This is a genomic window from Pseudomonas sp. LS_2 (assembly GCF_042709235.1).
Classification (GTDB): Bacteria; Pseudomonadota; Gammaproteobacteria; order Pseudomonadales; family Pseudomonadaceae; genus Aquipseudomonas.
In genome coordinates this window covers 56,875-113,582 of record NZ_JAVAYC010000009.1, presented here as the reverse complement: position 1 = coordinate 113,582, position 56,708 = coordinate 56,875, and the positions used below count along the sequence as shown (strand labels likewise).

Sequence of the window (56,708 nt, the reverse complement as noted above, 5' to 3'; positions counted from 1 at the left end):
CCAGCGCGCCCGGCCCGCGCAGATCCGTCAACTGCGCCAGTTGGTGGAACGCGAGCGCCAGCACCACGAAAGCGGCGAGCGCTGCACGGCCATCCGCCTGGGCGGCGAATTCCACCTCAAGCTTGCCCAGATGGCCAACAACGCACCGCTGGCGCGCTTTCTCAACAGCCTGGTGCCAATGACCTCGCTGATCATCGCCCGCTATGAATCACCCTGCTGCGACCACTGCGCCTGGCAGGAGCACACCGCGATCATCGACGCCGTGGAAAGCGCGGACGCCGCCGAGGCATTGAGCCTGATGCACCAGCACCTGGACCGCCTGGAAGCCAAGCTGGAGCTCGATCAGCCTGGGCGCGCGTAACGCTTGCGGTAGTCTGCCGGGGTCACCCCGACATGACGCACGAAGGCGCGGCGCAAGGTATCGGCATTGGCGAAGCCACACAGTGCCGCGACCTGCTTGGGCGCCTCGCGACCGGCCTCCAGACGCTCGCGGGCAGCATTGACCCGCGCCAGCTCCACCCACGCCGCCGGGGTCATGCCCACATCGGTCTGGAACAGCCGGGCGAAATGCCGCGGGCTCAGGCCTACCCTCGCTGCCAGGCTGGCAACACTGTGGTCCTCCCCAGGGTTGGCCGCCACGTAGCGTTGCAGGCCCTGCAAGGCCGAACGCCCCACCGGTGACGAGGCGCCCTGGCGGCTGAACTGCAACTGCCCGCCTGGCCGCTTGAAATACATCACCAACTGCCCCGCCACCTGCTTGGCGATGTCCCGCCCCAGGTCCTCCTCCACCAGGCTCAAGGCCAGGTCCAGCCCGGCGGTGACACCCGCGGCAGTGCGCACCTTGCCGTCATGCACGTGGATCGCATCGGCCTCGACCTGCACCTGCGGGTAGCGCTCGGCCAACGGCTCGGCAACTGCCCAGTGGGTGGTGATGCGCCGACCGTCGAGCAGGCCGGCGGCGGCCAGAGCGAAGGCGCCGGTGCACACCGAACCGAAGCGGCGGCTGGTGTCGGCACGCTCGCGCAGCCAGGCGAGGATGCCCGTACGCAGGTGCAGCTCGGCGGCCTGTGGGGTGCCGGCCACCAGCAGCGTGTCGAACGGTTCAAGGGCATCGCCGACCCAGCCGTCGGGGAGCAACCGGGTGCCGGACGAGCTGATCAACGGCCCCGGTTCACAGGCCAGCAGCAACAGGCGATAGACCTCCCGCCCAGCCTGGCGGTTGGCCTCGGCGAAGACATCCAGCGGGCCGCAGGCGTCGAGCAGTTGCACGCCCGGGAGGGCGAGGATGGCAAGGGTCAGGGGCATGTGGGTAATCCATGGTAGTGGTGGCCTCTGCGCGGGTATACGCGCCTGCACGGGTTGACCACCGCTCTGCCGAGCACCTCGGCGGCTGTGTGGGCTTACCCGCGAAAACACGAGTGCGTCCGTCCGGGACGGACATTGGCAGAATATGGCGTAATACGTCAATTGATGACAAACACCCCGCCTCGGACACTGGTTCCACCCCAACCAAGGAGCCACACCCATGCCCACCTCCATCGCCGGTATCCAGATTCCCGACAGCGCCATGGCCCGCGAAATCACCGAGCTGGTACGCGATACCGCCTCACCCCTGCTGTTCCACCATTCCAGCCGGGTGTTCTATTTCGCCGCGCTGGCCGGCCAGCGCCTTGGGCTGAAATTCGACAGCGAGCTGCTGTATTGCGGGTGCATGTTCCACGATATGGGCCTGACCCAGCAGCACAGTAGCGACTGCTGCCGCTTCGAGGTCGATGGCGCCAACGCGGCCCGCGACTTCCTTGAGGGCCACGGCATCGCCGAACGCGACATCGAGCGGGTCTGGACCGCCATTGCCCTGCACACCACGCCCGGCATTCCCGAGTTCATGCACCCGCTGATCGCCCTGGTCACCGCCGGGGTGGAAACTGACGTGCTTGGCCTGCACCACGAAGGGCTGGCCAACGAGGTACGCGATGCCGTAGTGCAGGCGCATCCGCGTGGCGAAGGGTTCAAGGAAGCGATCATCCAGGCGTTCTACGAGGGTATCCGCCACAAGCCACAGACCACCTTCGGCAACGTCAAGGCCGATGTCATCGCCGACAAGGAAGCGAACTGGGCCGCTGGCAACTTCTGCAGCGTAATCCGTAATTCCTGCTGGCCGAGCTGATGGCGTGCGCAAGCGCTGCGCATTACCATGCGCAGCGCTTGCAGCGTGCCATTGGAGGCCACATGAACCACGACATCGCGCCCGTGGGCGCAGAACATTTCGATCGCCTCGCCGAGCTGTGGGAAGCTTCGGTCCGGGCGACCCACGACTTTCTTCCGGAAGGCTACATCGAGCGCCTGCGCCCATTGGTGCGTGACCAGTACCTGGGCTTCGTACAATTGCGCGCCTGGCGCGATGGGCATGGCGTTATCCAGGGATTTGCCGGTGCGCATGAAGGCAAACTGGAAATGCTCTTCATCGAGCCGACCAGTCGCGGCCAGGGCATAGGCAAGGCGCTGCTGGCGCGGGTCGTCGACGAACTGGGCGTGCGCGAGGTCGACGTCAACGAACAGAACCCGCAGGCCGTGGGGTTCTACCTGAGTCAAGGGTTCGTTCAGGCCGGACGTTCACCGCTCGACGGTCAAGGCGACCCCTACCCCTTGCTGCACCTGGTGCTGCACCGCAGCGCCTGAGCCTCTGGGCACTTCTATACTCAAGTCATTCCTCCAGCCTCTATCTCCGGGGGGCTACCTGCGTGAAGCCGCTCGTGCTGCTGTGCCTGTTCCTCGCGCTGTCCGGCTGTGCCGGCAAACGCCCCCCCACGCCGCTACCGGCCACCCTGCCCCCGGCCGCCTGGCAGCAGATCGACCAGGCCCTGGTCGAGGCTTCCATCGCCGCCACCCACTCGGCCAACGACTACGCCCGGCGCTCGATGCGCGTGTGGCGCGAGCAGGTGCAGCAACGCACCGAAAGCGAATTCATCCCCTGGTTCACCGGTTACTGGACCCAGCAATGGCTGACCCTGAAAGTGGCCTGGTACAAGATGAACCGTGACGACAATGGCGACCCGCCGGAAAAACGCCTGGCGCTGTACCTGCAGGAGCAGTACCACGCCCGGGTGATCGACCCCGTGGCCGAGCAGATCGACCCCGAAGGCATCCGCGAGCGCGCCAGCGAGCTCTACTTGCAACTGCTCGGCCAGCAACTGCCGGCGATCATCCAGCGCTTCAACGCCTCACCAGAGCAATTCAGCCAGCGCCTACAGCGCATTCCCACCATCGCCCTGGGGCCACCGCCTGCACGCGACGCCACCCTTTACCAGCTGCTGCGCCCACCGGCCCTGGCGCAGCAGCCGGCCTGGCAAGCACTGCGCCAGCACCTGCACGACCAGGCCTCCAAGGCGCCGGGCCAGACCGCCGTTGGGCTGTCTTCAGTGGCCACCCGCGCCAGCGAAAAGCTCGGCGCTACTCTGGCTCCACGCGGCGCCGCCAGTGCCGTGGCGGCGGCAGTGGGCAAGGCGGCGGGGGCAATGATCTCGGTGGCGGTGGCAGGCCTGGGCATGATCACCCACGACCGCGAACACCCCCAGATGGTCGAGCAACTGCGGGTGATTCTCAGCGTGGCCTTGAACGAGGAATGGCAGGAACTGATGGAAAACCGCCAGAGCGGTGCGATGGCCGGGGTGTACTACTTGTCGGGACAGGTGGAGGACAGCCTGCGGTCGGCGCCTCGTTGAAAGGGGCCTACCGCTCGTCGGATAACCATTACACAACAAGTCGTTACAGCAAAATTCACAGATTTTCACTCCGCATTCAGATAACGATAGCTAACCGCCACTTCTTTGCGTCACCCACGTCCCGTAATCCCCTGCAAACGTCCCAAGGCCTCGAAACATGACTCTGAAGTTCCGCCATAAAATCCTGCTTTGCGCTTGCAGTGTCGTCATGCTGGCATTCGCGCTTTTTACCCTCTACAGCGATTACCTGCAACGCAACACCATTGCCGATGAACTCGACTCGTCGGTCAAGCAAGCGGGTTCACTGACGGTCAGCAGCGTGCAGAACTGGATGAACGGACGCATCCTGGTACTGGAAAACCTTGCGCAGGACGTCGCCCAGCAAGGCACCGAAAACCCCGCCGAGTTGATCGACCAACCCACCTACACCGGCAATTTCCTGTTCACCTACCTCGGCCAGGTCAACGGTGTGTTCACCCAGCGCCCGGACACCCAGATGCCCGCAGGCTACGACCCCCGCCAACGCCCCTGGTACAGCGCGGCAGTCAACGCCGGGCAGACCGTGCTGACCGCGCCATACCAGGGTGCGGTGGGGGGCTTGATGGTGACCATCGCCACACCGATCAAAAGCAAGGCCGATGGCCAGTTGCAAGGGGTAGTCGGCGCGGACCTTTCCCTCGACACCCTGCAACACATCATCAACGCGGTGGACTTCGGGGGCATTGGCCATGCCTTCCTGGCCGACCGCAATGGCCAGGTGATCGTCAGCCCCGAGAAGGACCAGGTGCTGAAGAACCTCAAGGACATCTACCCCAGCAGCGACCTGAAGATTCAGCCAGGCCTGCAGGAAGCGACCCTCGGTGACCAGCAGCGCCTGGTTTCCTTTACCCCGATCGCAGGACTGCCGGGGGTGCAATGGTACGTCGGCCTATCGATCGACAAGGACAAGGCCTACGCCAACCTCAGCCATTTCCGCACCTCGGCGATCATTGCCATGCTGGTTGCCGTGGCCGCCATCGCCGGGCTGTTGAGCCTTTTGATCCCACTGCTGATGCGCCCCTTGACCGCCATCAGCCGTGCCATGCACGACATCGCCGAGGGCGAAGGCGACCTGACCCGCCGCCTCGACGCTCAGCGCCAGGATGAATTCGGCGTGCTGGCCGGGGCGTTCAACCGCTTCGTCGAGCGTATCCACGCTTCGATTCGCGAGGTGTCGTCGGCCACCGCCCAGGTACATGAGCTTTCCGTACAAGTGATGAGCGCCTCCAATGCTTCGCTCTGCGGCTCTGAAGAACAGAGCCAGCGCACCAGCAGTGTCGCGGCGGCAATCAACGAACTCGGTGCCGCCACCCAGGAAATCGCCCGCAACGCCGCCGATGCCTCGCAGCACGCCAGCGGTGCCAGCGGCCAAGCCAACGACGGCCGCCAGGTGGTGAGCGAGGCGATCGACGCCATGACCGAGCTGTCACGCAAGATCAGCGACTCGTGCGAGCAGATCGAAACGCTCAATGCCAGTACCGACGAGATCGGCAAAATCCTTGATGTCATCAAGGGCATTTCGCAGCAGACCAACCTGCTGGCGCTCAACGCAGCCATCGAAGCCGCTCGCGCCGGAGAAGCCGGACGCGGTTTCGCGGTGGTGGCCGACGAGGTCCGTAACCTGGCGCATCGCACGCAGCAGTCGGCGGAGGAGATCCACCGCATGATCACCGGCCTGCAAGTAGGCTCACGCGAGGCAGTGCACACCATGAATGCCAGTCAGGTGTCCAGCGAACAGACCGTGCGGGTAGCCAATCAGGCGGGCGAGCGGCTGACCACCGTGACCCTGCGTATTGGCGAGATCGACGGCATGAACCAGTCGGTAGCCACGGCCACCGAGGAACAGAGCGCAGTGGTCGAAAGCCTGAACCTGGATATCATCCAGATCAATTCGCTCAACCAGCAAGGCGTGGAAAACCTCAACCAGACCCTGCGCCATTGCGATGCGCTGAGCCAGCAGGCGGGTCGGCTCAAGCAGTTGGTGGACAGTTTCAGAATCTGATCCGTGCGAAAGAAACCTTCCTGATACAGGGGGCCGGCGAAGCCAGCGCCATGCAAGGGTTATAACCTAATAACCAACAAGTCTATTTAGCTATAAAAAAATCTATATGCTGGCCTGCATCCGACAACGGGCTGGCAGGTAGATTGAGTAGCGTATGGATGTAGGTTCCTTCGGTTTCACCATTGCAGGGCTGGTCGTAGGCTTCATCGTCGGCGTGACCGGCGTCGGCGGCGGCTCGCTGATGACCCCGATCCTGCTGTGGTTCGGCATCAACCCCGCCACCGCCGTTGGCACCGACCTGCTCTATGCCGCCATCACCAAGGCCAGCGGCGTCTGGGTGCACGGGCGCAACAAGAACATCGACTGGAAGATCACCGGTCTGCTGAGCCTGGGCAGCGTGCCTGCCGCCGCGCTGACCCTGTGGTTCCTCAGTACCCTGCACGCCGACACCTCCGCGCTGAACGCGATCATCAAGCAGGGCCTGGCGGTGGTGTTGATCCTCACGGCCCTGGCGATCCTCTTCAAGTCGCGCCTGCAAGCCTTCGCCAGCAAGCACGCGGGCGACCGCTATCATCTCAGCGAGCGCAGCCTGTCGGTGCTCACGGTCATCACTGGCGTAATGCTGGGCGTGATGGTAACCCTCACCTCCATCGGCGCTGGCGCCCTGGGCACCGTGGCGCTGTTCCTGCTCTACCCGTTCCTGGTCACCCGCCGCCTGGTCGGTACCGAGATTGCCCACGCCGTGCCGCTGACCCTGGTAGCGGGTCTGGGCCACGCTGGCATGGGCAACATGGACTGGTCGCTGCTGGGCTACCTGCTGTTGGGCTCGCTGCCGGGCATCTACATGGGCAGCCACCTCACCGGTCGTATCTCCGACCGCGTGCTGCGCCCTTGCCTGGCCGGCATGCTGCTGTTGATCGGCTACAAACTGGCGTTCTGATCCAGCCTTAGCCGCCACTGCCCGGTATGGCTCAGCGCCAGGCGCGAAAGCGGCGGCACGTCAATGCGGTGGAAGGCCTCGAGCGGGCAGCCCAGCACCGCGATCAACGCCGCGCGCAACACCATGGGGTGAGTGACGGCCAGCCACTCCCCCGGTGTATCGAAGGCCTGTAGCCACGTTGCTATGCGCTGGCACAACTGGGTGATGGATTCGCCGCCGTGGGGCGCGCAGTCCGGGTTCTCCCGCCACTGCGCCAAGGCCCGCCCCTGGTCCTCCTGCAAATGCTTGAGCGCCACGCCCTGCCAGCGGCCCAGGTCGCAGTCGACCAGGGCAGGCTCGATGCGGATCGTCGGCGCGAAAAACGCAGCGGTCTGTGTAGCTCGCCGCTCCGGCGCGCTGAGCACCTGGCCCCGGGCCTCTGGCAACGGCCCGTCGAACGCCAGGATGGCATCATCGAGGCGGTGGAAACGCCCCATTTTCTGCGGTTCGGTCAGGGCATGGCTGACCAGGGTCAGGCGAATGGCTTTCACCTCGGGCCTCTCTTTGCTTGATATCACTGCCAAAGGCAGGAACGCTGCTGTACGATCCGCAGTCTAACCCAGGCAAATTGCCATTAGAGCCGACTCGATGTCCTGCGCCCCGCAACACCCTCCCAGCCCCTTGCTGCTCGCCCTGCGCGCGGGCACCCAGTCCAGCCACAAGGCCCTGGAGCAACGCCTGCCTTTCTTTGATGCCCGCTTCGATCTGCACGGCTATCGCGCGCTCATGCAGGCCTACTATGGCTTTCATGCACCCCTGGAAACCTTGCTGGTCGGCCACCAGGAAAGCGCCCGCAACAAGACCCCCGCCCTCACCCGCGACTTGCAGGCACTGGGCCTGAGCGCCGCGCAGATCGATGCGCTGCCGCTGTGCAGCGCCTTGCCCGTCGTGGCCGACGAAGCCTGTGCGCTGGGGGTGATGTACGTGCTCGAAGGCTCCACCTTGGGCGGACAGGTGCTCAAGCGCGCCATGGCCGAGCGCCTGGGCCTGGACGCGAACAATGGCGGCGCATTCCTGGATGTGTATGCCGGGGCCACCGGCGCTAACTGGCGCCGCTTTCTAGAGCGCCTGGGCACTGCCCCGGCTTCGTCGCAGGACGCAGCAGTACAGGCCGCGATCGCCACCTTCGAGCGCTTCGAACAATGGTTGGATGATCGTGGTGTGCTGCTGGAACCCTCACGCACTGGCCATTAGGCTGCCGCGCCCGGCATTGCGCTGAGCGCTCGATCTGTGCAGGCCCTGGGTGGTTCGCGACCCGATGCCTTTCGTGAGGTGCTGCGAAGGAACCGAGATTCGTCAAAGGTCATTGCCAGCCCGGCGCAGGTCTGGCAATGACGGCGACCTGCAGCCTGGTCAATCAGGCCGGCACGTCCCCTACGGGCACCTGCTCCTGCAACGCCCAGCCACCCTTCCCATCCACTTCCAGGCGATGACTGTGGAACCCGGCCAAGGTGCCGCGGTGCCCCACGCTGACCAGCAGCACCTCAGGCATCTCGCTGCGCAGCAGCGCGTATAGCGCGTGCTCCAGCCCCTCGTCCATCGCCGAGGTGGACTCATCCAGGAACACCACTTGCGGCTGGTTGAACAGCACCCGGGCGAACGCCAGGCGCTGCTGCTCGCCCACCGAAAGAATGTGCGACCAGTCGCGGCTGACGTCCAATTGCTCGGCCAGGTGCCCCAGGTTGACCTTGCCCAGCACCTGCTGCATCCGCGGGGCATCCTCGGCTTTTGCATCGGCCGGGTAGGCGATGGCGGTGCGCAGGTCGCCCAGGGGCAGGTAGGGACGTTGCGCGAGGAACAGCGCCTGCTGGCCGACCGGGCGCTGTACCTCGCCTTCGGCATACGGCCACAGCCCGGCCAAGGCACGCAGCAAGGTGGTCTTGCCGCTGCCCGATGGGCCTTTGATCAGCAGCGCCTGGCCGGCTTGCAGGCTCAGGTCCAGGTCGGCGATCAGTCGGTGGCCATCTGGGCGCAGCACCTGCAAGCCGCTGATGTCCAGTGCCCGTGCCTGGGCCACGGTGCTGATCTGGGGAAGGCTGGCAGCCTGCTGGTTGGCGTCGAGAAAGCCGGTCAGACGGTCGAGGGTGGCGCGGTAGCTGGCAAAGGTGTCGTAGGACTCACGGAAGAACGACAGCGAGTCCTGCACCTGGCCGAAGGCCTGGGAGGTCTGCATCACATCGCCCAGCTTGATCGCCCCGCTGAAGAACCGCGGCGCCTGCAGAATGAACGGGAACACCACCGCGACCTGGCTCACCCCCAGGTTGAAACCATTGAACTTCAGGCCTCGGAACACCAAGGCCCAGACGTTGACGATCAATGCACCAAAACGCCCAAGCAAGGTCTGGCGCTCGACCGGCGCACCTTGGTAGAAGGCAATGTTCTCGGCGTTTTCACGCAGACGCATCAACGCATAACGGAAGTTCGCGGTGAGCTTTTCGTTGAGGAAGTTCAGGCGAATCAATGGCCGCCCCAGGCGGAAGGCGATCCAGGTGGCAAGCAGCACGTAGAGGTATACGGCGAACACCATGGCCCGGGGAATTTCCACACCCGCCACTTCCAACGGCGCCGACAATCCCCAGAGGATGCCGGTGAACGCCACCAGCGAGACCAGCGCACTGACCGCGCCCAGCGACAACGAAACGGAATGGGTGACGAAGGCGTTTACATCCAGCTCGATACGCTGGTCGGGGTTGTCCACGGGTTGTTCGAGGAACTGCCCGCGGTAGTAGGCATCGCCGCGCATCCAGTCGTGGGTCAGGCGCTCGGTCAGCCATACCCGCAGGCGGATGCTGAAGGCCTGGGTCAGGTAGGCATTGAACAGCGCACGCGCCACGTGAATGGTGGCCAGCACCGCGAACACCCCCAGCAGGTACCAGAACGCGGTCTGGTCCAGGGCCTGCAAGGCGCTGTAGAAGCCGTTGTACCAGAACGAGAACAGCACCTGCAGGCGCACAGCGAACAGCGTCAGTAACAGCAGCAAAGCGAACAGCAGCAATGGCCGCCAGCTGCGTCTGACATTGAAGTACGGGCCTGCCAGCTGCCAGAACTGGCCACCCCAGCGGGTGAAACGCACCGCAAGGGCTGCGGCGGCGGTAAAACAGACGACGGTGATGACGAAGGCGATCGCCAGCCAGCTCAGGCTCTCTTGCAGGGCCTGGTGCCAGTTCATTTCCATGGTGGGGTATCCATTACGAGCGTTTGCGCGAGCTTAACATTGAGGCTCTTAGGGCAACGAATGATGACGGAGGTTTCATATTGGCCAGGCTGCTCACGATAGCGCAACGGCACTAGCGCAAGCCCTTCGCTTCGAATAACTCGACAAGCCACTGCACGAAAACCCGCACACGTGCACTGAGATGTCGATTGGGCGAGTAGACGATGTAGATCGGGTTCGGCGCCTGTGTCCAATCCGCCAGCAGCCGAACCAAGGCGCCGGACTCAAGATGCGCCTGCGCCATGAACCTCGGCGCCTGAAGCACGCCCAGCCCTGCCAGTGCAGCGGCGAGCATCGCATTGGCGTCATTCACCGATACGAAATAGTGCGCATCGAGCGTGATGCGCTCCTCTTCTTTTTCGAACACCACGGGCAAGCGCCGGTTGGTCCCGGCCAGGAAGTAGCGAACCATCTGATGATCGCCTGCCAGGTCACCTGGGTGCAGCGGCGTACCGTGAGCGGCAAGGTACCCAGGCGTCGCGCAGGTCACGAATTCAAGGCTGCCCAGGCGTCGTGCAATCAATGACGGGTCGCTCAAGGTACCGCCACGGATGACGCAATCCACACGCTCGCCCAGCAGGTCGACAGGCCGGTCACTGACGCCGATATCCAGTTGCAGTTCCGGGTAGCGTTTCTGGAAGTCCGCCAGCGCGGGCAACACCAGCAGGGACGCCATGCTCGAACCCATGTCCACGCGCAGCCGCCCATGCGGTCGTGCATGGGCGCGGGCAAGGTCCGACTCCGCTTCCAGCCACTGGTCAAGCACCCGCACCATGCGTTCGTAATAGGCGGTGCCATCGTTGGTCGGGGAAACGCGCCGGGTCGTGCGGTTGAGCAACTTCACCCGCAAGTGGCTTTCCAGCGACTGGATGTGCTTGGTGACCGTATTGCGGGGCACGTTCAGCAACTGGGCAGCCTTGACGAAACTGCCGGCTTCTACCACCTGGATGAATGCTTTGACTGCGGTGAAATAGTCCACGGTCTATACCCGTTCAGTGGCATGCGGCAGGCTATTAGCCTTTTTTAAGGAACAGTGGTGCCATTTTTAGCTCATTTATCCCGCGATAGCTATCTCATAAATTGATCTCACCGCAACGACGCCATCCATTCCGGCTGGCCGCAGACGGAGATCAGCAATGAACACGCCACTTCAAGGCAAGCCAGCCGCCGAGGCAGCCATGGCCCACCGTATCCGGATCTACCAGCAAGGAACGCCCACGGTCCTTCAACAGGAAACCTTCACCCTGCCGCCGCCCGCTCCCGGGCAGGTAATCGTTCGCCACGAAGCCATCGGTGTGAACTTCGTCGATACGATGTTCCGAGATGGCACGTTCCAGGTGCCGTTGCCGTTCGATATGGGGGTTGAAGCGGCGGGCGTCGTCGAAGCCGTCGGTAGCGGCGTACAGCAACTGAAGGTAGGAGACCGCGTCGGCTACTTCTTCGCGTTCGGTGCCTATGCAGACCGCCGTGCGATCGACGCCAGCACATTGATCAGGCTGCCTGACGACATCGCCAGCGAGCAGGCTGCCGGGCTTCTGGCCAAAGGTCTCACCGCATGGGCTTTGATCAAGCAGGTCCACGTGGTGAAGCCTGGAGAGTGCGTGGTGGTGCACGGCGCTTCCGGTGGCGTTGGCAGCCTGCTTGCCCGTTGGGCAAAGTCGCTTGGCGCCAGCGTGATCGCAACGGTGGGTTCAGCCGACAAGGCACGGGCCATCGAGGGCTGGGGGCTTGATCACGTCCTGCGCTCGGACGAGCCAGCGCTTGCAGCGCGTATCAGGGCCGCCAATGGTGGCGTGGGTGTCGATGTGGTGTACGACCTCGTCGGTCGACACACCCTGGGGGCGTCGATCAGTGCACTGCGCGAGGGTGGAGCCCTGGTTCATGCTGGCAACGCCTCCGGTACGGCGGTGGCCGACCCCAGGCTGTTGGCGGCGCGCAATATCCGCTACGTCCAACCCTCGACACCGCAGTACGTCAACGCACAGAACCAGGACATGGCAGCCTGCGAGCTCTTCGAGCGATTTCGTGAAGGGGCACTAGGCCCCCTCGAGCTAAGCCGCTATCGGCTCGACGAAGCGGCATTGGCGCACCAAGCCATTGCTGCACGCAAGCACACAGGCTCGATCGTGCTGATTCCTTGAGTGGAGCCGCGACGGAGGTTTCCTGAAGCACGAAGCCAACGTTGCACTGCCTGGCACGGGCGACGCTGGTGCCAGGTTGATCAGCCTACCCCAACGCCTCGCGCACCTTCGCATCGAGCCCCTCCCCCGCATTGGCCTCGATCCACTCGCCCAACTGACGCCGCATCGCCGGTGTCCAGAAGTTCTGCAAATGCGTGCGCACCCCCTGCACCGCCAGCGCACGGTCCGGCTCGCTGTCGAAATAATGGGCGATCTGGTTGGCCATCTTCACCAGGTTCTCGCTGCTCATCGGCGTACCTCCGCGCGTTCCTGCCCTTCGGCCTGGCGACGTTGCTGCAACAGGCGTCGCTGCTCATCACTGAAGTCCTGGTAGCGCTTCTGCCATTCCGACGGCTGGAACACTCGCACCACCTCCACGGCGGTGACCTTGTATTCCGGGCAGTTGGTGGCCCAGTCGGAGTTGTCGGTGGTAATCACGTTGGCGCCGGACTCGGGGAAGTGGAAGGTGGTGTACACCACCCCCGGCGCCACACGTGTGCTGACCTGGGCGCGCAGCACGGTCTGCCCGGCACGGCTGCCGATGCCGACCCAGTCGCCGTCGCCGATTCCCCGGCTTTCTGCATCGCTTGGGTGGATCTCCAGGCGGTCCTCGGCGTGCCAGGCGACGTTGCCGGTGCGCCGGGTCTGCGCGCCGACGTTGTACTGGCTGAGGATGCGCCCGGTGGTCAGCAGCAGCGGGTAACGCGCGTTGACCTTCTCGTCGGTGGGCACATAGCCGGTGAGCATGAAGCGCCCCTTGCCGCGGGTGAACTGCTCGATGTGCATGGTCGGGGTGCCGTCCGGGGCGGCGTCGTTGCATGGCCATTGCAGGCTGCCATGGCGGTCGATTTCCGGGTAACTGACACGCTGGAAGCTCGGCGTGAGCCGGGCGATCTCGTCCATGATCTCGGACGGATGACCGTACGCCATGGGGTAGCCCAAGGCATTGGCCAGGGCCACGGTGGCCTCCCAGTCGGCCTTGCCGGCCAGCGGCTCCATCACCTTGCGCACCCGCGAGATACGCCGCTCGGCGTTGGTGAAGGTGCCATCCTTCTCGAGGAACGAGCTGCCCGGCAGGAACACATGGGCGAACTTGGCGGTTTCGTTGAGGAACAGATCCTGCACCACCACGCACTCCATCGCGCGCAGGGCGGCGGTGACATGCTGGGTGTTGGGGTCGCTCTGGGCGATATCCTCGCCCTGGCAGTACAGCGCCTTGAAACTGCCATCCAGCGCCGCCTCGAACATGTTCGGAATGCGCAGGCCAGGCTCGGGTTGCAAGGTCACGCCCCAGGCTTGCTCGAACTGGCTGCGCACCCCTTCGTTGGAAATGTGCCGGTAGCCCGGCAACTCGTGGGGGAACGAGCCCATGTCGCAGGAACCCTGCACGTTGTTCTGCCCACGCAGCGGGTTCACCCCTACCCCTTCACGGCCGATGTTGCCGGTGGCCATGGCCAGGTTGGCGATGCCCATCACCGCCGTGCTGCCTTGGCTGTGCTCGGTCACGCCCAGGCCGTAGTAGATCGCCGCGTTGCCGCCTGTGGCGTACACCCGGGCGGCCTCGCGGATCTGCTCGGCGGGCACGCCGCAAATCGGGCCGAGCGCCTCCGGGGAATTCTCCGAGAGGCTGACGAAGTCGCGCCAGCGGGCGAACTCGGCGGTTTCGCAGCGGGCGTCGATGAACGCCTGGTCGAGCAACCCTTCAGTGACGATGGTGTGGGCCAGGGCGTTGAGCATGGCCACGTTGGTGCCCGGGCGCAGTTGCAGGTGCAACTCGGCGCGGGCGTGGGGCGAGTCGACCAGGTCGATACGCCGCGGGTCGACGACGATCAGCCGCGCGCCCTGACGCAGGCGACGCTTGAGCTGCGAGCCAAACACGGGGTGGGCGTCGGTGGGGTTGGCACCGATCACCAGCACCACGTCGGCCTTCATCACCGAATCGAAACTTTGCGTACCGGCCGACTCGCCCAGGGTCTGCTTGAGGCCATAGCCGGTGGGCGAATGGCAGACCCGCGCGCAGGTATCGACGTTGTTGTTGCCAAACGCGGTGCGCACCAGCTTCTGCACCAGGTAGGCCTCTTCGTTGGTACAGCGGCTGGAGGTGATACCGCCGATCGAATCACGCCCGTACTTGAGCTGGATGCGCCGGAACTCGCTGGCGGCATAGGTCACCGCCTCGTCCCAGCCGACCTCCTGCCAGGGGTCTTCCAGGCGCTTGCGGATCATCGGCTTGGTGATGCGATCGGGGTGGCTGGCATAGCCCCAGGCGAAGCGGCCCTTGACGCAGGCGTGGCCGTGGTTGGCGCCGCCGTTCTTGTCCGGAACCATGCGCACCAGCTGGTCGCCCTTCATCTCGGCACGGAACGAGCAGCCCACGCCGCAGTAGGCGCAGGTAGTGACCACCGCTCGTTCCGGCTGGCCCAACTGCACCAGGCTCTTTTCGGTCAGCGTGGCGGTCGGGCAGGCCTGCACGCAGGCCCCGCACGACACGCATTCGGAGGCCAGGAAGTTATCGCCACCGGCTGGCGCCACCCGCGAGTCGAAGCCCCGCCCGCTGATGGTCAGGGCGAAAGTGCCCTGGATTTCCTCACAGGCCCGCACGCAGCGGCTACAGACGATGCACTTGCTGGGCTCGTAGTCGAAGTACGGGTTGGAAACATCCTTGGCTTCAGTCAGGTGGTTAGCGCCGTCGTAGCCGTAGCGTACTTCGCGCAGGCCGACCTGGCCGGCGACGGTCTGCAACTCGCAGTTGCCGTTGGCCGAACAGGTCAGGCAGTCCAGCGGGTGGTCGGAGATGTACAGCTCCATCACATTGCGACGCAAGTCAGCCAGGCGCGGGGTCTGGGTGCGCACCACCATGCCTTCGCTGACCGGCGTGGTGCACGAGGCCGGGTAGCCGCGCATGCCGTCGATTTCCACCATGCACATGCGGCACGAACCGAAGGCTTCCAGGCTGTCGGTGGCGCACAATTTCGGGATGGTCGTGCCCAGCAGCGCGGCGGCGTGCATCACCGAGGTGCCGGACGGCACGCTGATTTCACGGCCATCGATGCTCAGGCTGACCTGCACCTCGCTGTGGCGCACAGGGGTGCCGAGGTCGATGTCGCTGCCGTTGGGGTCGAAGTACTTGATCATTGCGCGGCCTCCGGGGTGGCCAGGCCGAAATCGGCGGGGAAATGCTTGAGGGCGCTGGCGACCGGGAAGGCGGTCATGCCGCCCATGGCGCACAGCGAGCCGTATTGCATCGTGTCGCACAGGTCGCTCAACAGCTGCGCCTGGCCCTGGCGGTAGGCGGGGTCGCTGCTGGCGACCAGCCGGTCGACCACTTCCATGCCACGGGTCGAGCCGATCCGGCAGGGTGTGCACTTGCCGCAGGATTCCTCGGCGCAGAACTGCAAGGCGAAGCGCGCCATGCCGGCCATATCCAGGGTGTCATCGGCCAGCACCACGCCGCCATGGCCGAGCATCGCGCCCACGGCGGCGAAAGCTTCGTAGTCCAGCGGGGTGTCGAACTGGGCAGGTGGAACCCAAGCCCCCAGCGGGCCACCGACCTGCGCAGCCTTGATCGGGCGGCCGCTGGCGGTGCCACCGCCATAGCCTTCCACCAGCTCGCGCAGGGTCAGGCCGAACGCGCGCTCCACCAGGCCGCCGTGGCGAATATTGCCAGCGAGCTGGAACGGCATGGTGCCCAGCGAGCGACCCATGCCGAAGTCGCGGTAGAACGCCGCGCCCTTGGCCAGGATGATTGGCACCGAGGCCAGGGTGAGCACGTTGTGCACCAGCGTCGGCTGGCCGAACAGGCCTTCGAGCGCGGGCAGCGGGGGCTTGGCCCGAACGATGCCGCGCTTGCCTTCGATGGATTCGAGCAGCGCGGTTTCCTCGCCGCAAATATAGGCACCGGCGCCCACCCGCACTTGCAGGTCGAACGCCACGCCGCTACCGGTCACGTCCAGGTAGCCCGCCTCACGAGCCAGCAGCACGGCCTCGTTGAGGACATGAATGGCGTCGGGGTACTCCGAGCGCACATAGATGTAGCCCTTGCTCGCACCCACCGCGAGGCCCGCGATGACCATGCCTTCGATCAGCAGGAACGGGTCGCCTTCCATCAGCATGCGGTCGGCGAAGGTGCCGGAGTCGCCCTCATCGGCATTGCATACCACGTACTTCTGCTCGGCAGGCGCCTGGCGCACGGTGCGCCACTTGATGCCCGCCGGGAACGCCGCACCGCCACGGCCGCGCAGGCCGGAATCGAGCACAGTGGCGACCACGTCGTCGCCGTGCATCAGCGTGGCCTGGCGCAGGCCCTCGAAACCGCCGTGGGCGCGGTAGTCGTCCAGCGACAGGGGCCGAGTGATACCGGCACGGGCGAACAGCAGGCGCTGCTGGCTCTTCAGGTAGGCAATTTCCTCCACAAGGCCCAGCGCCAACGGGTGCTTACCCGCCTCGTTGACCAGGGCATCGAGCAGGCCGGGTACGTCCTCGGGCGTGACCGGGCCAAAGCCCAGACGCCCTTCGGCGGTTTCCAGCTCGACCAATGGCTCCAGCCAATACAGGCCACGGGAACTAGTGCGCTGCACCTGGGCCGCAGCACCTTTCGACAAGGCGTCAGCGACACGGTCTGCGCCCACCGCTCGCGCGACCGAATCACAGGAAACAAATAGCTTCAGCATGTGCCCACCTCCACCCGGCAGCCTTCGAGCAGCTCGCGCAAACGCTCGGGGGTCACCCGCGCATGCAACTGGCCATCGAGCTCCAGGGCTGGCGAACAGGCGCAAGCGCCCAGGCAGTACACCGGTCGAAGGCTCACCGCACCGTCGGCGCTGGTGCCATGGTCGTCCAGGCCCAACTGTTCACGCAGCTGCGCGGCCAGGGCCTCGGCGCCCCGGCTCCGGCACGACTCGGCGCGGCACAGGCGCACGGTATGGCGGGCCGGCGGCGAGCTACGGAAGTCGTGGTAGAAACTGATCACCCCCCGCACTTCGGCGAGGCTGAGGTTCAGGGCATGGGCGATTTCAGGAACGGCGGCATCCGGCACGAAGCCTGCGCCTTTCTGGATGGCATGGAGGATTGGCAACAGCGCGCCGGGCACAGCCTTGTGGCTGTCCAGCACACGGTGAATCAAGGGCAGGTAAGACATCTCATCAGGCATACAGCGGACCTCGACATCCCGACACCGCCCGGTGCGTGCGGGCAGTTGTCTGGCGGTGTTCTGCTGTGGCGAGCCGTCCTTTTGCACGGTCTTGAGGGTACGGCTCCCCTCCTAGCCCAGGCCATTGCCTCTTCGTGCAATTGCTCCTTAGGCATCTTGCTAGCATGGCACCGATGAGGATGGACGGTTGTATGCAAGCGACAAGCCGTATCCTGAAACCGACCAAGGGCGGGGACGATCCCCCGCCTTGGCCATCCTGTTTCAGTCTGCGCGTACGTGAATTTCCCCCAGGTGATCCAGTTCCAGGCGTGGCGCCGTGGGCTGCTTCGCCGCGAGGGCAAGGTCATCGAGCAAGGTCTCGGGGAGCAAGGTGAAGATGCCCCTGGCCTGCTCGAGGGTGACCCCGCTGCGCAATGCCGGCACCACGGTGTCGACCTGCGCCTTGAACACCGCCAGGCCATGCTGGCGCTGGTGGCTGCTCTCGACGAAGGCGGCCCGGGCCAGGGCCGATTGGTCGTACAAACGCACGATCAATGCCCGTACCTGGTCGCGCCCTTCGCTGCCATGCGCCTCGATCACCTCGGGCAGGCTGCGGATCGTGGCGAAGAAGTCCTCCAGCACCAGGCGGTGCCCACGTGAATCCTGCGCCACATGCTTGTCGCCCTCCTGAAGCGCCAGGGGCAGGTACAGCGACTGCATGACCTCGACCAGCTCCTCGATGGACTTGCCCAGTTGCGGCAGCTCGCCGTTGAGGATCTTGATGTGCTCGTCGATCTGCTGCTTGTAGCGGCGCATCTCGGCCACGCCCCTGGCCTTGAGGATCAGCTCGCAGATGTTCAAGACCACGCCGAGCATCGAGGCGATCTTGCCGAACACCTGGGCACAGCGGGTAAGCCGGGCGATGGTTGCAGCCCGGCCGGTGACGACCAGGCTGGAGGTCACCGGGCTGGCTGCGATGCCCAGGCGGACCATCTCGATACCGTCCTGTATCGGCTTGACGGTGGTGAGCAGGCGGCTGACCGAAAGCAAGCTCAACTGGGCGACGTAGGCACCGCCGGTACTGGCGTAGCCCACGGTCTTGAAGATCGTCTTGAACGTGCTCATGCCTTTTCGAAAGCCGCGCAGGACCTCCCATGGCACATCGCGGCTGTGCTCGCTGGCTGGCAGTACCTTGCGCAGGTCGACCACCTCGAGCGCGACCTGGTCGGCCACCTGTCGCAGCATCACCGCCGCGTTGTCGAGAAACTGCTGGGTGTCGACGATGTTATCGAGCAGGTAGCCCAGGCGCTGGCTGGCTTGGCGCAGGGCGCGGGCGCGGGTGGGCCGCAGCGTTTCGTCCAGGCCTTGGACCACATCGCCGGCGGCGGTTGCGATATCGCTGAAACTGATCACGTGAGTAAACCTCCTCGAAGGGTGCGTGCAGGCGATCAGGCGGCAGCGCCGATGCTCAGGTTGCCCTTGCCATCCAGTTGCAGCTTGGGCAGCTTGCCATTGCCCTGGTTCTGCACGCGGAAGGCATCCAATTGCTCCAACAACCCTTTGTCGAGCCCGGCGAAGGTCTCCACCACGGTGATCGGCACGCCGCTGGCCAAGGCCTTGAAGGCGATCAGCACCTTCTCGCCGAGGGTGCTCACGTCCACCGACGAGGCGTTGATCTTCGGTACCAGGGTGGTGCGCAGCAGCGCGTTGTTGGCCGAGAGACGTGCACGCAGGTTCTGGAACGCGGTCATGTCTTCATGGCCCTGGTTCTCGATGGCCTGGGCGACGCTACGAATGTCCGCGAAGAAGTCTTCCAGCAGCAGGCGTTTCTGCTCGCTGCCTTCGCCGACCAGCAGGACGTGCTTGCCATCGACCTCAGGGACCAGCTGCTCGTAGGTTTCCTTGAGGGCGGCGACGACCAGGTCGAATTCCTTCTGAAGCTCCGGCAACAGCTTTTTCAACTCCGCCAGGTGGCCGTCGATTTCCTTTTGCGCATTGCGCATGTGCGCCACTTCGATACCGGCCAGAATCACCTGGAGCAGCGTGGTCACGATACCGAGCACAAGGCTGATCTTGCCCACTTGCGCACCGAACCGGGCCATGCTGCTGCCCACCTTGAGCACACTACCGACGGTAGTGGCACCTTCGGCAGCGGTGTTGGCGCCACGCGCCGCGACGTTTACCACCAGCATCTCCACCTCGGTGGCAGCCAGCGTGCTGCGTGCCGGGCTGAACAACGCCCACAGCCGCGCCCCATATTGCAAGATCTTGCCGGGTACGCCGACGACGGCGGCAACGCTGCTGCCCACAGCGGTGATCGAGAAACCGATGGCTGCGGCCACGCGCAGCACATCCACCGTGGTGCCCGAGGCGTTGAACTCGAAGGTGCCCTTGAACTTCTCGGCCTGTAGCACCAGGGTTTGCAGCACTTCGGTATAGGCCTGGTTCAACTCGTTGAAGATCGGCTGGGTGTCCTGCAGGTCCTTGGCCATCAGTTCCAGTTGGCGTTGCGCGGCCACCAGCCTGGCCCGGCGATCACCGAAGGCCATCTCCAGCACGCCGTCCTTGGCATCGGTCAGGCCGATGCCGATGCTGTCGCCGATATCGCTCAAAATGCTGCCCATACCGCTCATCCTCTCGTGGTGGTGTGTGTCACGCGAACCGGCATCAGGCCGGCACGATGTCGAACTGGCCAGCGCCACTGAGTACCAGGCGTGGAGCGCCTGGGTGCTCGGCGATGAAGGCGGCGAGTTTCTCCAGCAGGGGCGCTGGCAGCGGGAAGATCGCCTGGGCCTGGTCCACGGGCACACCGGCACGCAGCGCGGCAGCCGCACGGGCCAGGGTGTCCTTGGCGGTGCCGAGGGCGACGATGTTCTTGTTGATGGCGCCCAGCAGCGTGTCGCGGATCGCCTTGTGGTCAACTTCGAGCTTGTCGCGCAGGCTTTGGAATGGGTCGCGGTTTTCCGAGCCCTGCTCTTCGATCAGCGGCAGCAGGCGCTGCACGCGGTCGTAGAAAGTCTCCAGCTCGATGCGCCGACCACTGGCGCTGTCGATCACCACATGACAGCCCCCTTCCAGGGCGCTGAGGCCGTCGTAGGTGACCTTGAGTTCGTTCACCAGGGCCGTGATGTCGCTTGTCATCGAGTGCAACAGGCCCTTGAGCTTGTCGACCTCCTCCTCGATGCGCAGGGCCTGGCGCCTCAGCGCCGCGACCTCCAGCCCTTGCAGTACGGTCTGCAACACCGTGGTGATGACTGTCGTCACCACAGCGGCTTTGCCGGCTGCCATGGCAACGCTGACGGCCCGTGCAGCAACACCCGTCATGAGACCGCCACCGCTGGCGACGACGCTGGCGGTTTCTGCCGCCGTGGTGCCGACGCGAATCACGTTGCCGGCCACCAGCAGTTCGCTGGAGGCGGCCTGAACCCCGATACGCGCCGGCGCCATCATCGCCCACACCCGCGCCGCGCCCGCGAACGCCAACGCCCCGGTGGCGGTCAGCCCGGCGCCGGTACCCAGCACGCCGGAAGCCACGCTACTGACTCGCAGCACATCGATTTGCGGGGCGCGCGGGTCGAAGCCGAACACCTCGCCAAAGGTGCGTGCCTGCTCGGCCAGGGCCTGGATGACCTGGCGGTGGCTGTCGGCCATGAGGTTGACCAGCGCACCGAGGGCCTGGATGTCCTCGACCATGTAGCCGAAGCGCCGCTGGGCAGCCTCGACCTTGGCCTTGCGGCTGCCGGTGAAGAACTCGCCCCAGCCGCAGGCCGCGTCATCGATTCCGATCCAGACGTGGTCGGCCCCCTCTTTGATCCACTCCCAGCCTTCCCCCAACGTCTCCCATGCTGACATGGCGTTCCCTCGCTTGGCATCGATAATATCTTTTTGATATCACGCCTAGGGCCGACTAGGGAAGTGCCCATCGGAGGTTTCGGATCAACCGGGGCTGACCGGCGGCGCCGCACCGTCAACCGAGGATCGAACGGTATGCGGCCGAATCAGCAGTGCCAGCGCCAAGGCCACCGCAATGGCGAACAGGTACAACGCCTGCGGCCCCGTCCTTTCCATCATCGCGCCGGCAACCAACGGCCCGAGGGCCGCGCCAACACCGAAGGTCATCAACAGCACGCCGGCCAGCGACACACGCAAGGCCGGCTCGAGGTGTTCGTTGGCATAGGCCACGCCCAGCGGGTACAGGCAGAACTGCAAGAAGCCGATTGCTGCGCCCAGTGCCATGAGCACCGCACCGCTTGGCGAACGCAGCAGCGCCATGGGCAGGCAGGCCAGGCACAACAGTACGCCGGTGGCACGAATAAGCGTGGCGCGGGAAACACGGTCCGACAGCCAGCCCAGGGGCAGTTGCGCCACCAGCCCGGCGGCGATACCCAAGGCCATGAACTGCCCGACCTGCGGTGGCGCGAACCCCATCTGCGCGGCGAAGATCGGCGCCAGGCCATAAAAGCAGCCATTGAGCAGACCGGAGGCGAGCACCGTGCCCATGGCCTGGGGCAGGCGCCGCACGTAGCGGCCGACCGCCACCCGTTGCAGTGCCAGTGCGCCCGGCTGCAAGCCCTGGTGCATGGCCATCGGCACCACGCCCAGGGCGAAGGCGATGGCCACCGCGCTCAGGGCCAGCACATCGAGCCCCTCGCCCAGGCCAAGCAACAGCTGACCGAGCATCATGCCGACGTAGCTGGTAACCATGTAGACCGACAAAGTGCCGCCTCGGCGCCCCGGCAACGCGCAATCGTTGAGCCAGCTTTCGATGACCATCAGCTGGCACATCATCGCCGCCCCGACGACGAACCGCAGCGCCAGCCACAGCCCCAGGTCGTCGCTGAGCTGGTGGCTGAGCACAGTGGTGACGATGATCGCCGCGCACACCACGAAGGCGCGCGGGTGCGAAACCAGACCAATCAGCCAATAACCCAGGCGCCCACCCACCACCATGCCCAAGGCATTGGCGGCCATCAGCGCACCGCCCCAGAAAGCCGCCATGCCGGCGGCCTCCAGGCGCAGGGCCAGGTAGGTCATCAACAGGCTGGAGCCCAATTGCATCAACAATGCAGCGGCATAAAGCGTGCCGAACGCCTTGGTCAGTGCGAGCACATCGCTTCCCCAGAAAAAATGCTGATCGTAAGAACGACGCACACCCTGTGGGAGCGGGTTCACCCGCGAACACCGGCAAAGCCGGTGCCACACACCGCGGTGCCTTCTTCGCGGGTGAACCCGCTCCCACAGGGACTGCGCACGCCCTGAAGTTCTTGCAATCGCTCAGGCCAGGCCGTGCCGCTGCTTCCAATCGCCTGGATGCACCACGTAGCCGAACAACGCATGCCCGCCGTACACCAGCTCCGTGCCCTCGGGAATCCACAGCATCTGCCCAGGCCTAACCTGGTACAGCTCGCCATTGGCCTTGAGTTCGAAACAGCCCTCGATGACGAACAGCACCTCGTCATACAGCAGCGTCCAGGCCACTGCGGCGCCCTCCCAGCGGGCGAAGCCCACGCCGATGCTGGGCGATACCTCGCTGTCCAGCGCCCGTGCCACGAACGCCGCCCCCGGTGGCCCGCCGCGCCGGGTAAAGGCCAGGTCGCGATGGTCGACCAGGCGCACCGGGCCCTTGCCCGTCGGCGTACGGCTCATAGCTCGCTCCGGCTGTTCCACGCCGCCCAGCGGATGCGTGTACTTACCCCAAGGCCCAGGAAAGGCTCCGGCGGGTTGCGCGAGGGCATGCCGGTAACCGCCTGGATCGCATCAAGCTGCGCACCGCCTGCGCCCACCGCCAGGTCGGCCAGCAGCGTGCCGGAAACGGTGCCCCAGGCCGCGCCTACGCCGTTGTCGCAGGCGGTGGCGAACACCCCGTCCTCCAGCTGCCCGAAGAAGTTGGTGAAGTTGCGCGAAATCGCGTAGACCCCGCCCCAAGTGTGGGTAAACGGCACCTTGGCCAACTGCGGGTAGCGGGCCAGCAGGGCCTGCTGGTGGTCCTGGCGGATGCGTCGGCGGGTGGCCTCGTCCACGCTACGGCCGTAACGTGGCACGTGACGGTAGGTATTGCGGATGATCAGGCGGCGGTCCTGGGTCATGCGCACGGTGGTGCCGGCGTGGTCTGCCGGCGTCAGGCCCCAATCGGCCTGGGCGCCGATGCGCGCCATCTCGTCGTCGCTGAGCGGACGGGTCCAGCTGGCGAAGGTCATCACCGGCAGCAGGCGGTTGCGCAGGTAACCGAACTCCTGGGTGAAGATGCTGGTGCCCAGCAGCACCTGCGGGGTGTCGATGAGCCCATCGTTGGCATGCAGGCGCCAGCCGTTGGCAGTTTTTTCCAGGCGCTGGATGGGCGATTCCTCGTACACCTCGACATTCGCTGGCAGCGAGTCCCCCAGTCCACGTACCAGGGCCGCCGGTTGCATCAGGTAGCAGCCCGGGGTGTAGATGGCGCGGCTGTAGTGCTGGGTGCCGAGGACTTCGGCCAGCGCCTGGCGCTCGACCACTTCATAGGGTTCGCCGAGGTCGTCCATCAGCTTTCTGAAGTGCTCCAGGTAGGCCAGCCCGCGCGGGCCGACCGCGCCCTGGAACTTGCCGGCATGGGACCACTGGCAGTCGATGTGGTGACGCTGGATCAAGCCTTGCAGTTGATCGATGGCAGCGCGGTTGAGGCTGAGCAGGCGCTGCTTGTGCTCAGGGTTGGGGTGTTCCAGGGCGAACTTGTGCGGCAGGTCGATGACGAAGCCGGAGTTGCGCCCCGAGGCGCCATAGCCGATGCGCTGGGCGTCGACCAGCAGGATGCGCGCCTGGGGCATATGGCTGGCCAGGCGGCGGGCGGCGGCCAGGCCGGCGAAGCCTGCGCCGACCACCACATGGTCGGCCTTGTGCGGGCCACTCAGGCGTCGCGGCGGCAAGGGCTCGGGCAAGGCGGCGTACCAGCCGCAGCTGTGGTCATCGAAGGGCAGTTTGACAATGCTGTTCATGGATTCGGCCCTCAGGCCACTTGCGTGTGGGTGACCTGGCAGCGTTGCAGCCAGGCGCTACGGTTCGACTGGGCCTGACGCCCCAGCAGGATGAAGCCGTGCAACGTGCCGTCCGGGCCGTGGAACCCGGCGCGCAGGCCGTCGTCGGTGGGCTCCCATTGCCATTGGCCGGGGCAGCCGGGAGGCGGTGGCAGCAGGCACAAGGGCGCTGCCGGGGTTTTCACCGTGACCGGCGCCAGCGGGTAGCTGACCGGGGTCGGCTGGCCCAGCAGGGTATTGGCCAGGGCGCGCGCACCTTCGTTGATCGGCGCCAGGTACGGCAGCAACTGCCCGTCGATCTCGATGCAGTCGCCCAGGGCGTAGATGCCGGGCTGCGAGGTGCGCAACAGCTCATCCACCTGGATGCCGCGGCCGCAGGCCAGACCCGCCTCACGGGCCAGTTCCACGTTCGGTCGCAAGCCCACGGCGGACAACACCAGGTCGGCCTGCACCTGCGTGCCGTCGGCCAGGCGCAACAGGTAGCCCTCGCCCTGGCGCTCGATGCGTTGCACCGTGGTGCCCAGATTCCACTGCACGCCCAGCGCCGACAGCGCGCGCTGCAATGCGCGCCCGGCAGGCTCGGGCAGCAAGCGCTCCATAGGCCAGGCGCCCAGGCCAATCACGCGCACCAGGTAACCGCTGCTGGCCAGGTCGTTGGCGAACTCGCAGCCAATCAGGCCGTCACCGAGGATCGCCACCTGGCGCACACCGGCCAGGCGCTGGCGGAACGCGTGGTAGTCGTGCAGGTTGTTGACGCTTAGCATGGCCTGGGCATCGCCTTCGATGGCCAGGCGCACCGGCGAGGCACCGCTGGCCAGCACCAGCTGGCCGTACTCTATTTCGCCAAGGTTGGTGTACAACCGCCGCGCTTGGGTGTCGATGCGCTCGACCTGGCAATGGGCGTGCACGCGAATGCCCAGGCGCCGCTCGAGGGCGAACGGGCTTTCGCTGGCCAAGGCCGCAGCACTGCGCCCTTGGGCCAGGGCGATGGACAGCGCCGGCTTGGAGTACAGGTGCCCGCTTTCCTGGGTGAGCACGCGGATGTCCAGGTTAGGGCTGGCCTTGCGCAAGGCCTGGGCCAGGCCGTAGCCGGCGTGGCCGCTGCCGATGATCACCACCGGCTGGGCGGGCTCGACGCGTGCCGCCGCAGGTGCTGGCGCCACGGCTACCACGGCGCTGGCGATCGCTGGCGCTGGCTCGGTGATTTCGATCATCTCGAAATCGGCCTTGCCAACCTTGCACTCCGGGCACAGCCAGTCTTCGGGCACGTCTTCCCAGCGAGTGCCGGCAACGATGCCGTCGTCTGGCCAACCCAGGGCTTCGTCATAGATCAGGCCACAGATGATACACAGCCACTTTTTCATCGATACCGCCCTCATTCACCCTGGATGCGCACAGCCAGGTTCTTGGTTCGCACGTAGCTGTAGAGCGCTTCCTGGCCTTTCTCGCGGCCAAAGCCGGACAGCCCCACGCCGCCGAACGGCGTCTCGATACCGCCGGCATACCATTCGTTGATGAACACCTGGCCTGCACACAGGCGCCGGGCACAGCGCAGCGCGCGATTGAGGTCCTGGGTGAACACGCCGGCCACCAGCCCAAAGTCGGTGCCGTTGGCGATGGCGATGGCCTGTTCCTCGGTATCGAAGGGAATAACTGCCAGCACCGGCCCGAACACCTCAGCCTGGGCGATTTCCATGTCCGGGGTGACGTCGCGCAGCACCGTGGGCGCCATGAAATGCCCGCCCAGTCCGCCAATCGCCTCGCCGCCGCTGGCGACCACGGCACCTTGTGCCTGAGCCCGCTGGCACAGCGCCTGGATGCCTTCGAGCTGGCCGGCGCTGATCACCGGTGTCAGGTCGGCATCATCCTGCCCCAGGCCGACGTGCAGCCCTTCGGCCATGGCCACCACCTGCGCCAGCACTTCTTCGTATACGTCGCGCTGTACCAGCAACCGCGACATGGCCGAGCACACTTGGCCGGCGTTGAAGAAAATACCGTTGCGCACGCTGGCGAGCAGTTGCTTGCGGTCGGCATCGGCGAACACCAGCGCCGCCGACTTGCCGCCCAGCTCCATCACACTGGGAATGGCATATTCGGCTGCGGCCCGCAGGATGCTCTGGCCGGTGCCGACTGACCCGGTGAAGACGATCTGGTCGACATCGCGGTGCCCGGCCAGGTGCGCACCAACCTCGCGGCCGCGCCCACAGACCAGGTTCACCGCGCCTCGCGGCAAGCCGGCCCGCTCGATGGCCTGGAACAGCACGCACAGGCCCAGCGGCGAAAGCTCCGGCGACTTCACCAGCACCGCGTTGCCGGCCGCCAGCGCAGGCGCCAGCGAGCGGGCGCAGATCGACACCGGGAAATTCCACGGCACGATCTGCAACGACACGCCCATGGGGTCGTACACGGTGAAGTCCATGTAGCCGTGGCCCAGCGGGATGGAAGTGCCTTCGATCTTGTCGGCCATACCGGCGTAGTACTCGAAGTAGCGCGCCGCTTCGATGAACTCGTCGCGGGCATCCTGCAGGCGCTTGCCGTTTTCCTGGCAGAGCACCCAGGCGCCCTCCTCGACCACCGCGCGAATCTGCGCGGCGATCTCCAGCAGCCAGGTCACCCGCTGTGCGGGCCGGGCGCGGGTCAGCACGCCACTGTCGGCGCAGCGCCGGGCAGCCTGCAGGGCGCGCTCGGCATCGTCTACCGAGGCCTGGGCGATGCTCGCCAGCGGCTGGCCGGTGCCGGGGTTGTTGACGGTGATGTGCCGCTCACTGTCGGCCCACTGGCCGTCGATGAAGTTCAGCCAATGGGCTGCGATCGAATACATGGTCACCCCCTCAGGCCTTGCGCGCGCAGTCGAGCAGCTGGTTGGCCGCCCACTTGTGGAAGTAGTGGGTCGGCAGGTCCATTTCTGGCGAGAACGCACCACCGCCGTAGCCTGGGGAATGGCGACCCTTCTGCATGCCTTCGACCGAGGCGATATCCTCGGCGAACACCACGCGCCACGACTCCATCACCGACTGGCGCGCTACCTCGAAGCGGCTGTCCAGGGCCTCGTCTCCCACGTAGAACAGGCGCAGGTGCTCGACCGTCTTACCCGGCGCGATCGGCTCGAGCATCATGGCAAAGGCATGGTCGGCCTGGATGCCCAGCAGCACGTTGGGGAAAAACGCCACATACTCGGCGGTGCGCAGGCGGTCCAGCGGCCAGGCCGGGAACATCGGCAGGTGGGTGCCGGCGACATCCGACAGGTTGTAGGCATGACTACCTTGGCCGGCGAACTGCTCGAACATGATGTTGTAGTGGTCTTCCAGGCGCGAATAGCTGTTCAGGCTCGGGTGCACCCACGGCAGGTGGTAGGCCTCGCAGTAGTTCTCCACCGCCAGCTTCCAGTTGCAGTTCACCTCGATGGCCATGGCGCCGCTGTCGGCCTCGCGGCGCATCAGGCCCATGCCGTCGCTGCCGAGGAACTGGCTCCAGCGCTCGGTCAGCGGCGCCAGTTGTTCTTCCAGGGCCGGGGCATCGCCGGACAGGTTGACGAACACCATGTCCATCCAGATGGTGCTGCGCAGCGCTTTCAGGCCGTGCTTCTCGCAGGCGAAACGCTCGTCCTTGTGCTGGTTGATGCCACCCACGTGCGGGGTGCCCTTCAGGCCGCCGTTCAGGTCGTAGGTCCAGGAGTGGTAGGGGCAGCGGATCACACCCTGCACATCGCCCGGCGCCTGCACCAGCTTCACGCCCCGGTGGCTGCAGACGTTATGGAACACCTGCACCAGGCCCTCGCGGTTGCGCATCATCAGCAGCGGCAGGCCCATGAAGTCCACCGGCTTTACATAGGCATTGCGCGGCAGGTCGCTGGCAAAGCCGATGCACGCCCAGTTCTTGCCCAGCACCTGGTCGCGCTCGAGTTCGAAATAGCGCTGCTCGGTGTAGAACTCGTTGGTCAGGCCATGTGCCTGGTGGATGGGCGCCAGGACGGTTTCCAGGCTGTGGACGGGGATCAGGCGCGAATCGGTGGCGATTGTCATTGTTGTTCTCTCTTGTGGTTTGCACGGCAGGCTTGGCCTTGATGCCTGGGCCGCAGTTTCAGCAAGAGCGCGGGGAGCGAACAAACGATTTCTACGGCACCTATTTATTACTTTTAATCACCAATCGACCTGGCCATATCCAGCACCGACATCCCGCGGAAAATCACTGATGTCGCAAGGGCCTGGCACTTCTTATTAATGATTAAAGGTAATGAGTTGATGACAACAAATAGTTTGTCGCGCCCGCCCGCCTCGACCATTTTGTTGCCACGCCCGGTACGCCGTGGCGCCACCAGACAAAACCCTTACAAGAACAAAAAGGGGACACTCCAATGCGTGCTGAATCAGGCCTGTTCAAAGGCCTAAACCCTACCGTGACCAGTATTTCGCTGGTGGCCGTCATCGCTTTCGTGCTGTTTTGCGCGCTGTTCGCGGCACAGGCCGGCGTCGCCTTCCAACATGCCTCCGACTTCATTCTCAACAACTTCAAGTGGTTCTACCTGCTGAGCGTCACTGGCGTGTTGGGCCTGCTGATCTACCTGATGTTCAGCCGCTTCGGCCACATTCGCCTGGGACGTGACGAGGACAAGCCAGAGTTCAGCTTCGGCTCGTGGATCGCCATGCTGTTCAGCGGCGGCATGGGCATTGGCCTGATCTTCTGGTCGGTGGCCGAGCCGATGTGGCATTACGCGGGCAACCCACTGGCCAAGGGCCTCACCGACGAAGCAGCCACCGCCGCCATGCGCCTGACCCTGTTTCACTGGGGCCTGCATCCCTGGGCGATCTTTACCATCGTCGGCCTGGGCCTTGCGTATTTCGCCTACCGCAAGGGCCTGCCACTGACCATGCGTTCGATCCTCTACCCGCTGATCGGTGAGCGTATCTATGGCCCAATCGGCCATGTGGTGGACATTCTCGCGGTGGTCATCACGGCCTTCGGTGTGTCGCAGTCGCTGGGGCTGGGCGTGGTGCAGATGAACACTGGCCTGGCCCAGGTGTTCGACCTGCCCATCAGCCTGGGCGTGCAGATCACCTTGATCGTGGCTATTACCATCGTTACCACGGTGTCGGTGATGTCCGGCGTATCGCGCGGCATGAAGCGGCTGTCGGAATGGAACATGCTGTTGTCGGTGGTGCTGGTAGCGCTGGTGCTGTTGCTCGGCCCGACCCGCTACATCCTCAACCTGATGCTGGAAAGTACCGGTGACTACGCCCAGAGCGTGGTGGGCCTGAGCTTCTGGAGCGACACCCAGAAGGACAGCGGCTGGCAGAACTGGTGGACGGCCTTCTACTGGCCGTGGTGGATGACCTGGGGCCCGTTCGTGGGGCTGTTCATCGCGCGCATTTCCAAAGGCCGCACCATCCGCGAGCTGATTGCCGGCGCCTTGCTGGTGCCGACGCTGGTGACCATCATCTGGATGTCTGTGTTCGGCGGCGCGGCACTCAAGAGCGAGCAGGCCGACCGCCAGCGCCACGAGCAGCACGTGGCTGCGGCGCAGTTGCAGGGCGAGCAGGCCAAGTTCGAGGGCGGCACGGTGCTGCTGGCGACCAAGCAGGAAACCACCGCCGCGATGTTCAGCCTGCTGCACACCATCGATGCCGGGTTGATCGGCAAGGCGCTCAGCGTACTGGTGTGCATCCTGCTGGCCACCTACTTCATCACCTCGGCCGACTCCGGCACCCAGGTGCTGTGTACCCTGAATGCCCTGGGCAGTACCAACCCGCCCGGCAGTATCCGCTTGCTGTGGTGCGTGCTGGAGGGCGCCATCGCCACGGGGCTGTTGCTGGCCGGGGGGTTGAAGGCGATCCAGATGGCGACCATCGCCGCCGGCCTGCCGATTGCCGTGTTCATCCTGCTGATCGGCTACACCTTGATGCGCAGCCTGCGCGGCGAGCCGCTGGCGGCCCTCCTGCCGGCGCCGCCGACTGGGCGTGACATTGCACACGAGCCAGGTTCGCTGGCGGTTGCGGCGGTGGGCACGGTGATGCAGGACGCAGGCCTCAGTGGCGGGTTGACCGCGAAGAAGGCCGGTTGAAGCGGGATGTCTTGCGTATGACCTGAAGCGGGGCCGCCATTGCGGCCCCCGCTTTCGTTCACCTTTACCCCAGCGCGCCCTGCACCGACGGTTGGGCCATCAGCCACTCGCGGAACAACCGTACGCTCTCCCGCGGGCCACGCTCGCTGGGATTTTCCAACAAGCAGAACTGCGCATCGGTGCGCACCACCAAGTCGTTGGGCTTGACCAGCGCCCCGGTCGCCAGGGCATCGTCGACCAGCTTGTTCCACGCCAGCGCCACGCCCTGCCCGCTGATGGCCGACTGAATCACCATGCTGTAGCTGTTGATGTTGACTCGGTGCCGCGGTGTCAGCGGGGCATGACCCAGGCGCTGGAACCACTCCGGCCAGCCGATCCAGTCGCGCTGCGAGTCCTCCAGCCACAGCCAGGTGCAGGCGCTCAGCCCGTCAATGCTGGCAAGCCCAGGGTTGCGGGCCAGGTAGGCCGGGCTACACACCAGGAACACCTCTTCGGAGAACAGCGGCGTCACGTCCATCCCCTTGGGCGCGGCGGTGCAGTAGTACAGCGCCAAGTCGCTTTCCAGGCGCGAGTAGTCCTTCACGTGGTCGTGGGCGATGATGCGCAGGTCGATGTCTTCGTGCTGGCTCTGGAACTCCACCACCTTGGGCAGCAGCCACAGCGACGCCATGGCGGTGCTGGTGGCCACGGTCACCTGCTGGTCGCCCCGCCACTGGCGGATCTCACCGGTGGTGCGGGCGATACGCAGCATGCTTTCGCGCACGCTGTCGTAGTACTGCACCCCGGTGGGCGTCAGGCTCATCGTGCGCGTGGTGCGGGTGAACAGTGTCTGGCCCAGGTACTCCTCGAGCAGGCGCACCTGGCGGCTGATCGCACCTTGGGTGACGTTCAGCTCCTTGGAAGCGAGGGTGAAGCTCAAATGGCGGGCAGCGGATTCGAAGGCGATCAGGCTGTGCAAGGGAGGCAGCGGTTGGATTTTCACGGGCAAGGTACCGGTTGTTCTTATTATTGCAGCGTGGGGCATTCTACCGAGTGGGGGTGGTTGGGCACAGGGGTCGACGTCTGGTGGTCATGCGAATATGGTTTGCAGTGCTGGACGTGCTTTGTCACACCGCCCTGGCTGGACCATCGGTACAGAATGCGTATCCGAAGATGCCTGTAGAAACTGCTTCAAACCGTTCAAATCTTAATAAGGGACTATTTAGATGCTAACCATTCACCACCTCGGTATATCCCAATCAGAGCGTATTGTTTGGCTGTGCGAGGAGCTTTCGCTTTCTTATGAACTGGTACGCTACACCCGCGACCCGGTCACCCGTCTATCACCGCCAGAATTAAAGCGGCTGCACCCTATGGGTGCGGCACCTGTTATTCAGGACGGCGAGACGATGCTTGGAGAATCCGCAGCTATAGTCGAATATGTCTTGGATAAATTCGGCGGCGGTCGATTGAAAATCGCTCCAAATCAAACCGGCTTCGCTGAATATCTGTATTGGTTCCATTTTGCCAATGGCAATCTGCAGCCCTTAATACTCCGATACATGACCCTCGTTCGAGCCGGTCTTTCGCCAGACCATACGGCGCTTACGAGCACTATGGATCGTTTAATGACAGCTTTATCGATGATCAGTACGCGGCTAAAAACAGCACACTATTTGGCGGGAGAAGCGTTTACAGCGGCGGATATCATGATGGTCTTCTCGCTTACGACGATGCGTGTGTTTCAACCCATCGACCTGACACCCTTCCCTGCAATTCAGACTTATCTCGGTCGAATAGGTGACCGTCCCGCCTACAGAGTGGCTATGGAAAAATGTGATCCAGGCATGACGCGCTTGCTCTGTTGAGATCTGCTGTTGCTTGAATGTGACAGTCATCTCGAGCTCCCTGCTGTGGCCGCTCAGGCCTAGCCCTTGGGCATGTGAATAACGGTGGCCCCTCGTTCGAGCCGCTCAAGAGATGCAGCAGCATCTTGTCAAGCTCGTCGAGGGTGAGCCGCCGATACCGCCTGCGACTGCCGAGATTGCAGCCGAGTTTTTTCAGCACCAACCTCGTGCCTGCCATTGTCAGCAGATTGATTTCGTTTGCGGGCGAACGTCTGGGTCTCTTGGTAGACTGTCACCGCGTCGCGGTTGATGCGGATCTGGACGAAGTAGCCAAGGGTGCCATCGGCCTTCTGCGCGTTCTGATCGTTGCCATTTTTTGAATGGGTACATGTTAACTGTCGATGGGTACATTTGTACCAAGCACTTGGCAAAGACGCCCCAACCCTCACGAAAGCCGGTACAAAATACGTTGAACGCAAACACCGCAAAATCAGGCTCAAATCCAGCAACCACCCACCCCGAGCCCTCCCGCCGCTTTTCCGTTGCGCCGATGATGGACTGGACAGACCGTCACTGCCGCTTCTTCCTGCGCCTGCTCTCGCGCCACACCCTGCTCTACACCGAAATGGTCACCACCGGCGCGCTGCTGCACAACGATGCCGCGCGTTTCCTGCGCCACGACGACAGCGAACACCCCCTGGCCCTGCAACTGGGCGGCAGCGTTCCAGCCGACCTGGCCGCCTGCGCGCGTCTGGCCGAGGAAGCAGGCTACGACGAAGTGAACCTGAACGTCGGCTGCCCCAGCGACCGGGTGCAGAACAACATGATCGGCGCCTGCCTGATGGGCCATCCGGCGCTGGTGGCCGACTGCGTCAAGGCCATGCGCGATGCCGTGGGAGTTCCCGTGACGGTCAAGCACCGCATCGGCATCAACGGCCGCGACAGCTATGCCGAGCTGTGCGACTTCGTCGGGCAAGTGCGCGAGGCGGGCTGCAAGAGCTTTACCGTGCATGCGCGCATCGCCATCCTCGAAGGCCTGTCACCCAAGGAAAACCGCGAGATCCCGCCTCTGCGCTACGACGTGGCAGCGCAACTGAAGGCCGATTTCCCGGACCTGGAAATCGTCCTCAATGGCGGCATCAAGACCCTCGAGGAATGCCGTACCCACCTGCAGACCTTCGACGGCGTGATGCTGGGCCGCGAGGCGTACCACAACCCTTACCTGCTGGCCGAGGTCGACCAACAACTGTTCGCCAGCGATACCCCGGTAGTCAGCCGCAGCGAAGCGCTGGAGCAACTGCGCCCCTACATCGTCACGCACATGCAAAGTGGCGGCGCTGTCCACCACATCACCCGGCATATCCTCGGGCTCGGCCAAGGCTTCCCCGGTGCCCGGCGCTTCCGCCAGTTGCTGTCGGCGGATATCCACAAGACCGACAACCCACTGGCCGTGCTGGACCAGGCCGCCGAGCTGTTGCAGGGCCGCTGAAGGAACCTTGGGCAGGCGCTGGGCTCGAAGGTTGACGGTCGGTATTGCCCCGCGCGGTAGCCGCGGGTAATGTCGAAACATTGCACAGGACAGAGCACGCCCATGACTTCCAAGCTGGAACAACTCAAGCAGTTCACCACCGTGGTCGCCGACACCGGGGACCTGGACGCCATCACCCGCCTCAAGCCGGTCGATGCCACCACCAACCCCTCGCTGCTGCTCAAGGCCGCGGCAATTCCCGGTTACGCCGACCTGCTCAAGCAGGTCAAGGCCGACGCCAAGGGCAATGTGGACCTGGCCTGCGACAAGTTCGCGGTGGCCGTGGGCGCAGGCATTCTCAAGGTCATTCCGGGGCGAATCTCCACTGAAGTGGATGCGCGCCTGTCGTTCGACAAAACCGCACTGCTGAAAAAGGCCCGCCAGCTGATCGAGCTGTATGAAGCCGCCGGCATCAAGCGTGACCGCGTACTGATCAAGCTGGCGTCCACCTGGGAAGGCATTCGCGCCGCCGAGGAACTGGAAAAGGAAGGCATCCAGACCAACCTGACCCTGCTGTTCTCCTTCGCCCAGGCCCAGGCCTGCGCCGATGCCGGGGTGTTCCTGATCTCGCCGTTCGTGGGCCGTATCTACGACTGGTTCAAAAAGAGCACCGGCAAGGAATACGTTGGCGCCGAAGACCCGGGCGTGCAGTCGGTGACGCGCATCTACGACTACTACAAGGCCAACGGCTACGACACCGTGGTAATGGGCGCAAGCTTCCGCAACATCGGCCAGATCGAACAACTGGCAGGCTGCGACCGCCTGACCATCAGCCCGGAACTGCTGCAACAGCTGAGCGATGACCAGGGCGAGTTGCCACGTATCCTCAAGCCGGGCAACACCGGTGAAGCGAAGCAGCAGCTGAACGAAAGCCAGTTCCGCTGGGCGATGAACGAGGATGCCATGGGCACCGAGAAACTGGCCGAGGGTATCCGCCAGTTCGCCCGCGACCAGGAAAAACTCGAAGCGCTGCTGAGCAAGTAATGCGACTGGCTTGAGGCTTGCGCAGTTCGTGTACGAGCGGGCTTGCCCGCGGACCGGGGCTCCAGGCCCCGGCCCTACACCGCGGTGATTTATTCGCGGGCAAGCCCGCTCCTACATCGACCGTACCGTTTTGAAAAACAACGCAATCCTGTGGGAGCGGGCTTTGGCGTAATCCCTGCACAGCGGCACTGTTGCTGGACCAACAGCAGATCAACACTTTACCCCTCAGCAGACACCTTCGGCCGTCGATACAGCCCTGAAGCCCTTGAAACCAGGCACCCAAACCTGGTGGCACGGCGCCTGCAATGATCCGTTATCCCTATCAGATCGGATCTTCCCCATGTCTCTCCTGCGCTCCTTCAAGCTACTCGCCAGCGTCACTCTGCTCGGCCTCAGCACCCTCGCCCACGCCGAAACCGCGCCCAAGGAAGTGCGCCTGGACTACGCCTACTATTCCCCCGTCAGCCTGGTACTCAAGCACTTCGGCTGGCTGGAAAAAGCCCTGCCGGAGTCGAAGGTGACCTGGGTGTTCAGCCAAGGCAGCAACCGCTCCCTGGAGTACCTGAACAGCGGTGGCGCCGACTTCGGGTCGTCCGCCAGCCTGTCCGCCGTGCTGGCCCGGGCCAATGGCAGCCCGATCAAGTCGGTGTACGTCTACAGCCGCGCCGAGTGGACCGCCCTGGTGGTGCGCAAGGACTCGCCGCTGAAGACCCTCGCCGACCTCAAGGGCAAGAAGATCGCCGCCACCAAGGGCACCGACCCGTACCTGTTCACCCTGCGCGCCCTGGCCGGTGCTGGCGTTGCCAAAGACGACGTCGAGCTGCTGCACCTGCAACACCCGGATGGCCGCACGGCGCTGGAGAAAGGCGATGTCGACGCCTGGGCCGGCCTTGACCCGCACATGGCCGCCAGCGAACTGCAAGCCGGCTCGCGCCTGCTGTACCGCAACAAGGACTTCAACAGCTACGGCGTGGTCAGCGTCACCGAGACCTTCGCAAAGCAGCACCCACAAACCATCGCCACGGTGATCAAGGCCTACGAGCAGGCACGCAACTGGGCCATCGCCCACCCCGAGGAATTCGCCAAGCTGCTGGCGGATGAGTCCAAGCTGCCGCTGGATGTGGCCAAGCTGCAACTGTCGCGCACCGACCTGTCGGCCCCGCAACTGACCAACGCCGACATCGCCGCGTCCAAGGCTGCGGCACCGGTGCTGGTGGCCGAGGAGTTGGTCAAGCGTGGCGTCAACGTGAACCAGGTGATCGACCAACTGATCGAGCCTGAATTCGGCGTGGCCAGTATCAAGCCATGAGTGGGTTCGGCAAACGCCTGAAGGGCCTGGCCCTGCCCCTGGGCATCATCGTGCTGCTGGAGACCGTGGTGCGCCTTGGCTGGATCGCGTCGTACCAGATGCCCGCCCCCAGCGAGGTGTTCCAGACCCTGGTGCAGTTGGCCGACGGCGCCTTGTGGAAACACGTGGGCGCCAGCCTCAGCCGCGTGCTCGCGGGGTTCGCCATGGGTGCCAGCCTCGGCCTGCTGTTCGCCGCCGGGGTGGGCCTGAGCCGTGAGGCCGAGGCTTGGCTGGAGCCGACTTTCGCCAGCCTGCGCGCCATTCCAAGCCTGGCCTGGGTGCCGCTGTTGCTGCTGTGGCTGGGCATCGGCGAGACCAGCAAAGTGGTGCTGATCGCCATTGGCGCGTTCTTCCCGGTGTACCTCAATGGCGTGGCGGCAATCCGCAACATCGACCGCAAGCTGGTGGAAGTCGGGCGCATGTATGGCTTCGGCCCTGCGCGGCTGGCGCGGCGCATCCTGCTGCCGGCGGCGTTTCCCGGTGTGTTCACCGGCCTGCGTAGCGCCCTGAGCCTGAGCTGGATGTTCCTGGTGGCGGCCGAGCTGATCGCCGCCACCCGTGGCCTGGGCTATCTGCTCAGCGATGGCCGGGAAACCTCGCGGCCAGACCTGGTACTGGCGGCGATCATCGTCCTGGCCCTGCTCGGCAAACTCAGCGATGGCCTGCTGGCCGGCCTGGAACAACGCTGGCTGGCCTGGCGCGATACCTTCGACGGCGCAGAACAAGGAGCCCGACCATGAACCTGGTACAACGCGTGCCGCCTACTGCCGATGCGCAACAACCGCCCCTGCTGGCGCTGCATGTCGAAGGCAAGGCCTTCGGCGATACCGAGGTGCTCGGCCAGCTCGAGCTGCACCTGCGACCGGGGGAAATCGTCAGCCTGCTGGGCCCCAGTGGTTGCGGCAAGAGCACCTTGCTGCGTCTGGTCGCGCAGCTGGACCGCGACTTCGACGGTGAGCTGCGCACACGCCCCGAGCAAGTCGGCTTCATCTTCCAGGAACCACGGCTGATGCCTTGGTTGAGCGTGGCGGACAACATCGGCTTCAGCGACGACCGCCGTTACGACCGCGCACGGGTCATGGGTTTGATCGAGGAGGTCGGCCTGGGCGGCTTCGCCGAGGCGCTGCCCAAGCAGCTTTCGGGCGGCATGGCACAACGGGTGGCGATCGCTCGCGGGCTGTACGGGCAGCCGCAGTTGCTGTTGCTGGACGAGCCGTTCAGTGCGGTGGATGCCTTCACCCGCTTCAAATTGCAGGACCTGCTGCTGGACCTGGCCCGGCGTCATCGTATTGCCTTGCTGGTGGTCACCCACGATGTAGACGAGGCGCTGTACCTGAGCCACCGGGTGTTGGTGATCGGCAACCGGCCAGGCCGGGTGTGCCGGGAATTACAGGTTCCGCTGGGCTACCCGCGCGACCGTCGTGACGAATTGCTGGGGCGGCTGCGCAACCAGGCGCTGGAGGCCCTGCAGGGCGCACGGGTGATTTGAGCAATAATTTGAAACATATGCTGGTTGTATCACGGGACTGGAGTCCTCAGCATCGCTGATCGACTTCAAGGCCCTGTCGCGGGACAAGCCCGCGGTAGGGCCCTCAAACTCACCCGATGAGCTTCTGATGCCCGATCTACCCCTGGTCCTTGCCGGCCCTCTGCTGCGGCGCCTCGAACCTACCCGCCTGGCGCTCTGGCTGGTCACCACTACACCGCTCGAACCCGACCTGCAGTTGTTCCTGCCTCACGCGCCAGCGCGGAGCGTCGCCGCGCAGCGTACCCTGGTCGCCATCGGCCAGCACGCCTACATCCAGTTGCTCGATGTGCGCCTCGACGCCCCCCTGCCCACCGATGTCGCCGTCGGCTACGACCTGCTGCTGGGCGGCCAAGGCATCGCCAGCTGGGCCCCTCACCTGCTCTACCCCGGCGCCACACGGCCGAATTTCGTGTTGCGTGAACGGCTCGACCAGGTGCTCCACGGCTCGTGCCGCAAGCCGCACCACCCGGTCGCCGATGGCCTGCTGTGCGCCGACCGCCTGTTGCAAACCTGCGAACAGCCTAGCCAGCGCCCTGCCCTGTTGATGATGACCGGCGACCAGGTCTATGCCGACGATGTCGCCGGCCCGATGCTGCGCGCCATCCATGAGTTGATCGAGCCCTTGGGCCTGTTCGACGAGCCGCTGGACGGTGCCTTGGTCGATAGCGCCAGCGCGCTGTACCGTCACCCGGCCTGCTATTACCACCGCGCCGACCTGTTGCCCGCCGAAGAGGAAAGCGAACCACTGCGTCGACGTTTCTTCCGTGGCAAGCGCAAGCCGATCTTCTCTTCGAGCAATGCCGACAACCACTTGGTGAGCTTCGCCGAGGTCATGGCCATGTACCTGCTGGCCTGGTCGCCAATACCGTGGGCGCTGGTGGGCATGGCCATGCCCGAAGGGCTGACGTCCGAGCGCCAGGCCCGCTACCAGCAAGAGCTGCCGCTGATCGAAGCGTTCCGCGACGGCCTTGGCCAGGCTGCACGGGTCATGGCGCACCTGCCGTGCCTGATGATCTTCGACGACCACGACATCACCGACGATTGGAACCTCTCGGCGCAATGGGAGGAAACTGCCTACGGCCACCCGTTCTCGCGGCGCATCATCGGCAATGCCCTGCTGGGCTACTTGTTGTGCCAAGGCTGGGGGAACGATCCGCAAGCCTGTACCCCGCTGGCCAGCGCCTGTTCTGCGCTACCCAGCGCCTCGGGATGCCTGGATGGGCAGGCGCTGGATGCGCTGATCGGCGAGCTGCTGCGCTTCCAGGGCTGGCAATACCACCTGCCCAGCAACCCGCCGCTGTTGGTGCTGGACACCCGCACCCGCCGCTGGCGCAGCGAAACCAGCCTGAGCAAGCCCTCTGGCCTGCTCGACTGGGAGGCATTGAGCGAACTGCAACAGGCCTTGCTCGACCACCCTTCGGCGATCATCGTCTCGCCCGCGCCGATCTTCGGGGTCAAGCTGATCGAGGCGGTACAACGGGTATTCAGCGCCCTGGGCTACCCGCTGCTGGTCGACGCCGAGAACTGGATGGCCCATCGCGGCGCGGCCCAGGTGATCCTCAATATCTTCCGCCACTCCCGTACGCCGGGGCACTACGTGGTTCTGTCGGGCGATGTGCACTACTCGTTCGTGTACGAGGTATTGATCCGCCATCGCCAGCGCAGCCCACACCTTTGGCAAGTCACCAGCAGCGGCATCAAGAACCAGTTTCCCAGGCGCCTGCTGGATGTTCTGGACCGCGCCAACCGCTGGTTGTACTCGCCGCGCTCGCCGCTCAACTGGTTCACCAAGCGCCGTCAGATGGAAGTGGTGCCGCGCACACCGAGCCACAGGCGCGCAGGGGAACGGCTGTGGAACAGCGCAGGGCTGGGGCAGGTGTTCTTCGATGAGCAGGGGCGGCCAGCACGGGTGTTCCAGCTCAATGCCGATGGCGCGCCGGCGACCGAGTTCGTACGCGACTGAGCTGAACACGCAGCGGGCCTCTTCGCGGGCAAACCCGCTCCTACAGGAACCGCGCCGCTCTAGAATGCAGCGTTGAACCTGTAGGAGCGGGCTTGCCCGCGAAGAGGCCCGCACATTCAATACAAGGCCAAGGAAAGGTCAGGTACGCTCCAGCGCACTCACCAGGTCGTGGAAGGCCTCTCGATTGGAGTCGTTCAGCCCCATGAGGATCTTGTGTGCCTCCAGCACCTTGGAGCGCACCACTTCCTCGCTCTGGTCCTGCGATGGCAGGTCGGTCAGGCAATCCGGGCAAGGCAGCGGTCGGTCGACGATGTTGAACACCTGGTCGAAGCCCATGGACTGCAACAGACGGGAGATGTCCGGGTTGGTGGTCACCACGGTCGGCAGCAAGCCGACCTTTTGCCGCGAAAGTATCGACAGCTTGGCCAGCAAGCCCAAGGTAGTACTGTCGATGCTTTCGGTTTCGGTCAGGTCGATGACGATGGCCGAGAAATTCAGCGCGGTGAAGATCTTTTCGATCGTCGCATCCAGCGCCGAACACAGTGTCAGGCGCACTTCCCCGACGAACTTCAGCACGAAGGTACCGCTATGCTCGGCGAACTGGATTCTACCGGTACTCATTGAAGGTTCCTGCTCAACACCAATAGGGCGATATCATCCGGCATCTCCCCAAGCGTAGCCAATCCGAATCGTTGGCGCAGCCCGTCCAGGCTGCCCCCCGCTTCCTTGACGATCTCCGGCAAGGTCGCTTCTTTATCTTTGAGTGTGTCACCCGGCAAAAGGTCCAGGATGCCATCGGACATCAAGGTCAGACTGAAGCTGGGCGGCAGCTCCAGTACGTGGTCCTGGTAGCTGGCCTCTTCGAACAGCCCCACCGGCAGGCCACGGCCTTCCAGGTAGCGCGCCTTGCCGGCGCTGTACAGCACCGGCAAAGGCAGGTGGCCACCAACGCTGTAGGTCATGATGCCGCTATCTTCGTCGATCACGCCGCCAACCATGGTCACATGCTTGCCCAGCTTGCAGTTGATCAGCCCCCGGTTGATGTGCGACAGCACCTGCGAGGGCTTGAAGTCGCGCATGCGGCCGCTGCGCTTGAATTCGAACAGCAGGCGAGTGGTCATGAACTTCAGCAGCACGGTAACGAATGCCGACGAGGCGCCATGGCCCGAGACATCGGCCAGGTAGAACGCGATGCGACGCTCGTCCACGCGGAAGTAGTCGGTGAAATCACCCGACAGGTACAGCGACGGGATGATCTGGTGGTCGAACGACAGGTCGCCCGCGACCCAGGGCTTCTCCGGCAGCATGTTCATCTGCACCTGGCGCCCGGCGGTCTGGTCTTCCTGCAACAGGTGCAGGCTGGCTTCCAGCTCACGATTGGCGGCCTCGAGCTTGTCGCGGTAGCGCTGGTTCTCCAGCACCAGGCGCGAACGGTCGAGGGCACGGCGCACCGAGTGCTCGAGCACGGCGAGGTCTTCCAGGGGCTTGATCAGGTAATCGGCAGCACCCAGGCGCAATGCCTCGACCGCGTCGCTCATGACGCCAGCGCCAGACACCACGATCACGGGCAACTGCGGGGCACGCTCGCTGATGCGGCGGATCAGCTCGAGGCCGCCCATCTGCGGCATGCGCAAATCGCAGATCACGAGGTCGGGCTGGTGTGCTTCGAAGACCTGGAGCCCCTGCTGGCCATTACTGGCCTGAAGGACGCTGAAACCGCTGTCTTCCAGATAGGCGGCGAGACTGGCACGGACCACGTCGTCGTCATCGATGATCAGCAGCGTTGCACTGGTTTTCTGCATGTGGGCGAACGGCGCCGATTTGGTTGGTGTAGCAGGCATCGGGAACACCGACGAACGGCTACAGGAATACTGTTGTGACCACGCTATTTGAAGTTGTAGGACAAGATGACTTGCCCGGCAAACAGCAGCGGTACCCTGTAAGGCGCAGACGGTACTCCCATCCGCCAAGCGTTTCAAGCACGTGTGCATCGACTCCCACAGGCTAATCACTGCCAGTTATTACCGCTGCAGTTTCGCTTACTGTTCTGCATAGAAACTGCTGGTCGAGTCTACAGAATGACATTCATTCCCATCACAAAGGGACATTGCCGCACGCGTTCGCCCGGACGTAAGATCGGGCCAGACCACCGGGCACCGCCCGGCGACTCCAACCCGATGGAAAGGATGCAGCCATGCCCCAGACTTCCACCGAGCACGACGAAAAACGCGATTTCATCCGCATGCGTATCGACGCCGAGGTCAGCTTGCTGCGCGCAGGCGAAGTGGTCACGGCGGTGTGCGTGGACCTTTCCAGCGGCGGCATGCAGATCCGCGCAGCGCAGCGCTTTGCCGTCGGCGAGCAGATCGAAGTGCGCCTGGAGTCCGACCACCCGGCCTTGAAAGGCCTGCATGCGAGCACCGAAGTGGTATGGATCGCCGACCTGCCTGGCGGGGCGCAGAAATTCGGCTTGCGCATCCTGGCGATGCATTGAAACGCCCATGAAAAAGGCGGCCCTTTCGAGGCCGCCTTGTTCGTTCCGCGCCAATCAGAAGTCGTCTTCGACTTCCCCGTCCTTGACCTTGAACTCACGGTTCTGCAGGTAGGCGTTGCGGATGAAGATGTACTTGTCGCCCTGCATCAGCTTCTCGGCCGACAGCAAGTTGGCGCGGGTGTCGACGATGTCCAGGGCGAAGATCGAGTTGCGTGTCGGCACATGGTCGATGTAGCGATAGGGCTCGGTGTAGGTGTCCGGGTACTTGGCCAGGCCATCACGCACGGTGCTTGGCCCCATCAATGGAATGACCACGTACGGGCCGCTTGGCACGCCCCAATAGCCCAGGGTCTGGCCGAAGTCCTCGTCGTTGCGCTGCAGGCCCATGCGCGTGCCGACATCGAAGAAACCACCCAGGCCAAAGGTGGTGTTGACGATCAACCGCGCCGTGTCCACGCCCGCCGCATGCGGCTTGAGCTGCAGGATATTGTTGGCCAGGTTGGTCACGTCCCCCAGGTTGAGGAACATGTTGTGGATACCGTCCTCGAGGAACTGCGGGGTGACCGCCTGGTAGCCCTGGGCAAGCGGCTTGAGGGCATAGGTGTCCAAAACGTCGTTGAAGCGGAAGATCGGTCGGTTGACCACCTCCCAGGGGTCTTCCTCGGTCGCCGCCTGGGTGGCAGCGACGGGCGCCAGCAACAGGCTGGCACAGACACAGGCCTGGGTGACGCGCTCGATCACACCGGCACCGATCCTACGCATATGAAGTGTCTCCGTGGTTTTTTCGGCGGCTGATGCCCACTGCGACCAGCCAATAGGGCGCCAGTATAATCGCACCGTAGCTGATAAAAAGCTTTACACATCTTTGTGCAACATTTTGTGAACAACTGTTGCTGTCATCCCTTGGTAACAATCCGCTTTTAGCCTGCGGAATATTTCAGGGATTTCGCCATGGATGCCCCCGCCTTCACCGCTGTGCTGTTCGGACTACGCGGTTGTCTGGTCCAGAACCACGACGACAGTCCCCTGCCCGCCCCCGGTGCCCTCGCCACCCTGCGCGGCCTGCGTAACCAACGGGTGCCTTGCATCTGGCTGGACGAAGTGAACGAACGCCAGGGTGCGCGCCTGGCCGACGTACTGCCCGAATGGCTGCCCGGCCAGCTCAGCAACGGCTCGCCGTGGCCTGCGCCGAATGCCTGCTGGCAAGCCCTGATGACCCTGCAGAGCCAACGGCTCGACGGTTGCGTACTGGTCAGCGGCGAACCGCGCCTGCTGCAGGCCGGCCTCAATGCGGGCCTGTGGACTGTGGGCCTGGCCGCGTGCAGCCCGACGTGCGATCAAAGTTCGCAACACTGGCAAGCCCTCAGCCAGCAGGAGCAGGAGCGCGCCCGCGGCAGGGCCACCCTGGAACTGTTCAGCGTCGGCGTGCACTCGGTGATCGACCACCTCGAATCGCTGGATACCTGCCTGGCCGATATCGCCCAGCGCCGGCGCAAGGGCGAAAAACCCTGATACGAGGTTGTCGATCCCGACCATGCAAAGGGCCGGTGAGTGGATTACGCTTGAGTGCAGGGCAGAACCTTTGCCACTGCGCAGTGGTCCATGCCTTGCCTAGTCTTGGAGGGAGAACACCCAATGCCTGCCCGCGAACTGCAAGAGCGACTCGATAGCCTGCGCGAGCAACTGGATCGCAACGTACCACTTTCGGAACAAGAGCTCGCCAGCCTGCATGAAGAGGCGCGCCAGATCGAGGCGCAACTCAAGCTCGAGGAAGCTACACCCGACAATAACCTGGTCGATGGCGTGAACCTCGCCATCGAACGCTTCGAAGCCGACCACCCGGACCTCACCGCTACCCTGCGCAGTATCGCCAACAGCCTGCACAGCATGGGCATCTGACCCGGCTGTAGCACAGCCTCACACGGCACAAGGCCGCCCCTGCATGCTTGCAGGGGCGGCCTTGTGCCGTGTGAGGTGACGAAACGCTTACTGGCGAACCAGGCGACCGTTCGCAGGGTGGATCGCCCCGGTGCTGCGGTACGGGTTGATGTCCAGCCCGCCCCGGCGCACATAGCGCGCGTACACCGTCAGGTGCTCGGGCTCGAGCAGGCGCAGCAGGTCCAGGTAGATGCGCTCGACACACTGTTCATGGAAGTCGGCATGCTGGCGAAAGCTCACCAGGTAGCTCAGCAGGCTGGCGTGGTCCAATGCCTTGCCCTGGTATTCGACCACCACGCTGCCCCAATCCGGCTGGCCGGTGACCGGGCAGTTGGACTTGAGCAGGTGGCTGTGGACCGTCTCCTCCACCACCCGATCGGCAGCGCAACGCAACAGCTCGGGTTGCGGCTGCTCGTAGTTGCTGATGGTCACATCCAGCGTATCGATGCACTGGCCCGGCAAGGCCACCACGCCTTGCGCCTCGACCTCACCCAGGCTGCGCACCTTCACCTGCACTGGCTTGCCCGCGGCAGCGGACAGGTCCTTTTCCAGGCAGCCGCGCAACTCGTCAGCACTGGCGAACACGGTCTGGTTCAGCGAGTTCAGGTACAACTTGAACGACTTGGACTCGATGATGTTCGGCGAGTCGGCCGGGATGGCGAACTCACCGATGGCCACCACCGGCTTGCCGGAGGGCAACAGCCAGGACAACTCGAAGCAGTTCCAGAAGTCCACGCCCTGCCAAGGCAGGGTCTGGGCCGTGACCCCCAGCTCCGCCCACTTGGCCGTGCGCGGAATCGGGAACAGTAATTCGGGGCTGTAGGTGGCGATGTATTCGCTGGACTTGCCCAGCGGGGAATGTTCGGCGGCGGGATGCATGGACCTGACCTGAAGGTTCAAAATGAAAGCATTCTACCGGTTTTATCCCCGCCTGGGGCCGCTGTCAGTCGATGGCAAGCCGCAACCCTGCCGGTCTGGCAGTGCCCGGACTCAGGCAGGCGCAACTGGCGGCGACCTGACTGGCAGATTACAACTTTGTCAGCTTGGGCGGATCTGCCAAGGCTCACGTATCATTTCTTCACGTTCGCTGTCGGCTTTTTGGAAAGAATGCCCCATGAAACTACTGATCGTCGAAGACCAGGCCAAGACCGGGCAATACCTCTGCCAAGGCCTGAGCGAAGCAGGCTTTGCCACGGAACTGGCCAGCGACGGCGAAACCGGCCAGCACCTGGCCGTGACCGGTGACCACGACCTGTTGATCCTCGATGTAATGCTGCCTGGCCGCAACGGCTGGCAGATACTCCAGGCCGTGCGCCAGGCCGGGCTGGACACCCCGGTGCTGTTCCTGACCGCCCGCGATGCGGTGCAAGACCGCGTACATGGCCTTGAGCTGGGCGCCGACGACTACCTGGTCAAGCCCTTCGCCTTCTCCGAACTGCTCGCACGGGTGCGCAGCCTGCTGCGCCGCGGCGCCAGCCCGAGCCAGGACACCACCCTGGCCCTGGCCGACCTGCGCCTGGACCTGATCCGCCGCCGCGCCGAGCGTGCCGGCACGCGCATCGACCTGACCGCCAAGGAGTTCGCCCTGCTCGAGCTGCTGCTGCGTCGCCAGGGCGAAGTGCTGCCCAAGTCGCTGATCGCCTCGCAGGTGTGGGACATGAATTTCGACAGCGACACCAACGTCATCGAAGTCGCCATCCGCCGCCTGCGCCTGAAGATCGACGACCCCCACCCTTGCAAGCTGATCCACACAGTACGTGGCATGGGCTATGTGCTCGAGGAGCGCAAGGACTGATGCGCCGGCTCTCCCTCGGCGGGCGCCTGGCCCTGCTGTTCGCCGCCTGCACCGCAGCGGTTTCGCTCAGCGCCGGGCTGCTGTTCAACCGCGCCAGCGAACAACACTTCATCGAACTGGACCAGCAACTGCTCGACGCGCGGCTGTCGTTGATTCGCGCACAACTGAGCGAGGTCGCCACGCCGGAACAGCTGGCCGCTCGCCTACCGGCACTGCGCAATGAATTGCGCCACCAGGCCGACCTGGCCCTGCGCGTGCGCGGCGCTGACGGCAGCCTGTGGTTCGACAGCCGCCCGGCCCTGCCAGATGCCCCGCAACCTAACGGGCTGGCCACCCTGCATGCCGGTGGCATCGACTATCGCAGCCTGTGCGTGCCGCTGCGCAGCGGCGACACGCAGGCGCCGCAACTGACCCTGTTCCTCGACATCACCCATCACCAGCACTTCCTGCAACGCATGCAGCAGTTGATCTGGCTTACTGTCGGCCTCTCGGCGCTGGCCACCGCGCTGCTTGGCGCCTGGGCCGCGCGTCGCGGGTTGCGACCGCTGCGCCAGATGGGCGCGGTGGCCGCGAGCGTGAATGCGCGCTCCTTGACTACGCGCCTGTCGGTGGCGGAACTGCCCGAGGAGCTGGCGGAACTGGGCGAGACGGTCAACGACATGCTGCAACGCCTGGACGACGCCTTCCAGCGACTCTCGGCGTTCTCCGCCGATATCGCCCATGAATTGCGCACCCCCCTGTCCAACCTGCTGACCCATACCCAGGTCACCCTCACTCGCCCGCGCAGCCTGGAGGAGTACCGCGAGGCCTTGCACGGCAACCTCGAGGAACTGCAAAGGATGGCGCAGATGGTCAACGACATGCTGTTCCTGGCCAAGGCCGACCATGGCCTGCTGATGCCGAGCCGCCAGGCGCTGGACCTGGGAATGGAGACCGATGCGCTGCTGGAATACTACGCGCCGCTGGCCGAGGACGCGGGCATCCAGTTGCGTCGCCAAGGCCAGGCACAGGTTGCAGGCGACCGCCATATGCTACGCAGGGCGCTGTCCAACTTGCTGGACAACGCCCTGCGCTTCACCCCCGATGGAGGGATGATAGAGGTGACACTGGCAGCAGGCACGCACATCGTGGTGGCCAACACCGGGCCGGCTATTGCAGCGCATGTGCTGCCCCGGCTGTTCGACCGTTTCTACCGGGCCGACCCGGCACGCCGCGAAGGCAGCAGCGAGCATGCGGGGCTGGGGCTGGCGATCACCCGCTCGATCGTCCAGGCCCACGGCGGCAGCATTCGCGCCGAGTGTAGAGACGGCTGGACACGATTCCTGCTAGAGCTGCCTGAGACACGCTAAGCCATGCACCGCGCGGCGCCTGCTTGGCGGGTAAACCGCTCCTGCAGGTGACAGCAGCACCGTACCTGTAGCAGCGGCCTTGGCCGCGAACACGAGTGCAGCTCGTGCCATTCCCGCGCCTGGATCACTCGTAACGCAACGCCATCGCCGGCTCGATCTGCGAAGCGCGGTATGCCGGGTACAGCGTGGCCAGGAAGCTCATCACCAGCCCCGCCGTACAGATGATCGCCACGTCTCCCCATTGCAGCTGCGACGGCAGACTGCTGACGAAATACACGTCCGAGGTAAAGATGTGCTGGCCACTGACCCGCTCCAGCCAGCCGACAATGGCACTGACGTTCAGCGCGGCGATTACTCCAAGCACTCCGCCGACCAGGGTGCCGACCACACCGATCAGGGTGCCCTGGACCATGAAGGTACCCATGATCTGCGACGGCGTGGCGCCGATGGTACGCAGGATGGCGATATCCGAGCCCTTGTCGTTCACCACCATCACCAGGGTGGCGATGATGTTGAACGCGGCCACGGCAATGATCATCATCAGCAGCAGGCCGATCATGGTCTTTTCCATCTTCATGGCGCTGAACAGGCTGCCCTGGGTGTGCGACCAATCGTCAGCGCGGTAACCGTCACCCAGGCCCGTGGCGATGGCCTTGGACACCTGCGGCGCGGCATACAGGTCATGCAGTTTCAGGCGCACGCCCTGCACCTGGCCCGGTGCCCAGCGCTGCATCTGGCCGGCATCGGCCACATGGATATAGGCCTGGGAACCGTCCAGCTCGGCACCGACCTTGAAGATGCCGACCACGGTCAAGCGCTGCATGCGCGGGGTAATACCGCCCGGTGCAGAGCTGACCTCGGGCACGATCAGGGTCAGCTTGTCGCCGGTGTTTAGGCGAAAACGCCGTGCGGTCAGCTCGCCCAGCACCACGCCGTACTCGCCAGGCACCAGGTTCTGCAAGGCGCCCTGGACGATATGCCGGCCGACGATGGACACCTTGCCTTCCTCTGCAGGGTCTATGCCGCTGACCTGGATCGGCTGCATCGCGCCCTTGTAGGACAGCATGCCTTCCATCTCGGTAATGGGCGCGGCAGCCATCACCGCCGGGTTCTTCAGGGCGCTGTCAGCCACCTGTTGCCAGTTGCCCAGCGGCTGTTCGCCAAGGATCGCGGCATGCGGCACCAGGCCAAGGATGCGCGAGCTCATCTCGCGCTGGAAGCCGTTCATCACCGAGAGCACCACGATCATCGCCAGCACGCCCAGGGACAGGCCGATCATCGAGGTCATGGAAATGAACGAGATGAAATGGTTGCGGCGCTTGGCACGGGTGTAGCGAGCACCGATGAACAAGGGCAAGGGTCTGAACATTTACGCGTACACCCAATGAAAAGAAGAAACGCGGCAGCCCCACGGCCACCCCGTGCAAACCGTCAGATAGCGACCAGGCGCCCGTCTTCCAGGCGCAGCACACGGTCCATCTGGCGCGCCAGGTTGAGGTCGTGGGTCACCACCAGGAATGCGGTCCGCGAAGAACTCGACAGCTCCTGCATCAATTCCTGGATGCCCTGGGCGGTGTGATGATCGAGGTTGCCGGTCGGCTCGTCGAGCATCACCAGGCCCGGGCGGTTGACCAGCGCCCGGGCAATCGCCACGCGCTGGCGCTCACCGCCGGAAAGCTCGGCCGGCTTGTGGTTCAGGCGATGACCCAGACCGACGCGGGTCAGCAGCGCCGTGGCACGCTCGCGAGCCTCGGGAATCGCGGTGCGGCCGATCAGCAACGGCATGCACACGTTCTCCAGCGCGGTGAACTCGGGCAGCAGGTGGTGGAACTGGTAGACGAAGCCCAGGGCACGGTTGCGCAGCAGGCCGCGGGCGCGCTCGCCGAGGGCCGACAGCTCCTCGCCGGCCAGCCAGACGCTGCCCTGGGTCGGGGTATCGAGGCCGCCCAGCAGGTTGAGCAAGGTACTCTTGCCCGAACCCGAGCTGCCGACGATCGCCACCCGCTCGCCCGGATGCAGCTCCAGGCTCAACCCGGACAGCACCTGCACCGACGCCGGGCCTTCGTCATAGGACTTGCCCAGGTTGCGGCAACTCAGTACGGCTTTATCACTCATGCGCGACTCACTCATAACGTAGCGCCTCTGCAGGCTGGGTGCGCGCGGCACGCCAGGCCGGGTACAGGGTGGCGAGGAAACTCAGGACCAATGCCGCACCACAGACCATCCACACGTCTTCGGCCATGATCTGCGACGGCAGGTAATCGATGAAATACACATCGGCGTTGAGGAACTTGTGCCCGATCAGCGTCTCGATGCCGGCAATGGCAGCGCTGACGTTGAGCGCGGCGAGAATGCCGACCACGGCGCCGATCAGCGTGCCGACCACGCCGATCACCGTGCCTTGGACCATGAAGATGGCCATGATCTGGCCCGGCGTAGCGCCCAGGGTACGCAGGATGGCGATATCGCCCTTCTTGTCGTTGACCACCATCACCAGGGTGGAAATGATGTTGAACGCCGCCACCGCGACGATCAGCAGCAACAGCAGGCCGATCATCGCCTTCTCCATGCGGATCGCCTGGTACAGGTTGCCGTGGGTGCGGGTCCAGTCGCGGGCATAGTACTCTTGGTCGCCAAGGCGCTGGGCGATGTCCCAGGCCACCCGCGGCGCCTGGAACAGGTCGTCGAACTTCAGGCGCAGGCCCTGTACCTGGTCGGCCTTCCAGCGGTGCAGGCGGGACAGGTCGGAAAGGTTGGTCAGCCCCAGGAAGCCGTCGATTTCGCCAGCGCCGACATGGAAGGTACCCACCACGGTGAAGCGCTTCATGCGCGGGAACATGCCCGCCGGCGTGACGCTTACCTCCGGGGCGACGAAGGTGACCTTGTCGCCGACCTTCACACCCAGGCGGGCGGCGGCCTTGTCGCCGATCATGATGCCCCACTCGCCCGGCGCCAGCGCATCGAGGCTGCCTTCGCGAAGAAAGTTGTCGATGATCGACACCTCGCGCTCGCGCGGCGGGTCGATGCCGTTGAGCAGTATTTTCTGCACCTTGCCTTCATAGGTCAGCAGGCCCTGCATCTGGGTGAACGGGGCTACCGCCAGCACGCGTGGATTCTGCTTTACTTGTTGGGCAAGGGCAGGCCAGTCGTTGATCGGCTGGCCGGCCTCCAGCGTGGCATGAGGGATCATGCCAAGCACGCGGGTTCGCATTTCGTGATCGAAGCCGTTCATCACCGAGAGCACCACGATCATCACCACCACGCCCAGGGCGAGGCCGATCATCGAAGTGAGCGAAATGAACGAGACGAAATGATTGCGGCGCTTGGCACGGGTGTAGCGCGTACCGATGAATACGAAGAGAGGTCTGAACATGTCGGGGCTTGTTCGGATGAATGGGAACGTCCTTGTGGCGAGGCGCCTGTGGCGGCTTTACACTCGGACCACCGCCGCTACCATGGGTTCGCCATGACGACATTAGACGAAGAAGATCGCCGCGAATACTACCGCATCGAAGACAGTATCGCACTGGAAATAAGCCCCCTGAGCGCGGCCCAAGCCCTTGAAACCGAACTGTTGCAGGATGATTCCCTGCTCTTCAACCTGCTCAGCGAACTGCACCTGTCCGACTTCGAGAGCCAGCACCTGCTGCGCCAGCTCAGCGAAAAGGACCGCACCCTCTTAGCCTTCCTGCGCGCCCAGAACAAACGCCTCGACCTGCTCAGCGCTGTGGTCGCGCAAACCCTGATCGGCGAGATCGGCCACCCGCAGCGGGTGATCATTTCCGAAGGCGGCATCGAGTTCGCCCAGGCCCAGAAGATCGCCCCCGGTACACGGGTAAAAGTGAAGATGGTGCTGATGCCCCGCGCCCACGGGCTGCTGCTGCGCGGCCGGGTCACCCACTGCGATCCGCTGCCGGGCGGCAATTTCGAAGTGGGCACCGAATTCACCGACATGACCGACGCCCAGCGCCAACTGCTGGCCCGCTATATCCTGCAGCGCCAGCAACAGCAACGCCGCCAGCAACTGGAACAGAACGACCCTGCCTCTTGAGCCTCTGCGCTCCTCAGACCTGAAGGAACGAACGTGACCCTGATCTACGGCCATCGCGGCGCCAAAGGCGAAGCGCCCGAGAATACCCTGACCAGCTTCCGCCAGTGCCTCTCCCACGGCATCGACCGCTGCGAACTGGACCTGCACCTGTCGGCCGACAACGAGCTGATGGTGATCCACGACCCCACCCTCAAACGCACCACTGGCCGACGCGGCAAGGTGGTCGAACACACCGCCGCCGAGCTGGTCACCTACGACGCGCGTAGCGGCGGCCCAGGCCATGTGCAGCCCTGCCCGATTCCGCGGCTGGAAGAGCTGTTTGAGAAATGCGCCTTCGCCCATTGGCAACTGGAGGTCAAGAGCGCCTCGCGCACTCGCGCCGCCAGTACCGTGCTGGCAATTCGCGAACTGGCCCAGCAATTCAAGCTGCTGGACAAGATCACCATCACCTCCAGCTCACGTGAAGTGCTGGGCGCCGCCCAGGAGCTGGTGCCGGATGTGTCCCGTGGGCTGGTGGCCGAATACGCCTGGCTCGACCCGCTGAAGGTCGCGCAGAACTATGGCTGCGAAATGCTCGCGTTGAACTGGACGCTATGCACCCCCGAGCGCCTGCTCAAGGCACAGCGCCAGGGTTTGCACGTGTCGGTGTGGACGGTCAACGAGCCGGCACTGATGCGCCGGCTCGCCGACTTTGGCGTGGACAGCCTGATTACAGACTTTCCCGGTTTGGCCAAGACCACCCTTGGGAAGGGCTGAAATCGGTCTCCCCGACCGGCTCAGGCCACCGGCCGGAGCCGCTCAAAAAAGCCGGTTCAGGCCGTCGTAGGCCGCTACCCGATAGGCTTCGGCCATGGTCGGGTAGTTGAAGGTGGTGTTGACGAAGTACTTCAGGTTATTCAGCTCGCCCGGCTGGTTCATGATCGCCTGGCCGATGTGCACGATCTCCGAAGCCTGGTAGCCGAAGCAATGCACGCCGAGGATCTGCAAGGTCTCGCGGTGGAACAGGATCTTCAGCATGCCTTGCGGCTCGCCGGCGATCTGCGCGCGGGCCATGCTCTTGAAGAAGGCCTTGCCCACTTCGTAGGGCACCTTGGCCTGGGTCAGTTCCTGCTCGTTCTTGCCGATCGAGCTGATCTCCGGAATGGTGTAGATACCGGTCGGCACGTCATCTACGAAGCGCCAGCTACCGTTGTCGACGATGCTGCCGGCCGCCGAGCGGCCCTGGTCGTGCGCGGCACTGGCCAGGCTCGGCCAGCCGATCACGTCACCGGCACCATAGACGTTCGGCACGCTGGTGCGGTAGGCCTCGTCGACCTCGATCTGGCCACGGCTGTTGACCTTGATGCCGATGTTCTCCAGGCCCAGCTTGTCGGTGTTGCCGGTACGGCCGTTGCACCACAGCAAGGCGTCGGCCTTGATCTTCTTGCCCGACTTCAGGTGCAGGATCACCCCGTTGTCCAGGCCTTCCACCCGCTCGTACTCCTCGTTGTGGCGCACGGTGATGTGGTTGTTGCTGAAGTGGTAGCTCAGCGCCTGGGAGATTTCCGAGTCCAGGAAGCTCAGCAACTGGCCGCGGTTGTCGACCAGTTCCACCAGCACGCCCAGACCGCTGAAGATCGAGGCGTATTCGCAACCGATCACCCCGGCGCCGTAGACGATCAGCTTGCGCGGGGTATGGCTGAGGCTGAGGATGGTGTCGCTGTCGTAGACGCGCGGGTGGTGGAAGTCGATATCGGCCGGGCGATACGGGCGCGAGCCGGTGGCGATGATGATGTGCTTGGCGTTGAGCTTCTCGAGCACGCCGTTGTCGCACACCACTTCGACGGTCTGCTCGTCGGCGAAGCTGCCGGTGCCGACGAACACATCGACGCGGTTGCGCGCGTAGTAGCCGGTGCGCGAGGCGACTTGCTTGGAAATCACCTTCTCGGCGCTTTTCAGCACGTCGGGGAAGGAGAACCAGCGCGGCTCACCGATGGCGCGGAACATCGGGTTGGTGTTGAACTGCATGATCTGCCGCACCGAGTGACGCAGTGCCTTGGACGGGATGGTGCCCAAGTGGGTGCAGTTGCCGCCGACCTGGCGACGGTTGTCGACCATCGCGACCTTGCGCCCTGCTTTGGCGGCGTTCATTGCCGCACCTTCTCCGGCCGGGCCGGAACCCAGCACCACTACGTCGTAGTTGTAGACAGCCATGCGTACTCCTTCAGAACTGGCCCGCGGACAAGTGCCGCGGGGCTCGATCATGTCGCCGGGGCGCCATGAAAAATTCGGGTGCAGTCTAATCAAGCGTGAACGCCGCGCACATTAACCCTTGGTCGCGTCGTAGGCCAACTTTGCCTGCGCTACATGTCTTTCACCGTTTCCGTGGTGGCGATCATCCTTGCATTGCCTTTCACTCGCCTTTCACCGCCTGCGCGAAACCGGGCGTGGAACGGGAGACGAAACCACCTTCTACCCGGGTCACCAGCACGGCGGCAATGCCATGGGCGATGGCGAAATCCCAGGCGCGCTCAGGGCCGAGTATCAACAATAGCGTTGAATAACCATCAGCGACGCGCGCCGAGCGGTCCAGCACGGTGACTGCGGCCAGCGCATGGGCCACCGGGCGCCCTTGGCGGGCGTCGAAAGTGTGCGAATAGCGCCGGCCATTCTGCTCGAAATAGTTGCGATAGTCACCCGAGGTCGATACTGAAAGGCCATCGATGGCGAGGATCTGGCGGGCGACCTGCAGGTCTGGGCGGGGCAGCTCCAGCGCTATTCGCCACGGGCTGCCGTCGGGCTTGCGCCCTACCGCCTTGAGTTCACCGGTGACTTCTGCGAGGTAGCTGGCGATGCCCATGGCCTCCAGCCGTTGGGCGATGAGGTCGACCGCCTGGCCTGCGGCGATGCTGTTGAAGTCCAGGGCCAAGGGGGCGCTCTTGCACAACCGGGTGCCTTCGATGCGCAACTGGCGGTAGTTCACGCGCTGCTGCACCAACGCTTGGGCTTGCGGGTCGGGCACCTGCTCCTGGCGCGCCTGAGGGCCGAAGCCCCACAGGTCGAGTAGCGGTTCGATGCTGAGGTCGAAGGCGCCTTCGCTCTGCTCGGCCAACTGCTGGCCGAAACCGACCAGTTCGAGCATATCGCCGGGCACCGCCAGGCAATGGTTGGCGGGCAACTGGTTGAAGCGGCTGACGACCGAGTCGCCACGGTAGGTGGAGTAATGCAGGTCGATATCCTGCAGGAGGGTCTCGACGGCCTGGCGCACTTGCTCCGGCGGCGGGCCATGGGGCTCGCGCACGTACTGGATACTGTAGCTGCTGCCCATGGTCGGGCCGCCCAAGCGCTCCAGGGTGGGGTGCTGGTCGCAGGCGCAGAGCAGTAACAGGGTAAATAACAAGGCTGTGCGCACGCTTCAGGCTCTCTAGCGCCTGCCCGCGAAAAGGCCGGAGCAGGCAACACAATCATCGGTCAAAAAAAACGGGAACCCGCAGGTTCCCGTTTTTTCATTGCCTTACAAGCGCATCAGCGTGGAAACGCTGGCGGGTTCACACCGGCCATGTCTTCCATCACGCGAACGACCTGGCAGCTGTAGCCGAACTCGTTGTCGTACCACACGTACAATACGACGCGGTTGTCGTTGGCGATGGTCGCCTCGGCGTCAACCACACCGGCGTGGCGGCTGCCGACGAAGTCGGTGGAGACCACTTCCTGGGAGCTGACGTAGTCGATCTGCTTGTGCAGCTCCGAGTGCATGGCGGTCTGGCGCAGGTACTCGTTGATCTCGTCGCGGCTGGTCGGCTTTTCCAGGTTCAGGTTCAGGATGGCCATGGACACGTTCGGCGTAGGCACGCGGATCGCGTTACCGGTCAGCTTGCCCTTGAGCACCGGCAGCGCCTTGGCAGCAGCGGTGGCGGCACCGGTCTCGGTGATGACCATGTTCAGCGGCGCGGCGCGGCCACGGCGGCTGCCCTTGTGGAAGTTGTCGATCAGGTTCTGGTCGTTGGTGAACGAGTGAACGGTTTCGACGTGGCCGTTGACGATGCCGTACTGGTCGTTGATGGCCTTGAGCACCGGCACGATGGCGTTGGTGGTGCAGGACGCCGCGGAGATGATCTTGTCTTCGGCGGTGATGTCACCGTGGTTGATGCCGTGCACGATGTTCTTCAGCGCGCCCTTGCCAGGTGCGGTGAGGATCACGCGGGCAGCGCCCGGGCAGGCCAGGTGCTGGCCCAGGCCGTCGGCGTCACGCCATACACCGGTGTTGTCGACGATCAGAGCGTTCTCGATGCCGTACTGGGTGTAGTCGACTTCGCTTGGGCTCTTGGCGTAGATCACCTGGATCAGGTTGCCGTTGGCGGTGATGGTGTTGTTCGCTTCATCGATGACGATGGTGCCGTCGAACGGACCATGTACCGAGTCGCGACGCAACAGGCTGGCACGCTTGACCAGGTCGTTCTCGGCGCCCTTGCGCACGACGATGGCGCGCAGGCGCAGGCCGTCGCCACCACCGGTTTTTTCGATCAGGATGCGCGCCAGCAGGCGGCCGATGCGGCCGAAACCGTACAGCACGACGTCGGTGCCCTTGCGACCGGCAGCGTTCTGCTGGCCAACGACTTCAGCCAGCTCTTCACGGACGAACTGCTCGACAGTGCGGCCGTTGCCTTCCTGCTTGAACTTGTTGGCCAGCTTGCCCAGGTCGACCGAAGCGGCGCCCAGTTTCAGCTCGCTCATGGCCTTGAGCAGGGGGAATGTCTCGTGTACGGACAGTTCGGTCTCGTCGCTCTGACGGTGACGAGCAAAGCGGTGGGCTTTGAGGATCGAGATAACCGAACGGTTGATCAGGCTGCGGCCATAGATCGAGCTCACCACGTTGTTGTTGCGGTAGAGCTGACCGATAAGCGGGATCATCGCTTCAGCCAGGGCTTCACGATCGATCCACTCACCAAGACACTGGTCGGGCTTCTGAGTCACGGGAACCTTCCACATGTAGGGGGAGAAAAAAGGGGCTACATTATGACGCCCCGACGCGTAACCGGCAATGAGCGCCTGTCGCCGTCTCGAACACCTGCCGTCATGCCCTTGCAAGCCTGACAGCAGGCGCTCTCGCCGGTACAATCGATCTCTTTGCCGCAACGCTTGGAGTCCAATCTCCCGTGTCAGTTCTGCGCCTACCGAAACTGTCGGCCACGGCCGGCAAGCAAACCTGGGGCAACCTGCCTGGTGCCGCCCTGAGCCTGGCCATTGCCGAGGCTGCCAGCGGCGTTGGCCGCTTCACCCTGCTATTGACCGCCGACAGCCAGGCGGCAGACCGCCTGGAGCAGGAGCTGCGGTTCTTCGCCCCGGAACTGCCCGTGCTGCCGTTCCCGGACTGGGAAACCCTGCCCTACGACCTGTTCTCGCCGCACCAGGACATCATTTCCCAGCGCATCGCCAGCCTGTACCGGCTGCCAGAACTGGGCCACGGCATCCTCGTGGTGCCGGTGACCACCGCCCTGCACCGCCTGGCGCCCACGCGCTTCCTGCTGGGCAGCAGCCTGGTGCTGGACGTGGGCCAGAAGATCGACGTCGAGCAGATGCGCACGCGCCTGGAAGC

The 56,708-nt window shown here is 64.4% G+C and carries 52 protein-coding genes and 1 pseudogene (2 of these 53 only partly in view); 24 read left to right on the top strand and 29 right to left on the bottom strand.

Annotated features, from left to right (window positions below; translation table 11 throughout):
* Window positions 1–361, top strand: partial view of a GntR family transcriptional regulator gene (locus tag RAC97_RS10830; RefSeq protein ID WP_375100762.1) — the 3' portion only. 329 nt of this gene lie to the left of the window's left edge; the window shows 361 of its 690 coding nt (coding positions 330–690); the start codon falls outside the window, past its left edge; the stop codon is at window positions 359–361.
* On the opposite strand, the gene RAC97_RS10825 is transcribed toward RAC97_RS10830, so the two are convergent.
* Window positions 343–1,305 carry a GlxA family transcriptional regulator gene (locus RAC97_RS10825; RefSeq protein ID WP_375100761.1) on the bottom strand — a complete coding sequence of 321 codons (963 nt, stop codon included), beginning with the start codon at window positions 1,303–1,305 and terminating at the stop codon, window positions 343–345. The genes RAC97_RS10830 and RAC97_RS10825 overlap by 19 nt on opposite strands.
* Window positions 1,306–1,525: 220 nt before the next feature.
* On the opposite strand from RAC97_RS10825, the gene RAC97_RS10820 reads away from it, so the two are divergent.
* The 5 genes from RAC97_RS10820 to RAC97_RS10800 all read left to right on the top strand — a co-directional run bounded on the left by RAC97_RS10820 (window position 1,526) and on the right by RAC97_RS10800 (window position 6,703).
* Window positions 1,526–2,167, top strand: coding sequence for an HD domain-containing protein (locus RAC97_RS10820; protein ID WP_375100760.1), 642 nt, complete (start codon window positions 1,526–1,528; stop codon window positions 2,165–2,167).
* A 62-nt stretch (window positions 2,168–2,229) separates the two neighbouring features.
* Window positions 2,230–2,679: a GNAT family N-acetyltransferase gene (locus RAC97_RS10815; RefSeq protein WP_375100759.1), complete on the top strand. Its 450-nt coding sequence runs from the start codon at window positions 2,230–2,232 to the stop codon at window positions 2,677–2,679.
* Between the two features lie 62 nt (window positions 2,680–2,741).
* Entirely contained in the window at window positions 2,742–3,722 is a 981-nt protein-coding gene (locus RAC97_RS10810; RefSeq protein WP_377748097.1) for a hypothetical protein, read from the top strand.
* A gap of 157 nt (window positions 3,723–3,879) precedes the next feature.
* Window positions 3,880–5,763 (top strand): methyl-accepting chemotaxis protein, encoded by a 1,884-nt coding sequence (locus RAC97_RS10805; RefSeq protein ID WP_375100127.1) that lies wholly within the window; start codon window positions 3,880–3,882, stop codon window positions 5,761–5,763.
* A 154-nt stretch (window positions 5,764–5,917) separates the two neighbouring features.
* Window positions 5,918–6,703 (top strand): sulfite exporter TauE/SafE family protein, encoded by a 786-nt coding sequence (locus RAC97_RS10800; RefSeq protein ID WP_375100128.1) that lies wholly within the window; start codon window positions 5,918–5,920, stop codon window positions 6,701–6,703.
* Here the strand turns inward: RAC97_RS10800 and RAC97_RS10795 are convergent.
* Window positions 6,685–7,233 (bottom strand): histidine phosphatase family protein, encoded by a 549-nt coding sequence (locus tag RAC97_RS10795; protein ID WP_375100130.1) that lies wholly within the window; start codon window positions 7,231–7,233, stop codon window positions 6,685–6,687. The genes RAC97_RS10800 and RAC97_RS10795 overlap by 19 nt on opposite strands.
* A gap of 97 nt (window positions 7,234–7,330) precedes the next feature.
* On the opposite strand from RAC97_RS10795, the gene RAC97_RS10790 reads away from it, so the two are divergent.
* A complete protein-coding gene (locus RAC97_RS10790) occupies window positions 7,331–7,936 on the top strand; it encodes a biliverdin-producing heme oxygenase (RefSeq protein ID WP_375100131.1) in 606 nt (201 codons plus the stop codon).
* A gap of 163 nt (window positions 7,937–8,099) precedes the next feature.
* Here RAC97_RS10790 and RAC97_RS10785 read toward each other — a convergent pair whose 3' ends face one another.
* A complete protein-coding gene (locus RAC97_RS10785; RefSeq protein ID WP_375100132.1) occupies window positions 8,100–9,917 on the bottom strand; it encodes an ABC transporter ATP-binding protein/permease in 1,818 nt (605 codons plus the stop codon).
* A 112-nt stretch (window positions 9,918–10,029) separates the two neighbouring features.
* Window positions 10,030–10,935, bottom strand: a complete 906-nt coding sequence (locus tag RAC97_RS10780) for a LysR substrate-binding domain-containing protein (RefSeq protein ID WP_375100133.1) — start codon at window positions 10,933–10,935, stop codon at window positions 10,030–10,032.
* A gap of 157 nt (window positions 10,936–11,092) precedes the next feature.
* Between RAC97_RS10780 and RAC97_RS10775 the strand changes: the two genes are divergently transcribed.
* Window positions 11,093–12,097: a quinone oxidoreductase gene (locus tag RAC97_RS10775; protein ID WP_375100134.1), complete on the top strand. Its 1,005-nt coding sequence runs from the start codon at window positions 11,093–11,095 to the stop codon at window positions 12,095–12,097.
* A gap of 85 nt (window positions 12,098–12,182) precedes the next feature.
* Here RAC97_RS10775 and RAC97_RS10770 read toward each other — a convergent pair whose 3' ends face one another.
* The 14 genes and pseudogenes from RAC97_RS10770 to RAC97_RS10705 form a co-directional block, all read right to left on the bottom strand.
* Window positions 12,183–12,386 (bottom strand): formate dehydrogenase subunit delta, encoded by a 204-nt coding sequence (locus RAC97_RS10770; RefSeq protein ID WP_375100135.1) that lies wholly within the window; start codon window positions 12,384–12,386, stop codon window positions 12,183–12,185.
* A complete protein-coding gene (fdhF, locus tag RAC97_RS10765) occupies window positions 12,383–15,271 on the bottom strand; it encodes a formate dehydrogenase subunit alpha (RefSeq protein WP_375100136.1) in 2,889 nt (962 codons plus the stop codon). The genes RAC97_RS10770 and fdhF overlap by 4 nt, the downstream gene beginning before the upstream one ends.
* On the bottom strand, window positions 15,268–16,806 hold the full coding sequence (locus RAC97_RS10760; RefSeq protein ID WP_375100137.1) for a formate dehydrogenase beta subunit: 1,539 nt from the start codon (window positions 16,804–16,806) through the stop codon (window positions 15,268–15,270). The genes fdhF and RAC97_RS10760 overlap by 4 nt, the downstream gene beginning before the upstream one ends.
* Window positions 16,800–17,285, bottom strand: a complete 486-nt coding sequence (locus tag RAC97_RS10755) for a formate dehydrogenase subunit gamma (RefSeq protein WP_375100138.1) — start codon at window positions 17,283–17,285, stop codon at window positions 16,800–16,802. The genes RAC97_RS10760 and RAC97_RS10755 overlap by 7 nt, the downstream gene beginning before the upstream one ends.
* A gap of 261 nt (window positions 17,286–17,546) precedes the next feature.
* Window positions 17,547–18,677, bottom strand: a complete 1,131-nt coding sequence (locus RAC97_RS10750) for a hypothetical protein (protein WP_375100139.1) — start codon at window positions 18,675–18,677, stop codon at window positions 17,547–17,549.
* A gap of 35 nt (window positions 18,678–18,712) precedes the next feature.
* Window positions 18,713–19,888, bottom strand: coding sequence for a hypothetical protein (locus tag RAC97_RS10745; RefSeq protein ID WP_375100140.1), 1,176 nt, complete (start codon window positions 19,886–19,888; stop codon window positions 18,713–18,715).
* Window positions 19,889–19,931: 43 nt separating this feature from the next.
* A complete protein-coding gene (locus tag RAC97_RS10740; protein WP_375100141.1) occupies window positions 19,932–21,116 on the bottom strand; it encodes a hypothetical protein in 1,185 nt (394 codons plus the stop codon).
* Between the two features lie 84 nt (window positions 21,117–21,200).
* Window positions 21,201–22,373, bottom strand: coding sequence for an MFS transporter (locus tag RAC97_RS10735; RefSeq protein WP_375100142.1), 1,173 nt, complete (start codon window positions 22,371–22,373; stop codon window positions 21,201–21,203).
* Between the two features lie 165 nt (window positions 22,374–22,538).
* Window positions 22,539–22,910: an ethanolamine utilization protein EutQ gene (locus RAC97_RS10730; protein WP_375100143.1), complete on the bottom strand. Its 372-nt coding sequence runs from the start codon at window positions 22,908–22,910 to the stop codon at window positions 22,539–22,541.
* Window positions 22,907–24,232, bottom strand: coding sequence for an NAD(P)/FAD-dependent oxidoreductase (locus tag RAC97_RS10725; protein WP_375100144.1), 1,326 nt, complete (start codon window positions 24,230–24,232; stop codon window positions 22,907–22,909). The genes RAC97_RS10730 and RAC97_RS10725 overlap by 4 nt, the downstream gene beginning before the upstream one ends.
* 11 nt (window positions 24,233–24,243) lie before the next feature.
* Window positions 24,244–25,485: an FAD-dependent oxidoreductase gene (locus RAC97_RS10720; protein ID WP_375100217.1), complete on the bottom strand. Its 1,242-nt coding sequence runs from the start codon at window positions 25,483–25,485 to the stop codon at window positions 24,244–24,246.
* Window positions 25,474–25,635, bottom strand: a pseudogene (locus tag RAC97_RS10715) (rubredoxin); the annotation flags it as partial. The gene RAC97_RS10720 and the pseudogene RAC97_RS10715, both read right to left, overlap by 12 nt.
* An 11-nt stretch (window positions 25,636–25,646) precedes the next feature.
* Window positions 25,647–27,092 carry an aldehyde dehydrogenase family protein gene (locus tag RAC97_RS10710; protein ID WP_375100145.1) on the bottom strand — a complete coding sequence of 482 codons (1,446 nt, stop codon included), beginning with the start codon at window positions 27,090–27,092 and terminating at the stop codon, window positions 25,647–25,649.
* 10 nt (window positions 27,093–27,102) lie between these two features.
* Window positions 27,103–28,293, bottom strand: coding sequence for an aromatic ring-hydroxylating dioxygenase subunit alpha (locus tag RAC97_RS10705; protein WP_375100146.1), 1,191 nt, complete (start codon window positions 28,291–28,293; stop codon window positions 27,103–27,105).
* A 332-nt stretch (window positions 28,294–28,625) separates the two neighbouring features.
* Between RAC97_RS10705 and RAC97_RS10700 the strand changes: the two genes are divergently transcribed.
* Window positions 28,626–30,329 carry a BCCT family transporter gene (locus tag RAC97_RS10700; protein ID WP_375100147.1) on the top strand — a complete coding sequence of 568 codons (1,704 nt, stop codon included), beginning with the start codon at window positions 28,626–28,628 and terminating at the stop codon, window positions 30,327–30,329.
* Window positions 30,330–30,393: 64 nt separating this feature from the next.
* Here RAC97_RS10700 and RAC97_RS10695 read toward each other — a convergent pair whose 3' ends face one another.
* On the bottom strand, window positions 30,394–31,311 hold the full coding sequence (locus RAC97_RS10695) for a LysR substrate-binding domain-containing protein (RefSeq protein WP_375100148.1): 918 nt from the start codon (window positions 31,309–31,311) through the stop codon (window positions 30,394–30,396).
* A 223-nt stretch (window positions 31,312–31,534) separates the two neighbouring features.
* Here RAC97_RS10695 and RAC97_RS10690 point away from each other — a divergent pair, with 223 nt between their 5' ends.
* From RAC97_RS10690 to RAC97_RS10660, 7 genes are all read left to right on the top strand, one after another.
* Window positions 31,535–32,176, top strand: a complete 642-nt coding sequence (locus RAC97_RS10690) for a glutathione S-transferase family protein (RefSeq protein WP_375100149.1) — start codon at window positions 31,535–31,537, stop codon at window positions 32,174–32,176.
* Window positions 32,177–32,624: 448 nt separating this feature from the next.
* Window positions 32,625–33,644, top strand: a complete 1,020-nt coding sequence (gene dusA / locus RAC97_RS10685; protein WP_375100150.1) for a tRNA dihydrouridine(20/20a) synthase DusA — start codon at window positions 32,625–32,627, stop codon at window positions 33,642–33,644.
* A gap of 102 nt (window positions 33,645–33,746) precedes the next feature.
* Entirely contained in the window at window positions 33,747–34,667 is a 921-nt protein-coding gene (gene tal / locus RAC97_RS10680; RefSeq protein WP_375100151.1) for a transaldolase, read from the top strand.
* 340 nt (window positions 34,668–35,007) lie between these two features.
* Window positions 35,008–35,976, top strand: coding sequence for an aliphatic sulfonate ABC transporter substrate-binding protein (locus RAC97_RS10675; protein ID WP_375100152.1), 969 nt, complete (start codon window positions 35,008–35,010; stop codon window positions 35,974–35,976).
* Complete coding sequence (locus RAC97_RS10670; protein ID WP_375100153.1) at window positions 35,973–36,755, top strand: ABC transporter permease; 783 nt, start codon at window positions 35,973–35,975, stop codon at window positions 36,753–36,755. The genes RAC97_RS10675 and RAC97_RS10670 overlap by 4 nt, the downstream gene beginning before the upstream one ends.
* On the top strand, window positions 36,752–37,504 hold the full coding sequence (locus RAC97_RS10665) for an ABC transporter ATP-binding protein (protein ID WP_375100154.1): 753 nt from the start codon (window positions 36,752–36,754) through the stop codon (window positions 37,502–37,504). Before RAC97_RS10670 ends, RAC97_RS10665 begins: the two co-directional genes overlap by 4 nt.
* A gap of 127 nt (window positions 37,505–37,631) precedes the next feature.
* Entirely contained in the window at window positions 37,632–39,506 is a 1,875-nt protein-coding gene (locus RAC97_RS10660) for an alkaline phosphatase D family protein (protein ID WP_375100155.1), read from the top strand.
* 138 nt (window positions 39,507–39,644) lie between these two features.
* Here the strand turns inward: RAC97_RS10660 and rssC are convergent, their stop codons facing one another.
* Complete coding sequence (gene rssC / locus RAC97_RS10655; RefSeq protein ID WP_375100156.1) at window positions 39,645–40,127, bottom strand: anti-sigma factor antagonist RssC; 483 nt, start codon at window positions 40,125–40,127, stop codon at window positions 39,645–39,647.
* Window positions 40,124–41,308, bottom strand: a complete 1,185-nt coding sequence (gene rssB / locus RAC97_RS10650; protein WP_375100218.1) for a two-component system response regulator RssB — start codon at window positions 41,306–41,308, stop codon at window positions 40,124–40,126. The genes rssC and rssB overlap by 4 nt, the downstream gene beginning before the upstream one ends.
* A gap of 392 nt (window positions 41,309–41,700) precedes the next feature.
* On the opposite strand from rssB, the gene RAC97_RS10645 reads away from it, so the two are divergent.
* The gene (locus RAC97_RS10645; protein ID WP_375100157.1) at window positions 41,701–42,000 is read left to right on the top strand and encodes a PilZ domain-containing protein; all 300 of its coding nucleotides are present in this window, start codon (window positions 41,701–41,703) and stop codon (window positions 41,998–42,000) included.
* A gap of 54 nt (window positions 42,001–42,054) precedes the next feature.
* Here the strand turns inward: RAC97_RS10645 and RAC97_RS10640 are convergent, their stop codons facing one another.
* Window positions 42,055–42,762 carry a VacJ family lipoprotein gene (locus RAC97_RS10640; protein WP_375100158.1) on the bottom strand — a complete coding sequence of 236 codons (708 nt, stop codon included), beginning with the start codon at window positions 42,760–42,762 and terminating at the stop codon, window positions 42,055–42,057.
* 189 nt (window positions 42,763–42,951) lie between these two features.
* Between RAC97_RS10640 and RAC97_RS10635 the strand changes: the two genes are divergently transcribed.
* On the top strand, window positions 42,952–43,512 hold the full coding sequence (locus RAC97_RS10635) for a phosphonoacetaldehyde phosphonohydrolase-related protein (RefSeq protein WP_375100159.1): 561 nt from the start codon (window positions 42,952–42,954) through the stop codon (window positions 43,510–43,512).
* Window positions 43,513–43,635: 123 nt separating this feature from the next.
* The gene (locus RAC97_RS10630; RefSeq protein ID WP_375100160.1) at window positions 43,636–43,899 is read left to right on the top strand and encodes a DUF4404 family protein; all 264 of its coding nucleotides are present in this window, start codon (window positions 43,636–43,638) and stop codon (window positions 43,897–43,899) included.
* Between the two features lie 87 nt (window positions 43,900–43,986).
* On the opposite strand, the gene queF is transcribed toward RAC97_RS10630, so the two are convergent.
* The gene (gene queF / locus RAC97_RS10625) at window positions 43,987–44,817 is read right to left on the bottom strand and encodes an NADPH-dependent 7-cyano-7-deazaguanine reductase QueF (protein ID WP_375100161.1); all 831 of its coding nucleotides are present in this window, start codon (window positions 44,815–44,817) and stop codon (window positions 43,987–43,989) included.
* A 235-nt stretch (window positions 44,818–45,052) separates the two neighbouring features.
* Here queF and RAC97_RS10620 point away from each other — a divergent pair, with 235 nt between their 5' ends.
* Both RAC97_RS10620 and RAC97_RS10615 read left to right on the top strand, forming a co-directional pair.
* The gene (locus tag RAC97_RS10620) at window positions 45,053–45,733 is read left to right on the top strand and encodes a heavy metal response regulator transcription factor (RefSeq protein ID WP_375100162.1); all 681 of its coding nucleotides are present in this window, start codon (window positions 45,053–45,055) and stop codon (window positions 45,731–45,733) included.
* Window positions 45,733–47,082 carry a heavy metal sensor histidine kinase gene (locus RAC97_RS10615; protein ID WP_375100163.1) on the top strand — a complete coding sequence of 450 codons (1,350 nt, stop codon included), beginning with the start codon at window positions 45,733–45,735 and terminating at the stop codon, window positions 47,080–47,082. The genes RAC97_RS10620 and RAC97_RS10615 overlap by 1 nt, the downstream gene beginning before the upstream one ends.
* Before the next feature lie 124 nt (window positions 47,083–47,206).
* Here the strand turns inward: RAC97_RS10615 and RAC97_RS10610 are convergent, their stop codons facing one another.
* The 3 genes from RAC97_RS10610 to RAC97_RS10600 all read right to left on the bottom strand — a co-directional run bounded on the left by RAC97_RS10610 (window position 47,207) and on the right by RAC97_RS10600 (window position 50,455).
* Complete coding sequence (locus RAC97_RS10610; RefSeq protein WP_375100164.1) at window positions 47,207–48,451, bottom strand: lipoprotein-releasing ABC transporter permease subunit; 1,245 nt, start codon at window positions 48,449–48,451, stop codon at window positions 47,207–47,209.
* Window positions 48,452–48,513: 62 nt separating this feature from the next.
* The gene (lolD, locus tag RAC97_RS10605; protein WP_375100165.1) at window positions 48,514–49,197 is read right to left on the bottom strand and encodes a lipoprotein-releasing ABC transporter ATP-binding protein LolD; all 684 of its coding nucleotides are present in this window, start codon (window positions 49,195–49,197) and stop codon (window positions 48,514–48,516) included.
* 7 nt (window positions 49,198–49,204) lie between these two features.
* On the bottom strand, window positions 49,205–50,455 hold the full coding sequence (locus RAC97_RS10600; protein ID WP_375100166.1) for a lipoprotein-releasing ABC transporter permease subunit: 1,251 nt from the start codon (window positions 50,453–50,455) through the stop codon (window positions 49,205–49,207).
* Between the two features lie 93 nt (window positions 50,456–50,548).
* Between RAC97_RS10600 and RAC97_RS10595 the strand changes: the two genes are divergently transcribed.
* Both RAC97_RS10595 and RAC97_RS10590 read left to right on the top strand, forming a co-directional pair.
* Window positions 50,549–51,133, top strand: coding sequence for a PilZ domain-containing protein (locus RAC97_RS10595; protein WP_375100167.1), 585 nt, complete (start codon window positions 50,549–50,551; stop codon window positions 51,131–51,133).
* Between the two features lie 33 nt (window positions 51,134–51,166).
* Window positions 51,167–51,889, top strand: a complete 723-nt coding sequence (locus tag RAC97_RS10590) for a glycerophosphodiester phosphodiesterase (protein WP_375100168.1) — start codon at window positions 51,167–51,169, stop codon at window positions 51,887–51,889.
* Between the two features lie 42 nt (window positions 51,890–51,931).
* Here RAC97_RS10590 and sthA read toward each other — a convergent pair whose 3' ends face one another.
* The 3 genes from sthA to RAC97_RS10575 all read right to left on the bottom strand — a co-directional run bounded on the left by sthA (window position 51,932) and on the right by RAC97_RS10575 (window position 56,101).
* Window positions 51,932–53,326, bottom strand: coding sequence for a Si-specific NAD(P)(+) transhydrogenase (gene sthA, locus RAC97_RS10585; protein ID WP_375100169.1), 1,395 nt, complete (start codon window positions 53,324–53,326; stop codon window positions 51,932–51,934).
* Window positions 53,327–53,525: 199 nt separating this feature from the next.
* Complete coding sequence (locus RAC97_RS10580; protein WP_375100170.1) at window positions 53,526–54,524, bottom strand: FAD:protein FMN transferase; 999 nt, start codon at window positions 54,522–54,524, stop codon at window positions 53,526–53,528.
* Window positions 54,525–54,637: 113 nt separating this feature from the next.
* The gene (locus RAC97_RS10575) at window positions 54,638–56,101 is read right to left on the bottom strand and encodes a glyceraldehyde-3-phosphate dehydrogenase (protein WP_375100171.1); all 1,464 of its coding nucleotides are present in this window, start codon (window positions 56,099–56,101) and stop codon (window positions 54,638–54,640) included.
* Between the two features lie 167 nt (window positions 56,102–56,268).
* On the opposite strand from RAC97_RS10575, the gene mfd reads away from it, so the two are divergent.
* Window positions 56,269–56,708, top strand: the beginning of a protein-coding gene (gene mfd / locus RAC97_RS10570) for a transcription-repair coupling factor (RefSeq protein ID WP_375100172.1). It continues 3,010 nt past the right edge of the window; 440 of the gene's 3,450 nt are visible here — the first part of the coding sequence; its start codon is at window positions 56,269–56,271; its stop codon lies beyond the right edge, outside the window.

Coding starts and splice junctions, on each gene's coding strand:
- rssC (WP_375100156.1), bottom strand. CDS start 40,127: ATGAGTACCGGTAGAATCCAGTTCGCCGAGCATAGCGGTACCTTCGTG.
- tal (WP_375100151.1), top strand. CDS start 33,747: ATGACTTCCAAGCTGGAACAACTCAAGCAGTTCACCACCGTGGTCGCC.
- sthA (WP_375100169.1), bottom strand. CDS start 53,326: ATGGCTGTCTACAACTACGACGTAGTGGTGCTGGGTTCCGGCCCGGCC.
- RAC97_RS10620 (WP_375100162.1), top strand. CDS start 45,053: ATGAAACTACTGATCGTCGAAGACCAGGCCAAGACCGGGCAATACCTC.
- RAC97_RS10720 (WP_375100217.1), bottom strand. CDS start 25,485: ATGATCGAAATCACCGAGCCAGCGCCAGCGATCGCCAGCGCCGTGGTA.
- RAC97_RS10615 (WP_375100163.1), top strand. CDS start 45,733: ATGCGCCGGCTCTCCCTCGGCGGGCGCCTGGCCCTGCTGTTCGCCGCC.
- fdhF (WP_375100136.1), bottom strand. CDS start 15,271: ATGATCAAGTACTTCGACCCCAACGGCAGCGACATCGACCTCGGCACC.
- RAC97_RS10635 (WP_375100159.1), top strand. CDS start 42,952: ATGGATGCCCCCGCCTTCACCGCTGTGCTGTTCGGACTACGCGGTTGT.
- RAC97_RS10790 (WP_375100131.1), top strand. CDS start 7,331: ATGTCCTGCGCCCCGCAACACCCTCCCAGCCCCTTGCTGCTCGCCCTG.
- RAC97_RS10820 (WP_375100760.1), top strand. CDS start 1,526: ATGCCCACCTCCATCGCCGGTATCCAGATTCCCGACAGCGCCATGGCC.
- RAC97_RS10705 (WP_375100146.1), bottom strand. CDS start 28,293: ATGACAATCGCCACCGATTCGCGCCTGATCCCCGTCCACAGCCTGGAA.
- rssB (WP_375100218.1), bottom strand. CDS start 41,308: ATGCAGAAAACCAGTGCAACGCTGCTGATCATCGATGACGACGACGTG.
- RAC97_RS10595 (WP_375100167.1), top strand. CDS start 50,549: ATGACGACATTAGACGAAGAAGATCGCCGCGAATACTACCGCATCGAA.
- RAC97_RS10600 (WP_375100166.1), bottom strand. CDS start 50,455: ATGTTCAGACCTCTCTTCGTATTCATCGGTACGCGCTACACCCGTGCC.
- RAC97_RS10785 (WP_375100132.1), bottom strand. CDS start 9,917: ATGGAAATGAACTGGCACCAGGCCCTGCAAGAGAGCCTGAGCTGGCTG.
- RAC97_RS10825 (WP_375100761.1), bottom strand. CDS start 1,305: ATGCCCCTGACCCTTGCCATCCTCGCCCTCCCGGGCGTGCAACTGCTC.
- RAC97_RS10800 (WP_375100128.1), top strand. CDS start 5,918: ATGGATGTAGGTTCCTTCGGTTTCACCATTGCAGGGCTGGTCGTAGGC.
- RAC97_RS10775 (WP_375100134.1), top strand. CDS start 11,093: ATGAACACGCCACTTCAAGGCAAGCCAGCCGCCGAGGCAGCCATGGCC.
- RAC97_RS10665 (WP_375100154.1), top strand. CDS start 36,752: ATGAACCTGGTACAACGCGTGCCGCCTACTGCCGATGCGCAACAACCG.
- RAC97_RS10815 (WP_375100759.1), top strand. CDS start 2,230: ATGAACCACGACATCGCGCCCGTGGGCGCAGAACATTTCGATCGCCTC.
- RAC97_RS10575 (WP_375100171.1), bottom strand. CDS start 56,101: ATGTGGAAGGTTCCCGTGACTCAGAAGCCCGACCAGTGTCTTGGTGAG.
- RAC97_RS10740 (WP_375100141.1), bottom strand. CDS start 21,116: ATGTCAGCATGGGAGACGTTGGGGGAAGGCTGGGAGTGGATCAAAGAG.
- RAC97_RS10725 (WP_375100144.1), bottom strand. CDS start 24,232: ATGAACAGCATTGTCAAACTGCCCTTCGATGACCACAGCTGCGGCTGG.
- RAC97_RS10700 (WP_375100147.1), top strand. CDS start 28,626: ATGCGTGCTGAATCAGGCCTGTTCAAAGGCCTAAACCCTACCGTGACC.
- RAC97_RS10770 (WP_375100135.1), bottom strand. CDS start 12,386: ATGAGCAGCGAGAACCTGGTGAAGATGGCCAACCAGATCGCCCATTAT.
- queF (WP_375100161.1), bottom strand. CDS start 44,817: ATGCATCCCGCCGCCGAACATTCCCCGCTGGGCAAGTCCAGCGAATAC.
- RAC97_RS10710 (WP_375100145.1), bottom strand. CDS start 27,092: ATGTATTCGATCGCAGCCCATTGGCTGAACTTCATCGACGGCCAGTGG.
- RAC97_RS10690 (WP_375100149.1), top strand. CDS start 31,535: ATGCTAACCATTCACCACCTCGGTATATCCCAATCAGAGCGTATTGTT.
- RAC97_RS10755 (WP_375100138.1), bottom strand. CDS start 17,285: ATGCCTGATGAGATGTCTTACCTGCCCTTGATTCACCGTGTGCTGGAC.
- RAC97_RS10760 (WP_375100137.1), bottom strand. CDS start 16,806: ATGCTGAAGCTATTTGTTTCCTGTGATTCGGTCGCGCGAGCGGTGGGC.
- RAC97_RS10645 (WP_375100157.1), top strand. CDS start 41,701: ATGCCCCAGACTTCCACCGAGCACGACGAAAAACGCGATTTCATCCGC.
- RAC97_RS10745 (WP_375100140.1), bottom strand. CDS start 19,888: ATGGGCAGCATTTTGAGCGATATCGGCGACAGCATCGGCATCGGCCTG.
- RAC97_RS10610 (WP_375100164.1), bottom strand. CDS start 48,451: ATGTTCAGACCCTTGCCCTTGTTCATCGGTGCTCGCTACACCCGTGCC.
- RAC97_RS10630 (WP_375100160.1), top strand. CDS start 43,636: ATGCCTGCCCGCGAACTGCAAGAGCGACTCGATAGCCTGCGCGAGCAA.
- RAC97_RS10640 (WP_375100158.1), bottom strand. CDS start 42,762: ATGCGTAGGATCGGTGCCGGTGTGATCGAGCGCGTCACCCAGGCCTGT.
- RAC97_RS10730 (WP_375100143.1), bottom strand. CDS start 22,910: ATGAGCCGTACGCCGACGGGCAAGGGCCCGGTGCGCCTGGTCGACCAT.
- RAC97_RS10670 (WP_375100153.1), top strand. CDS start 35,973: ATGAGTGGGTTCGGCAAACGCCTGAAGGGCCTGGCCCTGCCCCTGGGC.
- RAC97_RS10805 (WP_375100127.1), top strand. CDS start 3,880: ATGACTCTGAAGTTCCGCCATAAAATCCTGCTTTGCGCTTGCAGTGTC.
- RAC97_RS10660 (WP_375100155.1), top strand. CDS start 37,632: ATGCCCGATCTACCCCTGGTCCTTGCCGGCCCTCTGCTGCGGCGCCTC.
- lolD (WP_375100165.1), bottom strand. CDS start 49,197: ATGAGTGATAAAGCCGTACTGAGTTGCCGCAACCTGGGCAAGTCCTAT.
- RAC97_RS10675 (WP_375100152.1), top strand. CDS start 35,008: ATGTCTCTCCTGCGCTCCTTCAAGCTACTCGCCAGCGTCACTCTGCTC.